At 51.1% G+C, this 55,948-nt stretch carries 66 protein-coding genes (1 of these 66 cut by a window edge); 17 read left to right on the top strand and 49 right to left on the bottom strand.

What is annotated here, in order from left to right:
• The 6 genes from pilV to murJ all read right to left on the bottom strand — a co-directional run.
• A protein-coding gene (gene pilV, locus JW499_RS15350; RefSeq protein WP_205211406.1) for a type IV pilus modification protein PilV crosses the window boundary here: on the bottom strand, window positions 1-6 show its 5' end (the start). It extends 504 nt beyond the left edge of the window; 6 of the gene's 510 nt are visible here — the first part of the coding sequence; it begins with the start codon at window positions 4-6; its stop codon lies beyond the left edge, outside the window.
• Window positions 7-104: 98 nt separating this feature from the next.
• Window positions 105-560 carry an FKBP-type peptidyl-prolyl cis-trans isomerase gene (locus JW499_RS15345; protein ID WP_205211405.1) on the bottom strand — a complete coding sequence of 152 codons (456 nt, stop codon included), beginning with the start codon at window positions 558-560 and terminating at the stop codon, window positions 105-107.
• 12 nt (window positions 561-572) lie between these two features.
• Window positions 573-1,067, bottom strand: coding sequence for a signal peptidase II (lspA, locus tag JW499_RS15340; protein WP_205211404.1), 495 nt, complete (start codon window positions 1,065-1,067; stop codon window positions 573-575).
• A gap of 10 nt (window positions 1,068-1,077) precedes the next feature.
• Window positions 1,078-3,882: an isoleucine--tRNA ligase gene (gene ileS, locus JW499_RS15335; protein WP_205211403.1), complete on the bottom strand. Its 2,805-nt coding sequence runs from the start codon at window positions 3,880-3,882 to the stop codon at window positions 1,078-1,080.
• A 38-nt stretch (window positions 3,883-3,920) separates the two neighbouring features.
• Complete coding sequence (gene ribF / locus JW499_RS15330; protein WP_205211402.1) at window positions 3,921-4,853, bottom strand: bifunctional riboflavin kinase/FAD synthetase; 933 nt, start codon at window positions 4,851-4,853, stop codon at window positions 3,921-3,923.
• 93 nt (window positions 4,854-4,946) lie between these two features.
• The gene (gene murJ, locus JW499_RS15325; RefSeq protein ID WP_232846452.1) at window positions 4,947-6,440 is read right to left on the bottom strand and encodes a murein biosynthesis integral membrane protein MurJ; all 1,494 of its coding nucleotides are present in this window, start codon (window positions 6,438-6,440) and stop codon (window positions 4,947-4,949) included.
• 414 nt (window positions 6,441-6,854) lie between these two features.
• Between murJ and rpsT the strand changes: the two genes are divergently transcribed.
• Window positions 6,855-7,121, top strand: a complete 267-nt coding sequence (gene rpsT / locus JW499_RS15320) for a 30S ribosomal protein S20 (RefSeq protein ID WP_091361774.1) — start codon at window positions 6,855-6,857, stop codon at window positions 7,119-7,121.
• A gap of 121 nt (window positions 7,122-7,242) precedes the next feature.
• Here the strand turns inward: rpsT and proB are convergent, their stop codons facing one another.
• The 4 genes from proB to rplU form a co-directional block, all read right to left on the bottom strand.
• Window positions 7,243-8,367: a glutamate 5-kinase gene (gene proB / locus JW499_RS15315; protein ID WP_205211401.1), complete on the bottom strand. Its 1,125-nt coding sequence runs from the start codon at window positions 8,365-8,367 to the stop codon at window positions 7,243-7,245.
• Window positions 8,368-8,437: 70 nt separating this feature from the next.
• Window positions 8,438-9,634 (bottom strand): Obg family GTPase CgtA, encoded by a 1,197-nt coding sequence (gene cgtA / locus JW499_RS15310; RefSeq protein ID WP_205211400.1) that lies wholly within the window; start codon window positions 9,632-9,634, stop codon window positions 8,438-8,440.
• Window positions 9,635-9,796: 162 nt separating this feature from the next.
• Complete coding sequence (gene rpmA, locus JW499_RS15305; protein WP_091361779.1) at window positions 9,797-10,054, bottom strand: 50S ribosomal protein L27; 258 nt, start codon at window positions 10,052-10,054, stop codon at window positions 9,797-9,799.
• 24 nt (window positions 10,055-10,078) lie between these two features.
• The gene (gene rplU / locus JW499_RS15300; RefSeq protein ID WP_091361781.1) at window positions 10,079-10,390 is read right to left on the bottom strand and encodes a 50S ribosomal protein L21; all 312 of its coding nucleotides are present in this window, start codon (window positions 10,388-10,390) and stop codon (window positions 10,079-10,081) included.
• Between the two features lie 232 nt (window positions 10,391-10,622).
• Between rplU and ispB the strand changes: the two genes are divergently transcribed.
• The 5 genes from ispB to JW499_RS15275 all read left to right on the top strand — a co-directional run bounded on the left by ispB (window position 10,623) and on the right by JW499_RS15275 (window position 18,341).
• Window positions 10,623-11,591 (top strand): octaprenyl diphosphate synthase, encoded by a 969-nt coding sequence (gene ispB / locus JW499_RS15295; RefSeq protein WP_205211399.1) that lies wholly within the window; start codon window positions 10,623-10,625, stop codon window positions 11,589-11,591.
• Between the two features lie 121 nt (window positions 11,592-11,712).
• Window positions 11,713-12,873: a radical SAM protein gene (locus JW499_RS15290; RefSeq protein ID WP_205211398.1), complete on the top strand. Its 1,161-nt coding sequence runs from the start codon at window positions 11,713-11,715 to the stop codon at window positions 12,871-12,873.
• Window positions 12,866-14,155 (top strand): cytochrome P450, encoded by a 1,290-nt coding sequence (locus tag JW499_RS15285; RefSeq protein WP_205211397.1) that lies wholly within the window; start codon window positions 12,866-12,868, stop codon window positions 14,153-14,155. The genes JW499_RS15290 and JW499_RS15285 overlap by 8 nt, the downstream gene beginning before the upstream one ends.
• 9 nt (window positions 14,156-14,164) lie before the next feature.
• Window positions 14,165-16,120, top strand: a complete 1,956-nt coding sequence (locus tag JW499_RS15280) for a carbamoyltransferase C-terminal domain-containing protein (RefSeq protein ID WP_205211396.1) — start codon at window positions 14,165-14,167, stop codon at window positions 16,118-16,120.
• Complete coding sequence (locus JW499_RS15275) at window positions 16,113-18,341, top strand: tetratricopeptide repeat protein (protein ID WP_205211395.1); 2,229 nt, start codon at window positions 16,113-16,115, stop codon at window positions 18,339-18,341. The genes JW499_RS15280 and JW499_RS15275 overlap by 8 nt, the downstream gene beginning before the upstream one ends.
• A 90-nt stretch (window positions 18,342-18,431) precedes the next feature.
• Here JW499_RS15275 and JW499_RS15270 read toward each other — a convergent pair whose 3' ends face one another.
• Complete coding sequence (locus JW499_RS15270; RefSeq protein WP_205211394.1) at window positions 18,432-19,070, bottom strand: thiopurine S-methyltransferase; 639 nt, start codon at window positions 19,068-19,070, stop codon at window positions 18,432-18,434.
• A 136-nt stretch (window positions 19,071-19,206) separates the two neighbouring features.
• Here JW499_RS15270 and fabA point away from each other — a divergent pair, with 136 nt between their 5' ends.
• On the top strand, window positions 19,207-19,722 hold the full coding sequence (gene fabA, locus JW499_RS15265; protein WP_091361787.1) for a bifunctional 3-hydroxydecanoyl-ACP dehydratase/trans-2-decenoyl-ACP isomerase: 516 nt from the start codon (window positions 19,207-19,209) through the stop codon (window positions 19,720-19,722).
• Between the two features lie 80 nt (window positions 19,723-19,802).
• Window positions 19,803-21,020 (top strand): beta-ketoacyl-ACP synthase I, encoded by a 1,218-nt coding sequence (fabB, locus tag JW499_RS15260; protein ID WP_205211393.1) that lies wholly within the window; start codon window positions 19,803-19,805, stop codon window positions 21,018-21,020.
• Window positions 21,021-21,078: 58 nt separating this feature from the next.
• On the opposite strand, the gene JW499_RS15255 is transcribed toward fabB, so the two are convergent.
• The 4 genes from JW499_RS15255 to moaA all read right to left on the bottom strand — a co-directional run bounded on the left by JW499_RS15255 (window position 21,079) and on the right by moaA (window position 24,597).
• Entirely contained in the window at window positions 21,079-21,837 is a 759-nt protein-coding gene (locus JW499_RS15255) for a lysophospholipid acyltransferase family protein (protein ID WP_205211426.1), read from the bottom strand.
• A gap of 47 nt (window positions 21,838-21,884) precedes the next feature.
• Entirely contained in the window at window positions 21,885-22,364 is a 480-nt protein-coding gene (moaC, locus tag JW499_RS15250; protein ID WP_205211392.1) for a cyclic pyranopterin monophosphate synthase MoaC, read from the bottom strand.
• Complete coding sequence (locus JW499_RS15245; RefSeq protein ID WP_205211391.1) at window positions 22,361-23,485, bottom strand: 1-acyl-sn-glycerol-3-phosphate acyltransferase; 1,125 nt, start codon at window positions 23,483-23,485, stop codon at window positions 22,361-22,363. Before JW499_RS15245 ends, moaC begins: the two co-directional genes overlap by 4 nt.
• A 101-nt stretch (window positions 23,486-23,586) precedes the next feature.
• On the bottom strand, window positions 23,587-24,597 hold the full coding sequence (gene moaA / locus JW499_RS15240) for a GTP 3',8-cyclase MoaA (protein ID WP_205211390.1): 1,011 nt from the start codon (window positions 24,595-24,597) through the stop codon (window positions 23,587-23,589).
• Window positions 24,598-24,694: 97 nt separating this feature from the next.
• Here moaA and JW499_RS15235 point away from each other — a divergent pair, with 97 nt between their 5' ends.
• Entirely contained in the window at window positions 24,695-25,060 is a 366-nt protein-coding gene (locus tag JW499_RS15235) for a SirB2 family protein (protein WP_232846446.1), read from the top strand.
• Between the two features lie 6 nt (window positions 25,061-25,066).
• Here JW499_RS15235 and rfbD read toward each other — a convergent pair whose 3' ends face one another.
• On the bottom strand, window positions 25,067-25,999 hold the full coding sequence (gene rfbD, locus JW499_RS15230) for a dTDP-4-dehydrorhamnose reductase (protein WP_205211388.1): 933 nt from the start codon (window positions 25,997-25,999) through the stop codon (window positions 25,067-25,069).
• A 219-nt stretch (window positions 26,000-26,218) separates the two neighbouring features.
• On the opposite strand from rfbD, the gene JW499_RS15225 reads away from it, so the two are divergent.
• The 6 genes from JW499_RS15225 (at window position 26,219) to JW499_RS15200 (ending at window position 33,131) form a co-directional block, all read left to right on the top strand.
• A complete protein-coding gene (locus JW499_RS15225) occupies window positions 26,219-26,875 on the top strand; it encodes a TetR/AcrR family transcriptional regulator (RefSeq protein ID WP_205211387.1) in 657 nt (218 codons plus the stop codon).
• Window positions 26,876-27,149: 274 nt separating this feature from the next.
• Window positions 27,150-28,697 carry an ABC transporter ATP-binding protein gene (locus JW499_RS15220; RefSeq protein ID WP_205211386.1) on the top strand — a complete coding sequence of 516 codons (1,548 nt, stop codon included), beginning with the start codon at window positions 27,150-27,152 and terminating at the stop codon, window positions 28,695-28,697.
• Window positions 28,694-29,803: an ABC transporter permease gene (locus JW499_RS15215; protein WP_205211385.1), complete on the top strand. Its 1,110-nt coding sequence runs from the start codon at window positions 28,694-28,696 to the stop codon at window positions 29,801-29,803. Before JW499_RS15220 ends, JW499_RS15215 begins: the two co-directional genes overlap by 4 nt.
• Before the next feature lie 4 nt (window positions 29,804-29,807).
• Window positions 29,808-30,734, top strand: coding sequence for an ABC transporter permease (locus tag JW499_RS15210; RefSeq protein ID WP_205211384.1), 927 nt, complete (start codon window positions 29,808-29,810; stop codon window positions 30,732-30,734).
• A 247-nt stretch (window positions 30,735-30,981) separates the two neighbouring features.
• Window positions 30,982-32,073 (top strand): BMP family ABC transporter substrate-binding protein, encoded by a 1,092-nt coding sequence (locus JW499_RS15205; RefSeq protein WP_205211383.1) that lies wholly within the window; start codon window positions 30,982-30,984, stop codon window positions 32,071-32,073.
• A gap of 95 nt (window positions 32,074-32,168) precedes the next feature.
• Window positions 32,169-33,131: an isopenicillin N synthase family dioxygenase gene (locus tag JW499_RS15200; RefSeq protein ID WP_205211382.1), complete on the top strand. Its 963-nt coding sequence runs from the start codon at window positions 32,169-32,171 to the stop codon at window positions 33,129-33,131.
• Between the two features lie 36 nt (window positions 33,132-33,167).
• Here JW499_RS15200 and JW499_RS15195 read toward each other — a convergent pair whose 3' ends face one another.
• From JW499_RS15195 to JW499_RS15185, 3 genes are read right to left on the bottom strand one after another with little or no spacing between them, the layout of a single operon-like run.
• Window positions 33,168-34,679 carry a DHA2 family efflux MFS transporter permease subunit gene (locus tag JW499_RS15195; protein WP_205211381.1) on the bottom strand — a complete coding sequence of 504 codons (1,512 nt, stop codon included), beginning with the start codon at window positions 34,677-34,679 and terminating at the stop codon, window positions 33,168-33,170.
• Entirely contained in the window at window positions 34,676-35,881 is a 1,206-nt protein-coding gene (locus tag JW499_RS15190) for an efflux RND transporter periplasmic adaptor subunit (protein ID WP_205211380.1), read from the bottom strand. The genes JW499_RS15195 and JW499_RS15190 overlap by 4 nt, the downstream gene beginning before the upstream one ends.
• A gap of 51 nt (window positions 35,882-35,932) precedes the next feature.
• Window positions 35,933-36,412: a MarR family transcriptional regulator gene (locus tag JW499_RS15185; protein WP_205211379.1), complete on the bottom strand. Its 480-nt coding sequence runs from the start codon at window positions 36,410-36,412 to the stop codon at window positions 35,933-35,935.
• Window positions 36,413-36,583: 171 nt separating this feature from the next.
• Between JW499_RS15185 and JW499_RS15180 the strand changes: the two genes are divergently transcribed.
• Window positions 36,584-37,042, top strand: coding sequence for a tellurite resistance TerB family protein (locus JW499_RS15180; protein WP_205211378.1), 459 nt, complete (start codon window positions 36,584-36,586; stop codon window positions 37,040-37,042).
• A 473-nt stretch (window positions 37,043-37,515) separates the two neighbouring features.
• Here the strand turns inward: JW499_RS15180 and ssb are convergent, their stop codons facing one another.
• Entirely contained in the window at window positions 37,516-38,061 is a 546-nt protein-coding gene (gene ssb, locus JW499_RS15175) for a single-stranded DNA-binding protein (protein ID WP_205211377.1), read from the bottom strand.
• A 172-nt stretch (window positions 38,062-38,233) separates the two neighbouring features.
• Here ssb and uvrA point away from each other — a divergent pair, with 172 nt between their 5' ends.
• Window positions 38,234-41,068, top strand: a complete 2,835-nt coding sequence (gene uvrA, locus JW499_RS15170) for an excinuclease ABC subunit UvrA (RefSeq protein ID WP_205211376.1) — start codon at window positions 38,234-38,236, stop codon at window positions 41,066-41,068.
• Window positions 41,069-41,430: 362 nt separating this feature from the next.
• On the opposite strand, the gene rplQ is transcribed toward uvrA, so the two are convergent.
• The 29 genes from rplQ to JW499_RS15025 all read right to left on the bottom strand — a co-directional run.
• The gene (gene rplQ / locus JW499_RS15165; RefSeq protein WP_091361824.1) at window positions 41,431-41,823 is read right to left on the bottom strand and encodes a 50S ribosomal protein L17; all 393 of its coding nucleotides are present in this window, start codon (window positions 41,821-41,823) and stop codon (window positions 41,431-41,433) included.
• A 40-nt stretch (window positions 41,824-41,863) separates the two neighbouring features.
• Complete coding sequence (locus JW499_RS15160) at window positions 41,864-42,868, bottom strand: DNA-directed RNA polymerase subunit alpha (protein ID WP_091361826.1); 1,005 nt, start codon at window positions 42,866-42,868, stop codon at window positions 41,864-41,866.
• A 26-nt stretch (window positions 42,869-42,894) separates the two neighbouring features.
• On the bottom strand, window positions 42,895-43,515 hold the full coding sequence (gene rpsD / locus JW499_RS15155; RefSeq protein ID WP_091361827.1) for a 30S ribosomal protein S4: 621 nt from the start codon (window positions 43,513-43,515) through the stop codon (window positions 42,895-42,897).
• Window positions 43,516-43,533: 18 nt separating this feature from the next.
• A complete protein-coding gene (gene rpsK / locus JW499_RS15150) occupies window positions 43,534-43,923 on the bottom strand; it encodes a 30S ribosomal protein S11 (RefSeq protein ID WP_019622838.1) in 390 nt (129 codons plus the stop codon).
• Between the two features lie 24 nt (window positions 43,924-43,947).
• On the bottom strand, window positions 43,948-44,304 hold the full coding sequence (gene rpsM, locus JW499_RS15145) for a 30S ribosomal protein S13 (protein ID WP_091361828.1): 357 nt from the start codon (window positions 44,302-44,304) through the stop codon (window positions 43,948-43,950).
• Window positions 44,305-44,447: 143 nt separating this feature from the next.
• Window positions 44,448-44,564: a 50S ribosomal protein L36 gene (gene rpmJ, locus JW499_RS15140; RefSeq protein ID WP_083935407.1), complete on the bottom strand. Its 117-nt coding sequence runs from the start codon at window positions 44,562-44,564 to the stop codon at window positions 44,448-44,450.
• Between the two features lie 24 nt (window positions 44,565-44,588).
• Window positions 44,589-45,917: a preprotein translocase subunit SecY gene (gene secY / locus JW499_RS15135; RefSeq protein WP_091361830.1), complete on the bottom strand. Its 1,329-nt coding sequence runs from the start codon at window positions 45,915-45,917 to the stop codon at window positions 44,589-44,591.
• Entirely contained in the window at window positions 45,918-46,352 is a 435-nt protein-coding gene (rplO, locus tag JW499_RS15130) for a 50S ribosomal protein L15 (RefSeq protein WP_091361831.1), read from the bottom strand.
• 10 nt (window positions 46,353-46,362) lie between these two features.
• A complete protein-coding gene (rpmD, locus tag JW499_RS15125) occupies window positions 46,363-46,545 on the bottom strand; it encodes a 50S ribosomal protein L30 (protein ID WP_091361832.1) in 183 nt (60 codons plus the stop codon).
• 6 nt (window positions 46,546-46,551) lie between these two features.
• A complete protein-coding gene (gene rpsE / locus JW499_RS15120) occupies window positions 46,552-47,052 on the bottom strand; it encodes a 30S ribosomal protein S5 (protein WP_091361834.1) in 501 nt (166 codons plus the stop codon).
• A gap of 11 nt (window positions 47,053-47,063) precedes the next feature.
• Window positions 47,064-47,414, bottom strand: coding sequence for a 50S ribosomal protein L18 (rplR, locus tag JW499_RS15115; protein WP_091361835.1), 351 nt, complete (start codon window positions 47,412-47,414; stop codon window positions 47,064-47,066).
• A 9-nt stretch (window positions 47,415-47,423) separates the two neighbouring features.
• Window positions 47,424-47,957 carry a 50S ribosomal protein L6 gene (gene rplF, locus JW499_RS15110; protein WP_091361837.1) on the bottom strand — a complete coding sequence of 178 codons (534 nt, stop codon included), beginning with the start codon at window positions 47,955-47,957 and terminating at the stop codon, window positions 47,424-47,426.
• A gap of 11 nt (window positions 47,958-47,968) precedes the next feature.
• The gene (gene rpsH / locus JW499_RS15105) at window positions 47,969-48,361 is read right to left on the bottom strand and encodes a 30S ribosomal protein S8 (RefSeq protein ID WP_091361838.1); all 393 of its coding nucleotides are present in this window, start codon (window positions 48,359-48,361) and stop codon (window positions 47,969-47,971) included.
• 68 nt (window positions 48,362-48,429) lie between these two features.
• Window positions 48,430-48,735, bottom strand: coding sequence for a 30S ribosomal protein S14 (rpsN, locus tag JW499_RS15100; RefSeq protein WP_091361840.1), 306 nt, complete (start codon window positions 48,733-48,735; stop codon window positions 48,430-48,432).
• Window positions 48,736-48,745: 10 nt separating this feature from the next.
• The gene (gene rplE, locus JW499_RS15095; protein ID WP_091361841.1) at window positions 48,746-49,285 is read right to left on the bottom strand and encodes a 50S ribosomal protein L5; all 540 of its coding nucleotides are present in this window, start codon (window positions 49,283-49,285) and stop codon (window positions 48,746-48,748) included.
• 14 nt (window positions 49,286-49,299) lie between these two features.
• Window positions 49,300-49,617: a 50S ribosomal protein L24 gene (gene rplX / locus JW499_RS15090; RefSeq protein ID WP_091361843.1), complete on the bottom strand. Its 318-nt coding sequence runs from the start codon at window positions 49,615-49,617 to the stop codon at window positions 49,300-49,302.
• 102 nt (window positions 49,618-49,719) lie between these two features.
• Complete coding sequence (gene rplN / locus JW499_RS15085) at window positions 49,720-50,088, bottom strand: 50S ribosomal protein L14 (RefSeq protein ID WP_091361845.1); 369 nt, start codon at window positions 50,086-50,088, stop codon at window positions 49,720-49,722.
• 82 nt (window positions 50,089-50,170) lie between these two features.
• Window positions 50,171-50,434, bottom strand: a complete 264-nt coding sequence (rpsQ, locus tag JW499_RS15080; RefSeq protein ID WP_091361846.1) for a 30S ribosomal protein S17 — start codon at window positions 50,432-50,434, stop codon at window positions 50,171-50,173.
• 2 nt (window positions 50,435-50,436) lie between these two features.
• Window positions 50,437-50,628 carry a 50S ribosomal protein L29 gene (rpmC, locus tag JW499_RS15075; protein ID WP_091361848.1) on the bottom strand — a complete coding sequence of 64 codons (192 nt, stop codon included), beginning with the start codon at window positions 50,626-50,628 and terminating at the stop codon, window positions 50,437-50,439.
• On the bottom strand, window positions 50,628-51,041 hold the full coding sequence (gene rplP / locus JW499_RS15070) for a 50S ribosomal protein L16 (protein WP_091361850.1): 414 nt from the start codon (window positions 51,039-51,041) through the stop codon (window positions 50,628-50,630). Before rplP ends, rpmC begins: the two co-directional genes overlap by 1 nt.
• Before the next feature lie 12 nt (window positions 51,042-51,053).
• On the bottom strand, window positions 51,054-51,740 hold the full coding sequence (gene rpsC / locus JW499_RS15065) for a 30S ribosomal protein S3 (RefSeq protein WP_091361852.1): 687 nt from the start codon (window positions 51,738-51,740) through the stop codon (window positions 51,054-51,056).
• 10 nt (window positions 51,741-51,750) lie between these two features.
• Window positions 51,751-52,083, bottom strand: coding sequence for a 50S ribosomal protein L22 (rplV, locus tag JW499_RS15060; protein ID WP_091361855.1), 333 nt, complete (start codon window positions 52,081-52,083; stop codon window positions 51,751-51,753).
• 15 nt (window positions 52,084-52,098) lie between these two features.
• A complete protein-coding gene (gene rpsS / locus JW499_RS15055; RefSeq protein WP_091361858.1) occupies window positions 52,099-52,374 on the bottom strand; it encodes a 30S ribosomal protein S19 in 276 nt (91 codons plus the stop codon).
• A 15-nt stretch (window positions 52,375-52,389) separates the two neighbouring features.
• The gene (gene rplB / locus JW499_RS15050) at window positions 52,390-53,217 is read right to left on the bottom strand and encodes a 50S ribosomal protein L2 (protein WP_091361860.1); all 828 of its coding nucleotides are present in this window, start codon (window positions 53,215-53,217) and stop codon (window positions 52,390-52,392) included.
• 14 nt (window positions 53,218-53,231) lie between these two features.
• Window positions 53,232-53,528 (bottom strand): 50S ribosomal protein L23, encoded by a 297-nt coding sequence (gene rplW / locus JW499_RS15045; protein WP_091361862.1) that lies wholly within the window; start codon window positions 53,526-53,528, stop codon window positions 53,232-53,234.
• Complete coding sequence (gene rplD / locus JW499_RS15040) at window positions 53,525-54,130, bottom strand: 50S ribosomal protein L4 (protein WP_091361864.1); 606 nt, start codon at window positions 54,128-54,130, stop codon at window positions 53,525-53,527. The genes rplW and rplD overlap by 4 nt, the downstream gene beginning before the upstream one ends.
• 11 nt (window positions 54,131-54,141) lie before the next feature.
• Window positions 54,142-54,780, bottom strand: a complete 639-nt coding sequence (gene rplC / locus JW499_RS15035; RefSeq protein ID WP_091361866.1) for a 50S ribosomal protein L3 — start codon at window positions 54,778-54,780, stop codon at window positions 54,142-54,144.
• Between the two features lie 102 nt (window positions 54,781-54,882).
• The gene (rpsJ, locus tag JW499_RS15030; protein WP_036511965.1) at window positions 54,883-55,194 is read right to left on the bottom strand and encodes a 30S ribosomal protein S10; all 312 of its coding nucleotides are present in this window, start codon (window positions 55,192-55,194) and stop codon (window positions 54,883-54,885) included.
• 404 nt (window positions 55,195-55,598) lie between these two features.
• Window positions 55,599-55,948 (bottom strand): EF-Tu C-terminal domain-related protein (locus JW499_RS15025; protein ID WP_463427521.1); only part of this gene is annotated, 350 nt, incomplete at its 5' end.

Here is a 55,948-nt window from a genome sequence, read left to right as displayed (position 1 = left end):
GCTCATGACAACATCCATGTTGTATCAAAGGTGTAACAGACTACAAAATGAAAAAGTAATTTACCAGCAGATCATCCGTTTTACTGATCCAGAGCAAATTCACTCTATTCGACAGCGATTATTTTTACTTCAAACTTCAGCTTCTTGCCCGCCAGTGGGTGGTTAAAATCCACGGTCACCTTATTTTCATCAAACTCGGCAATAACACCGGGCAACTCGCCGTTTGCTGCATCAGCGAAGGAGACCACCAGACCGGGTTCCAGCGCCATATCGCCGAACTGACTGCGTGGCAAGCGCTGCATATTGTTCGGATTCGCCATACCAAACCCCTGTTCAGGCAGGATATCGATCACCGCCTCATCACCGGCCTGCATCCCTAGCAGAGAGTTCTCAAAACCGTCCAGCAACTGACCATCCCCAACAATAAACGTTGCCGGATTGCCCTCAAAGTTGGAATCGACTACCTGGCCATCTTCCAGTTTAATCGCAAAATGAAGGGTTACCTTAGCATCGGGCGCTATGGCCTGTTGTGGCGTCTCTTGAGAAGTAAATTCTGACATAAATGCAGACCTTTATTTGGATTTATGACGGCTATCACTGAACCATAGCATATCAATAATCAGCATGCCTGCCCCGATGGTAATAGCACTATCGGCCAGATTGAATGCTGGAAAATAATAGCCGTTATAATGCAACGAAATAAAATCGATTACATATCCCTGTACGACCCGGTCATATAAATTTCCCAGCGCCCCCCCCAGCACCAGCGCCAGACCAGCCCCCAGCCAGTACTTATCGCGTGGGGTACTGGCCATCCAGAGCAGCAGTACAGTGCTGACAACTACAGCGATCAGAGCAAAAAACCAGCGCTGCCAGCCCCCGGCCTGAGCCAGAAAGCTGAATGCAGCACCGGTATTGTGCAGTAACGTCAGATCGAACACCGGCAGCAGAGGATGAGGCACGCCATAAGACAGCAGCGTGCTGGCCTGATGCTTAGTAAACAGATCCAGCGCGACGACTAAAACCACCAACCAGAGCCAGGTGAGAGCAGTACCAGCCTTGCCCATAAAGATAACCTTATGCAAAGTTGCGCTGTTCACCGGCACCGGCAACATTTTCAACACAGCGATCACACAGTTCTTCATGCTCAGGCGTGTTACCCACATCTTCACGGTGGTGCCAGCAACGACCACATTTGGCCTGCTCACTCTTAATCACCGCAATACTCAGCCCTTCCAGCTCCGTAGCAACCGCATCTGCAGTTTCATCAGCGGAACGCACAGCCGCCTTAGAGGTGATCAGTACAAAGCGCAGCTCATCCGCCAGTTTTTCCAGCTGAACCTTGAGCTCTGGTGCGCAGTAAAGCGTCACCTCGGCTTCAAGACTGCCACCGATATGACCGGCATTACGCTGATTCTCAAGCTCCTTATTAACGGCGGTCTTCACCGCAAGAACCTGCTGCCAGTAGTGACGCCCCAGCTCAGCAGACTCATCCAGCTTCGCCAGTTCGGTATACCAGGTCACCAGCTGTACTGATTCAGCGCGCTCACCCGGTAACTCATTCCAGATCTCATCGGCTGTAAAGCTGAGAATCGGCGCAATCCAGCGCACCATCGCCTCGGCAATATGATACAACGCTGTCTGGCAGGAGCGGCGGGCGACCGAGTCAGCCTTAGCGGTATACTGGCGGTCTTTGATAATATCCAGATAGAAACCACCCAGATCCAGTGAGCAGAAGTGGGACACCTTCTGATACACCTGAAGCATCTGGTACTGATCATAGTGTCCCACCAGCTCGTCCTGCAGACGCGCAGCGCGATCAACCGCCCAACGATCCAGCGCTACCATATCAGCCGGTGCCACCATATCGGTTTGCGGATTAAACCCCTCCAGGTTGGCTAACAGGAAGCGGGCCGTATTGCGGATCCGACGATACGCATCTGCTGTCCGTTTGAGAATCTCATCAGACACTGTCATCTCTGAGCTGAAATCGGTGGAAGCAACCCACAGACGCAGAATATCAGCGCCGTACTTGTTCATCACATCCTGGGGCGCAACCACATTGCCCACCGATTTAGACATCTTGCGACCATCACCATCCACCGTAAAGCCATGGGTCAGCACCTGCTTATAGGGTGCACAGCCTTTAATGGCGATACTGGTTTTCAGGGAGGACTGGAACCAGCCACGATGCTGATCCGAGCCTTCCAGATACATATCCGCCGGGAACTGCAGACCTGCGGTGCGGTCCAGCACCGAGTAGTGGGTCACACCGGAATCAAACCACACATCCAGAGTATCCAGTACTTTCTCATACTGATCCGCCTCATCACCCAGCAGCTCGGTTGCATCCAGATCAAACCAGGCATCTATGCCGGCTTTTTCTACTCTCAGCGCCACCTCTTCGATCAGGCGAGGGGTTTCAGGGTGCAGTTCTGAAGTGGTTTTATTCACAAACAGCGCGATTGGCACACCCCAGGTACGCTGACGGGATACACACCAGTCAGGACTCTGTTCAACCATCGACTCGATGCGGTTCTGACCCCAGCCGGGGAACCATTCAACCTCTTTGATCGCAGCCAGAGCATCTTTTTTCAGCCCTTTCTCTTCCATGCTGATAAACCACTGCGGCGTAGCACGGTAGATCAATGGCGTTTTGGTACGCCAGCAGTGAGGATAACTATGACTGAACTGTTTCTTCAGAATCAGACGATCGTTTGCTTCCAGTGCCGCAACGATCGCACCCTCTACTTTGTAGACATGCTGTCCGGCAAACTCACCGGCCTTTTCTGTGTAGACACCATCAGGCCCTACCAGATTCAGGGTACCGATTCCGTAAGCGCGGCCCACACTGAAGTCTTCCACGCCATGATCCGGAGCCGTATGCACCGCACCGGTACCCGCCTCAACGGTTACGTGATCGCCGAGAATAACCGGTACCTGCTTATCATAAAACGGATGATGCAGTTGCTGATGCTCCAGCGCTTCGCCCTTACAGTGACCAACAATCTTGTACTCTTCAACACCGTAACGCTGCAACGCATCTTCAACCAGCGCCTCGACAATCAACAGTCGTTCACCACCCACCTGCACCAGCACATAATCGAGCTCAGCATTCAGTGATACCGCCTGGTTAGCAGGCAGTGTCCAGGGAGTCGTGGTCCAGATAACAACCGACGCTTCACCCTCACCGGAAAGATCGTCAAAACAGCTCAGAAACGCCTCCTGATCAACCGGCGCAAAACGCACATCGATCGCCAGAGAGGTCTTATCCTGATACTCAACTTCCGCTTCCGCCAGGGCAGAACTACCTACCACGCTCCAGTAAACCGGCTTATAGCCTTTCACCAGGTGACCGTTTTCTGCGATCTTACCCAGCGCACGGATAATGTTGGCTTCGGTTTCGAAGTTCATGGTCAGGTAGGGGTTATCCCAGTCACCCAACACCCCTAGACGGATAAAGTCTTTCTTCTGACCCTCCACCTGACGGGCCGCATACTCACGACATTTTTTACGAAAATCGCCGTAAGATACTTTAACACCTGCTTTACCGATCTTTTTCTCAACATTGTGCTCAATCGGCAGACCATGGCAGTCCCAGCCCGGTACATAGGGGGCATCGAAGCCAGCCAGTGTGCGGGATTTAACAATGATATCCTTGAGAATCTTATTCACTGCATGACCGATATGGATATCACCGTTGGCATAGGGAGGACCATCATGCAGAATAAACTTTTCACGACCTGCGCTGACTTCACGAATCTTCTGATACAGATCCATCTTCTGCCACTGTTTCAGCATCTGAGGCTCTTTCTGAGCCAGATTGCCGCGCATCGGGAACTTAGTATTCGGTAAGTTCAGGGTCGGTTTATAATCGGTCATTGTCGTATCGCTTCTGGATCGTCTAATTTTGGCCCTGCTTACAAGGCACCTGTCAGAAAATAGTTTCTGACCTGTTTAATATCGTTATCTATCTGTTGCTTCAGTTTTTCCAGCCCTTCAAACTTCTTTTCAGGACGGATAAAGGCTTTAAATTCGACACTCAGCAGCTGACCATAAAGATCGCTGTCCAGATCGAACAGATGCGTTTCCAGCACCGGCTGTTTGCCATTGACGGTGGGGCGCATTCCAACATTGGCAACCCCTTCTGCGGCCAGGTTTTTACCCGTCACTGTCACGGCATAGACGCCGTTTAGCGGGCAGTGAAACCGGTGCATCCGCACATTTGCCGTGGGAACACCGATGGTGCGCCCAAGCTTCTGACCATGCATCACCCGCCCGGTCACCCGGTAGGGGCGGCCCAGCAGTCGCTGCGCCAGCACCAGATCATTATTCTGCAGCGCAGTCCTGATCCGGGTACTGCTGACCCGTTCACCATCCACATCAAAGGTTTCAGTATTCACCACACTGAAACCATAGCGCTCGCCGCTCTGACGAAGCATGTTGTAGTCACCACTGCGATCACAACCAAAACGGAAATCATCACCAACGACAAAATGCCTGACCGCCAGCCCCTTCAGCAACAGCTCATCGACAAACTGATCTGCACTCATGGTGCGCAGACGTTCGTTAAAGGTCAGACAGAGCACCCGGTCCACACCATTGTCTTTAAGCAATCGTACCTTTTCATCAAAACGGGTCAACCGGGGGGGCGCCTGACTACCGGAAAAGAACTCTCTTGGCTGAGGTTCAAAAATAATCACCACCGCCGGCAGCCCCAGTTCCCGCCCTTTGCGCAGCACCTGGGCTAACACCTGCTGATGCCCCAGATGCACACCATCAAAATTGCCGATCGTTGCAACACAACCTTTATGCTTGTCACGCAGATTATGCAGACCCCGAATCAGCTCCATATCACCTCAATCTCATCAGCAAATAAAAATAAGCGCGAAATTATACCTCAGTTAGAGCGATATCCGCCATCCGTCAGCATCAATACTGGCCGATTAATGGCGCAGATGCCGCAGTCGCATCCCTGTTATCAGCAGAACCAACAGATAAACCGTCGCACCACCACCCACCAATACCGCCATATGCGCGACCCGCTGCCACATATCAAACCGCAGCCATTGCTCAGGACTTCCTGCAAGCAGTAGCAGAATACCGATCATCGCCAGATTGGCCAGGCCAACCTGTGACAACCACTTTAGCCAGCCCGCCTGCCAGGTGAACACCCCCTCTTTCAGCAACCCCCGTAGCAGCAATCCGGCATTCAGAAATGCCGAAAGCGTAGTCGCCAGCGCCAGCCCGGCATGAGCCAGAGGCCAGATCAGTATCAGATTGAGCACCATATTCACCACCATAGCAACAATACCGATCTTTACCGGGGTTTTGGTATCCTGACGGGAGAAATAGCCGGGCGCCAGCACCTTGATTAACATAAACGCCAGCAGGCCACAGGCGTAGGCGCGCAGACTCATCGCGGCCATCATCACATCCCGGTCAGCCATCTCACCATAATGAAACAGGGTTGCAATCAATGGCTCAGCCAGCACCAGCAACGCCATCGCGGCGGGCAGCCCGATCAGCAGCACCATCCGCATCGCCCAATCCAGCGTGCGGGAAAAATGCTCCGTACTTTTCTCCGCATGCCTGCGTGACAGGCTGGGCAGAATAACGGTCGCAATGGCGATGCCAAACACCCCCAACGGCAGCTCCGCCAGACGATCAGAATAATACAGCCAGGAAACGCTGCCGGTCTGCAGAAAAGAAGCCAGCAACGTATCCAATAGCAGGTTGATCTGACTGACCGATACCCCAAACAGTGCCGGAATCATCAGTTTAAGAATCCGTCTTACCCCCTCATCCCTGAATCCCAGTGTTGGCGCAGGCAACAACTGAATCCGCCAGAGAAACGGCAGCTGAAACAATAACTGCGCAGAACCTGCAATCAGCACCCCGATCGCCAGCGCCATCACCGGCTGCTCAAACAGCGGCTGCATCCAGATGGCCGCTCCGATCAGTGAGAGATTCAACAGCACCGGAGTAAAAGCGGGTACAGCAAAACGCTCATAACTATTGAGAATACTGCCCGCCAGAGCGGTCAGGGATATCAGCAGCAGATACGGAAAGGTAAAACGCAGCATATCAACCGCCAGCCCGTAGCGTAGAGGATCGTTCAAATAGAAACCCGGAGCAAAGATCGCCGCCAATACCGGCGCGCCCAAAACCCCCAACAAAGTCACCACTATCAGCACCAGCCCCAGACTGCCTGCTACCCGGTCTACCAGATGTTTAACCGCAGCCAGATCCTTGAGACTACGATATTCCGACAATACCGGCACAAACGCCTGAGAAAACGCACCTTCAGCAAACAGACGGCGAAGAAAATTAGGAATTTTAAAGGCGACAAAAAAAGCATCAGCGCTACTGCCTGCACCAAAATAATTCGCCACCACGACATCCCGGATCAGTCCCATAACCCGTGAAAGCATGGTCATCAACCCGACCAGCGCACTGGAACGCAGCAAACCGCGGGCTTTGGGCTCAGCGTCTGGTGGCTCTGGGCTATGAGGGCCAGGGGTATCGGGTCGAGAGCCTTGCGGCGATGTTTCTGTATTGCTCAAGGGGTGCTTTCCTGCCAGCCAAGTCGATGGTGCAGATAATACCGATTAAGCGGACAAAATGCTTGCGTAAACCTTTCGTAAATATAGCCCCTCCCAGGATCATCCGTTACAACACCCGGACAATCGCCACTGATTTATTCACACTTAGCTATTGACACTTGCCGGGCAAACATGAATAATCTCGCGTCTTAATTTTCGATGCTCAGTAGTTATAAATGAACGCCGGGGCATCACAATATCGATTAACTTACATCGATTAACTTTTACCTAGTTTAGAGGAGTCGGATTGTGGCAAATTCCGCAGGATCCCGTAAACGCGCTCGCCAAGCCGAGAAGCGCCGTCAAAATAACGCGAGTCTGCGTTCCATGGTTCGCACTTACGTTAAAAAAGTAGTGGCAGCTATCGAATCTGGCGACCACGCAGCTGCATCTGCAGCATTCGTTACCGCTCAGCCATTAATGGACAGCGCTGTAACTAAAGGCATTTTCAACAAGAACCAGGTTGCCCGCAAGAAGAGCCGCCTGAATGCCTCTATCAAGAAACTGGCTGCCTAATCTCCCTGAGATTCGCTTTGAGGCGTAAGCCTTTAAGACGTAAGTAGCGATAAAAAAACCGGCCATGGCCGGTTTTTTTTGTGTTTCTTACTTTTTGCTTCTTACATCGATGAGACCAGACTCATGCGAGCACCAGATTATCCCGGTGCACCAACTCCTGCTCCCCGACAAAACCAAGCACCGTCTCAATATATGAGCTGGGGTGACCGATAATCTTCTGCGCATCCTCAACGCCATAATTCACCAAGCCCCGACCAATTACCCGACCATGCTCATCCGAGATCACCACCATCTCACCCCGAGAGAATGAACCGGTCACTGCACGCACTCCCGCCGGCAACAGACTCTTACCCCGATCAACCAGAGCGGTCACAGCACCCGCATCCAGAGTCAGCGTACCCCGCGCCTGCAAATGCCCTGCAATCCACTGCTTACGGGCGGCCATCGGCGATTGCTCAGGCACCAGCACCGTTCCCAGTTGATCCGCCCGCCGCAACTTCAGCAAAACATCATCCTCGCGACCACTGGCAATCACAGTGACAGCACCCGAACGCGCTGCCAGCCTGGCAGCACGCACTTTAGTCGCCATCCCCCCCTGTCCCAGCCGACCACCCGTACCAGCCATAGCGTCGAGCGCATTATCACTTGCCATCGCCTCAGAGATCAGCGTCGCGTCAGGATTTATCCGGGGATCTGCAGTATACAAACCGCGCTGATCGGTGAGCAAAATCAGCGCATCAGCCTCAACCAGGTTTGCCACCAAAGCGCCCAGCGTATCGTTATCACCGAAGCGAATCTCTTTAGTGACCACCGTATCGTTCTCATTCACCACCGGCACCACACCCACCGATAGCAACGTCTTCAAAGTCGCCTGAGCATTAAGATAACGCTTACGATTGGAATGATCTTCATGGGTGAGCAGAATCTGAGCCGTCAGAGTATTATGCCGCTTAAAATTGGCCTCATAGGCCTGCACCAGGCCCATCTGCCCCACCGCCGCTGCAGCCTGCAACTTGTAGACTTCATGAGGACGGCTTTTCCAGCCCAGACGAACAATACCCTCTGCAATAGAGCCGGAAGAGACCAGCACAATCTCCACTCCCTCGCGCCGCAACTGAGCCAACTGATCAACCCAGCGACCAATCGCCGCCAGATCAAGCCCCTCACCATCGTTTGTAAGTAACGCACTACCAATTTTCACCACCCATCGCCGGGAGGTTTTCAGCCTATTACGCGCTTGACTCACTGACTTCACTCTCTTGAAAGACCCGCCCCATCCTGGGTTCCAGCCTCAGCCAGGACAACCTGAGCAGGTATTAATTTTTCACATATTCGACTTCAACATCGTAATCATCATCGTCAAAGTCATCAAAATCATCTTCGCCACGACGCTTAGCACGGATCTCAGCACGCATCTGCTCGATCCGCTCACGACCTTCGCGGTCGATAGACCGGCGCACCTGAAGCTCAGCTTCAGCCAACTCTGGATCTTCCGCCAACTGCACCGCCAACTGATCAAGAAACACCTGGATATCCCGTACCAGTTCCTGAGTCCCCATCTTATTGATCGCCGATATACGATAGACAGGACCATCCCAGCTCAACGCATCAATCACCGCCTGACAGCGCTCTTCCTGCTCAGCTTCCGGCACCATATCCAGCTTATTCAGTACCAGCCAGCGAGGCTGCGCCGCCAGAGTCGGACTAAACTTCTCCAACTCTCTGACAATCACCTGAGCAGAATCAGCCGGCATCACACCATCCCAGGGCGCCATATCAACAAGATGCAGCAAAATACGGTTACGTGCCAGATGCTTCAGAAACTGAATCCCCAGTCCGGCCCCCTCTGCAGCCCCCTCGATAATGCCGGGAATATCAGCAATGACAAAGCTCTTATGCTTCTCAGTACTCACCACTCCCAGATTTGGCACCAGCGTTGTGAAGGGGTAGTCAGCAACCTTAGGGGTCGCCGCAGAGACCGAACGAATAAAGGTCGATTTACCAGCGTTCGGCAACCCCAGCAAACCAACATCCGCCAACACTTTCAGCTCCAGCTTGACGTTACGGGTCTCCCCCAGACTGCCGCTGGTCGTCTGACGCGGTGCCCGGTTGACACTACTCTTAAACCGGGTATTACCCAGGCCATGAAAACCACCCTGAGCAATCTTCTCAACCTGACCCACCTTAGTCAGATCTGCCAACACCTCATCGGTATCGATATCCACCACGGTGGTGCCTACCGGCACCTTCATAATCAGGTCGTCACCCTTGGCACCGGTACAGTTTCTACTCTGCCCGCCCTTACCATTCTGAGCGCTATAACGGGGCTGAAAGCGATAATCTATAAGTGTATTCAGCGACTCGTCCGCTTCCACAAAAACCGACCCGCCATCACCACCGTCACCCCCATCAGGGCCTCCTTTAGCGATAAACTTTTCCCGGCGAAAGCTCATGCAGCCGTTGCCGCCCTTACCCGCCTCTATTGTGACCGTCGCTTCATCTACAAACTTCATTCTACACCCCCAGCTATACTGGTAATCTGTGCACACCACCTGCCAACAAACTGGCTGTTGATAAGGCCCGTACCGCAGACCTTTTCAACAACTAGCTCAATCAGCCACTAAAAACAAAAAAAGCCCCGCAACCGCGGAGCTTTTTTTAGCATAAAAGCCTTATTAAGCGGTTTCTACAGTAATGTATTTACGCTTTTGCGGGCCTTTAACAACAAACTTAACAACGCCGTCCGCAGTTGCAAACAGAGTATGGTCTTTACCCATACCTACGTTTTCACCAGCGTGAAACTTAGTACCGCGCTGACGAATCAGAATGTTACCTGCTGTTACAACCTGACCACCGAAACGCTTAACACCTAAGCGTTTCGACTCGGAATCACGACCGTTACGGGTACTACCTGCCGCCTTCTTATGAGCCATTTGTCACTCTCCTCTCAAACAGTCTTAGGCATTAATGCCAGTGATTTTTACTTCGGTGAAGTGCTGACGGTGACCCATCTGCTTCATGTGGTGCTTACGACGCTTGAACTTCATGATATGAACTTTCTTAGCGCGACCGTGGCTAACAACCTCAGCTGTCACCTTAGCCCCTTCAACAACCGGCGCACCGATCTTTACATCATCACCATTAGCTACCAGCAAAACACGGTCAAATTCAACATTTGAACCAGCTTCTACAGCCAGCTTTTCCAGCTTCAGCGTGTGGCCTTCCTGAACTCGGTATTGCTTACCACCGCTCACAATTACTGCGTACATTTTAATCTCCAGTTTAAAACCCGCCCTGCTACTAAATAAGACGCCTACTTCTAATGGATATTCATAACCATATGGTAGGGAGCGAATTTGGATGGGTTAGGGCGCGAGATTATATAGAAACATAACAAACGACTCAAGTATAAATATAGATAATAACCTGACTTTCTTGACACCCGGATAAGCACCCCCTAGCATGCGCCCATACAAATTTCAGAGTCTAGTATCAGTCCCCATGCTGCCACATCAGTTAAATCCAGTTATTGAGCCGCAATTCGAAGCGGTAAACAATTATATTATCAACCACTTACACTCAGGTGTACCACTGGTTGAGAAGATCGGACATTACATTGTAGAGAGCGGCGGTAAACGGATCAGACCGCTACTGGTACTACTGGCAGCCAATGCGGCCGGCTATAAAGGCGAACATCATGTTCAACTAGCGGCGGTGATTGAGTTTATCCACACCGCCACCCTGTTACACGACGACGTCGTTGATAACTCAGAGCTGCGGCGTGGCAATGATACCGCCAATGCCAAGTGGGGCAACGCCCCCAGCGTTCTGGTGGGTGACTTCCTCTACTCCCGTGCTTTTCAGATCATGGTTGAGATCAACAAGATGGAGATCATGAAAGTGATCTCCAACGCCACCACGATTATCGCCGAAGGCGAAGTGATGCAACTGCTGAACGCCCGCAACCCAGACACCACAGAAGCCTCATACATGCAGGTTATTCTGGGAAAAACCGCAATGCTGTTTGAAGCAGCTACCGAGACCGGTGCAATTCTGGCGGACGCCGAACAAGAGCAACAGGAGGCACTGCGCCTCTATGGCCGCCATATCGGTATCGCCTTTCAGATTATTGATGATGTGATGGACTATCTCAGCAGCGCTGAAGAGATGGGCAAAAATGTCGGTGACGATCTGGCCGAGGGCAAAGCAACCCTGCCACTGATCCACGCCATGCGTGAAGGCAGCGACGAGCAGCGCACACTGATCCGCCAGGCGATCCGCAAAGGCGGACTCGACGACCTGCAACCGATCATGGAGATCGTCCATGCTACCGGCTCAATTGATTACGCTCGCGACATCGCTTACGGCGAGGCGGATAAAGCGATTAAAGCACTGGATGCCTTGCCGGACAGCTCATTCAAACAGACCATGATTCAACTGGCGGATCTCGCGGTTAAGCGTAATAGTTAAACGATCAAGTCTGTTATAGAAGAATATAACCAGCGCATGCTAGCATAGTTGTAACAACAATTTTTCAACTCACTCAAGCAAAGGGATGTGCTTTGCTTTTTTGCTTGCAGAGGGAGATCAGATGACCTGCTGCGCAACCGAACTCACTCGACGAGAACAAGCCCGTATAGTAGCACGCTCGATACGGTCCCTTATCAAAGAAACACCAGCCCTTCTTCATCGCTACAATCGCGCCAAAGAAACAATCCGCGCTTTCAGACGTCCTGCTTTTTATGAGATTGAAACCCGCTGCAACCTGAAATGTGAGGGCTGTTACTACTTTGAAGGCGGAGATACCTGGCAAATAAATGGAAACAAGCCGATTAATGAGTGGCAGAATTTTTTTCACTTAGAAGCGGAACGAGGGGTATCCATGGCTTACTTCGTTGGCGCTGAGCCTGCCTTAGCCCAGGATCGGCTCTTAGCCGCTGCACAGCATTTCCCATGGGGTAATATCGGTACGAATGGCACGATAGCGCTGAATAAAGACATCCCTTACCGTATTGGGGTTTCAGTTTGGGCCAGCGATGATAAAACAGACATCCAACTGCGCGGAGCGAGCGTTTTCCGTAAAGCACTCAAGAATTATGAAGGAGACCAGCGGGCCATTATGCTTCTGACGGTCTCGAAGGATACCATTGGACAGGTACCAGAAGTCGCACGAATGTGTAGTGATCACGGGGTAGAACTAACTTACAACCTGTACTCTCCGACCCATTCATTTCTTAAAAAGTTAGCAATTGGTCAGCAACATGATGATCGTTTTTTCCGATTCAGTGATCAAAATCACTCTCCCATCTTCACCGATTATGATTTAGCCAAAACACGGGAAACATTAGCCGCTACTATTGAGGATTACCCCGACACCGTAGTTTACTGCCATGAATATAATGATTATATGTGCCAGCCCGGCAGCCGCTATACGCTGGACGAAAACGGCATCGCACTGGATTGCCAGTCACGAATCGTTAACCCTATGCGTTACTACACCACTGATCTAACATCCCGGTCAGTAAAATGCTGCACTCCTGATATTGACTGTAGTCAGTGTCGTATGTACTCGGGAGGATGGTCATCGCGATTTATCCCTACCCCCCAAGACGTCACTAACCGTGAAGCCTTTATAGCCTGGATTAATATAATCGACACCCTCGGACGAATTTTTTTGTATCCGCGGCCCTTTTGGCTGTCGCCTGACAGCTCTCAGAATAGTCAGACAAAGAGAGAACAAGTCAGTGCTTAAATATCCGATTCCCGCGCTTCATTTTGCCCCCTCCATGGACATAGATTGGTCATCCCCCCCTTCAGATCTTATCCGTTTTCGAGAGAACTCCCGACCGGCGGAACTGCTTGAGCAACCATATTTTATCGCTCAAACGGGTAAGAAAACTCTCGCTTTTATCGCTGACCCAGTTGCTGCATATGAAATATTAGTTACCCGAACCAATGCCTTCCCAAAATCGATCGTTCAGCAAAGGCTGGGCAACCAAGCTTTTGGCCCCGGACTGAGCGGCACACTAGGTCAACAAAACGAGCGACAAAGAGATGCCTTTAAAACGCTTGTTTCTGCCAGGCAGGCTCAGTTGGTTAAAGAGGTGTCGATTGATGCAACCGCCGATGCCATCTCTCGTTGGCTTGAACAGGGATCGATCGATCTGTATCGGGAAATGAGCGAACTAGCCTTACAAATCACCTGGGCAACACTCTTTGGCAACAATCATTACGAAGGGCGCGACATGGCCGTAAAGGAAACGATCGACGCCTTACATAAAGTAGACAAATCTGATTTTGTCGCCTCAGCCAAAGTCGTTGCAAGACTTACACAGCACTTTATGGAAAGTGGTCGCTGGCAACGTCTGACTGATGACAATCCTCTGCGGGCCATTGCCAATGAGGCTGGCTGGGCACCCTCTCCTGGTCTCAGTCAACAAGAGGTCAAAGCAAACGCTTTGGTATTCGCTGCTTCAGGACATACCACCACCGGAATAACCATGGCCTGGAGCGCCTGGCTACTGGGTTTACATCCGGAGTTACAACAACAGTTAGCAACAGGTATACGCTTGCGACCTGATGGCGAGTACGAGCGACGGACAGTACGCAACCTGATCAACGAGTCATTGAGACTATTCCCTCCGGGCCCCGAAGTCATGCGCGACGCAAAGGAACCCATAACCATAAGGGGCACTGAAATTCCCGCTGGCAGCATGCTTATGGTGTCCATCTATTTTCTTCACCGCCACAAAACACTTTGGGAAAACCCAGATCTGTTTGACCCGGAACGTTTTTCGCCAGACAGGGCTCAGGCAATAACCAAAGGCTCATTCCTGCCATTTTCAGGAGGCGATTATGGATGCTCAGGAATGTCAATTGCTTTTGCTGAAATGACGTCTGTACTCTCCCAGTTACTCTCAAAAGTACAACTTGATGTTGATCCTGCTGATGCTCAGAAACTGATGCTTGAAACGGGTATATGCCTTTATCCAAAATCGGAATTACGCTGCAAGATAAGCTTAAGAGGCGAGTAATTTAAAGCGATGAACAATGGATTCTATCTATCTATTTACAGCCATATCGATCTACTTGCGGCACAAACTAATGTAGGTGTTCGCCATGATCAGAACATGGCTCTTTGGAAACTAAAGGACAGCAAACTCGAGTTAATACGTTTTTGGGAGTTTGAACGACTCACGGGAATGAAACATCATTCCATGTCCTTTCCATCGGTAGAACACGCAATTGACTTTATAAATGAGCAACTCTCAGAGCTAAACCTAAATAGCTCAGATCTTCAGGCAATTATTGGAACACCAGGTTTAGGGGAAACTCCAAACACCCAACAACCTGACCCAGAGCTTGCATATCATAATATATGCCACCTTTATTCCGGGGCATTACTAAATTCTAAGCTATTTAACAATGGATCAATTCTAGCACTAGCGCTTGATGGAGGACCGGACACTGTCCTGGATAGCGAATGTCGAGCCAAGCAGTACTACACTGGCGCCTGGATTAGTGAAGGCAAAATGGACACCTTTACAGTTCCCTCTCCTGCGGTACTTTGGGCTTTTATGCGACAGCATCTTTCCATGGCTGAAGGCAGCCTGATGGCGTTAGGCTCTGCAGCTACGACCAAATACCAGGGACCTGTTCCACCCTCTCCCAAACTCAAAACCGTTTCAGACGTACCGCAAGTATCAATGTGGTTTGGCGATCTAGTAGAAGAAATATGGGCATTGGATCTAAGCAAAGACAATTCACACATCAAATATTTAGACTCGCGTTTCAGCGACGAGGAAAATCGAATCAGCATGCTAGCTAAAGTGATTCAGCAAGAGTCGATCACCATCGTTGCAGAAACCATTCAAGAAATCATCCGGCAGTTCAATATTCAACCTGAACAAACCTGGTTATCAATTACGGGGGGTTACGCCTTAAACTGCCCAAGCAATAGCGCCTTAATGAAAAAATTCGGCTTTTGCGGATTTATTGCCCCTCCATGTGTAAACGACTCGGGAATGTCGTTAGGCATAGGCCTTCATTACTTTCGACACCAGTTAGGGCCGTTTCATTTTCGCTTAGCGGGTAGTGCACTAGGCCCAGAAGACACTCATTTTCAAGCAACCATGGAAAGCGAAGAATTTTCTCTGCATATCAAAAACGTGTCATTAGCTTCTCCGGCAATACTTACTAACGATCTGATTCAAGGCCCCATCGCCTGGTTTGAAGGTGGCAGCGAGATTGGCCCAAGAGCCTTAGGGCAGCGTAGCCTGCTCTCAGACCCCCGCACAATCGATTCTCGTAACACACTCAATCAGATCAAAAAACGAGAGTGGTGGCGACCTGTTGCTCCGATTATCCTGGCGGAGCAATCTCGCGAATGGTTTGATCTGGACTACCCATCTCCTTACATGCTTCATACTTTTAATGTAAAGAAGGAAAAGCGGCCGTACGTCCCAGGTATATGCCATCTCGACGCCTCCGCCCGAGTTCAGACCTTAGAAAAACAGGATAATCCTCGGCTGTATGAATTAATCACCGAGTTTGCTCAGCAGACAGGCGTGCCTATAATTTGTAACACCTCTCTCAATGACAAAGGTGAGCCTGTTGTACAGACGGCAGCAGAGGCGCTGAATTTTGCACTCAGAAAAAACATTAGGGTCATCTGTATAAACGGCCTACGGGTTGAGTTAACACGTCATTCAGAGTATCAACATAGAGAACCCATGCCCAGACCAGCTTATAAGTGGTTTGTTCCTCCTGCCAACGCAGAAGCACCTGCTTTATCCAGGCGCGAATCAATGGTCTACTTTCACAACCCACGATTGCATCGATTTAACCGGAATTCGCCAGAATCACTGGCTAAATTAAAACAGCTGATAGCGCGTATTGACCAGCGCTTTGGTGAACGAGCAGATTTTCGCTTTATTGATATCTGGCATGTACAAGAGCACGCGCAAATAGGTATAAGCAGAGAAATAACTGATGTCTGAGCAATCACAAACGACTGTCGATAATGTAGCGGCACTACTTACAACGATTGATAAGCAGAGAGCGGATGGACAATTTAGCGAAGCCAAAGCCACCCTGGAGCATGCCCTAATCATTAACCCTAAACATACAGGCCTGCGATATAGAGACGCACTTCTAAATCAGCAATCAGGGGATCTCCAACTAGCAGAATTCAAGCTCCGCCAATTAATCATCGACCAGCCTGAGTTTTTTTGGGCAAAAGTCCAGTTACTAAACATCCTGATGCAGGCGGATAAACTGGAAAGCAACGATGAAAACCACCACTTAGCACAAGCAGTATTAACGAAAGATCCCCTCAATCAGTCGGCATTAAAAGCAACTCTGACACTGGCAATATTGAATCGCAATGCCCTTGAAATTCAAACAACTCTTCAAATAGCACTAACACACCACCAAGGCTATCCCTTTGTTAATATATGCACGAAATATCTATCCAAAGCTGAAGCGATTACTGTTTTTAAAAACTGTGAGAATACAGATAATCCCGCTTTATGGCATCGACTGGCAGAACTTTATATACAATCAGAGAGCAGAGATGAAGCCCTCCCTTTGCTACAGCGCATACTCGAAATTGAGCCAACGCACGAACCGGCTCACCGAATGCTGCTATCATCACTACTCTTTTTAAAACGCTATACTGAATTGGATGAACACATTGCCAAGGCGGAACTTCTGATATCAGAAAGTGAGTTTGTGGCACGAATCAAAGCTTCCTCTTTACATAAGCAGGGACGCTTTATAGAAGCACTGGGTATTACAAGAAAACTCATTGAAACCCCTAAACCATCAGAAGCGTCAAAAAACTTACATGGATGGTTATTACTATCGATTGACAAAGCTAATGAATATCAGCCGTTTCTTAAAAAGTTAAATAATAATGAAAACAATATCATTAAATCCCACTTGCAGTATCGGCTTGGTTTTTTTTCAGAATCCCTACAGTCAGCGGAATTAGCGTATCAACAAGACCCGAGAACGCTTGATATTTATATCCAACGCCTAAAGCTTTTGGGACAAACAGAAAAAATTACTGAGATACTCAAACAATCAATTTCCGAGAAAGATTGTCAGCTTTTTCATGAACTTCTGATTCTTAATTATGCCCAATCCGGCCAGTTAGATAACTGCATAAAGGCCATCGAAGATTTTGAAAGCATGTTTGAGTACGACCAATCCGCACTCAACATCCTATTTTCAGCTTGCATAACTCTGAGGTCAGACCTTGGCAAGCTGGAAATATTCCGCCAACAGTATGAGAAGCAGCCAGAAAATTCACAAGCGTTCATACGCTATTTAGATATTCTTCGAATTATGGGACGACACAAAGAGGCCAATCAGCATGATCGGCTGGTTGCTCAGAATCACGTGCCCGATCAATTGCCGAGTGCTAATATTCAAGAGAACATCGACAATATTGAAGCGCCTTCCCAACCAGTACCTATTAATAATGCCTGGTTTGCCTGGTTATTGGCTAACCAATCAACTGAATCATTCGATGCATGGTATAAGCGTGCTCACTGGGGGGTACAAGCAAACACTCTAATACAAGGTACATTTATCCAAGACTGCCAATCCTATACACCTAAGTGGTGTAATTACCCTATTGATCCTATTAATTTAAATCTTATAGACCGACTTTTAACAAAAGGCCGAGGACTCATTGCAGTTTCTAGTCACCACGGCCCATCAGTATGCAGCATAATCCAGCTTCACCGAAATAACTATCCATTATCCGTTGTGGCCTCCACAGGCAGAGAGCTTAAGCCTCAACTTGAAACCATCTTTTTAACGGCCAATCCGACGAGCGAACTACGCCAACTGTCGAAACGCCTAAACCATAATGAAATATTAGTTACCGCCCCTGACATGTCTCGCGGAAAAGAAGGCATAAGCTTTAATTTCCTTCGAGGGACATTAACGCTTTCAACATTGCTGCCAAGACTGGCCTATCGCCGAGGAACACCGTTGGTTTGGATGCAAGCACGCTGGACACAAAACAATCGCATTCATATTGATTTACAAGAATTGCCAAGCCCGAAACAAAATCAATCTGAAGATGACTTCATTCAGTGCTGGGCTACAGCATATTTATCACTGCTTGAAGAACACTTGTGCGGCGACCCTGCCAACCTTTCCTTCATGGATGAATGGAAGCAATGGGTCTGGAAGCCCAAGTCATAATAGAGCAATCACTGCTTAAATTATTATTGATGCAAAGCAGTAACATCAACATGCTATCCCGCATTGCATTAATATATTCAGAGTGCATATTCAGTCGTCTCCCTTATCCCTCAGGATATAAGCCGACTCCACTTCTGCACGCCCTCCCCGACCAACACCCCTCTGTGCCGTAAGCTTTTCAATGCTAAAGCGATCGCCATAAAGTGCCTGAACCTCGTCCCCGGTTACGGAAAAGGGCGGGCCTTCTGCATCATTGAACTCAAGGGTTATCAACAACATGCCAACGCCGGGAGGCAGCCTTTCTAATAACATCCGGGCATAGCGTTGACGCATCGGTTCAGGAAATGCGATCAGTGCGGCACGATCATAGACCCAGGCGATCTGTTCAAACTCTTCAGCTGGTAGCGCAAAGAAATCCCCACAGAGCAGTCGAAGTCCGTCCTTATGACGCACGATAAACTCACCCACCTGCTGCGCGTCAACCGCTACCGACTGTTCAGACCAGAATGCTTCGCATGCCAGCAGGTTCAATTCAACGCCGGTGACTTCATGCCCCTGCTCCCGCAACCAGAGCATATCCAGGCTTTTGCCACACAACGGCACCAGCACCCGCCCCTCACCAGAGTCTTGCAAATAAGGCCAGTGACGCTGCAGTAAAGGGTTAACCTGCTGCTGATGAAAACCGATGCGGCCGCTACGCCAACGTTCGTGCCAAAATTCGCTGTGCATTTTCTCTGAAGCCCTCAAAAACGACCTAATCTGGCCGAATTTTCCGTTTTTGGTGATACAGGTCGTGATCCCAGACCACTAACCCGGTATAATCCCCCGATATTTTGGCTTAAAAAAAAGTGGATATACAGCTCAGATGACAAAACCTTCCTCATTCAATCGAGAAGAACTTCTTCAGTGCGGTCATGGTGAAATGTTCGGCGAGGGCAATGCACGACTGCCCGTCGGCAACATGTTAATGATGGACCGCGTCACTATGATCACCGGCGAAGGTGGAAAATATGGCAAAGGCTATATCGAAGCGGAGCTGGATATCCATCCTGACCTGTGGTTCTTCGACTGTCACTTTCCAACTGATCCGGTAATGCCTGGTTGCTTAGGCCTGGACGCTATGTGGCAGATCGTTGGCTTCTTCCTGGGCTGGCGTGGCAATAAAGGTCGCGGTCGTGCACTGGGTTGTGGTGAAGTGAAGTTCACAGGCCAGATTCTGCCAACAGCAAAAAAAGTGACCTACCGTATCGATCTGTCACGGGTTATTGAACGTAAACTGGTGATGGGTATCGCTGATGGCTCCGTTTCAGTCGATGGCCGCGAGATATACACTGCGAAAGATCTGCGTGTAGGCCTGTTCGTATCTACCGATAGCTTCTAATCTTATAAGCCTGAATGCAGGCTTTAGCTCTGCTGTAGATCTATACTTACAATGTTTTTACTGAATAAAAGAGGCATCCTATGAGACGTGTCGTTGTTACCGGAATGGGTATCGTATCTTGCCTGGGTACTGATAAAGAAGCCGTCCTGGACTCACTGAAAGAGGGCCGTTCCGGCATCAAATTTCAGGAAGAGTATAAAGAGATGGGGTTTCGCAGCCAGGTAGCTGGCAGTATTGATCTGGATTACACAGACCTGATAGACCGCAAACTGGTGCGTTTCATGGGTGATGCTGCAGCTTATGCGTATCTGTCTATGGAGCAGGCGATCAAAGACGCCAACCTGAGCGAAGATATGGTATCTAACGTGCGCACCGGCCTGGTGGCAGGTTCCGGCGGCGCATCCTCTGCTGATATCGTTGAAACGGCGGATATTCTGCGTACTAAGGGCGTTCGCCGCGTTGGACCTTACCGGGTAACCCGCACCATGGGATCTACCGTTTCGGCCTGTCTGGCAACCCCTTTCAAGATTAAGGGTGTTAACTACTCCATTACGTCTGCCTGTGCTACCAGCGCCCACTGTATCGGTAATGCGATGGAACAGATCCAGCTGAACAAGCAGGATATTGTTTTCGCGGGCGGCGGTGAAGAGCTGCACTGGTCCCTGAGTGTGATGTTTGATGCCATGGGCGCTTTGTCCAGCAAATATAACGACACTCCGGAGAAAGCGTCCCGTGCCTATGATGCCAACCGTGATGGTTTTGTTATCGCAGGTGGTGGCGGCATGCTGGTTCTGGAAGAGCTGGAACACGCCAAAGCCCGTGGCGCCAAGATCTATGGCGAACTGGTCGGTTATGGTGCCACTTCCGATGGCTATGACATGGTTGCCCCGTCCGGTGAAGGCGCTGTGCGCTGTATGCAGCAAGCGATGAGCACCGTTAATGGCAGTATCGATTACATCAACTCCCACGGCACCTCTACACCCGCGGGTGATATTCAGGAGCTGAAGGCGATGAAAGAGACCTTCGGTGATCAGATGCCACCTGTCAGCTCTACCAAGTCACTGACCGGTCATTCTCTGGGCGCTACCGGTGTTCAGGAAGCGATCTACAGCCTGCTGATGATGGAAAACAACTTTATCTGTGCATCAGCGAATATTGAGGAGCTGGATCCTGCGGCGGAAGGCCTGCCGGTTGTCACCGAACGTCGTGACAATGTTGATCTGCAACGGGTGATGTCTAACAGCTTCGGTTTCGGCGGCACTAACTCTACACTGGTGTTCCAGAAATACACCGACTGAGCATTTTAGCCGATAAAAAAAACCGCCTTCCGGCGGTTTTTTTTATTATTCCTGTCTGTTACACAGCATCATCATCGACCACCTTCAGGTCACGCATCTGCGCTTCCAGCCAGCCGATTGAGTCAGTGTGGATCTCATCAACGGAACGATCAGCCACCGGCACAGGAATCCCGACCCGCACCGTAATTGTCCCCGGATATTTGACATAACTTTTGCCCGGCCAGAAGAGCCCGGCATTATGCGCTAACGGCACAACAGGCACCTGAGCACTGGCCGCCAGCATCGCACCGCCTTTATTGAACTTACCCAGTTTGCCGGTTTCGACCCGGGTCCCCTGAGGAAAGATAACGACGTTAATCCCCTCTTCGAGACGCTCTTTACCCTGAGTCAGCAACTGCTTTAAAGCCCCCCGCCGCTTACTGCGATCCAGCGCAATCGGCTTTAACATCCCCAGAGCCCAGCCAAAAAAAGGAATTTTTAACAGCTCCTGCTTCAACACCGCACTCTGCGGACGAATCAGGGTCTGCAAAAAAAATGTCTCCCATTCACTGGAGTGGTTAGCAACCACCACATAGGCCCCTTCACTCCCTGAAGGCAGGTTTTCCCGCCCCTCAACCCGGTATCTGACTCCACAGGTGAGATAGAGCCATAACATGGTGAAGTAGTTCATCAGCGTGAAGAGCTTAAAACGGGGACGAAAGGGCAACGCCCAGCCCACCAGCAGACAGAACGCAGCAAACACCAGGGTGACCGGATAAAAAACAATATAAAAGAGCGTCGCCCGCAGGTATAAAAACAGTGAGGGTTTTCGCATCATCGCCTGATCTTCCTTTTGGGCACTTTCATCAATGTTTACAACAGGTTTCAAGGACTCACCTGCCAGTGGCCACTTTTCCCGCCACGCTTCTCTAACAGTTTAACCTCAGAGATAACCATCCCTTTATCCACCGCTTTGCACATATCATAGATCGTCAGGGCGGCAACCGATGCAGCGGTCAGCGCTTCCATCTCAACCCCGGTCTGGCCTGCCAGTTTACAGGTCGCCAGAATCAACACCGCATCTGACTCCGGCTTAGGCGTCAGTTCAACAGAGACCTTACTCAGCATCAGCGGATGACATAGAGGGATCAGATCAGAACAGCGTTTGGCCGCCTGAATACCGGCGATTCTGGCCACTGCCAGCACATCACCTTTTTTATGTTCTCCCGCCGAAATCATATGCAGCGTTTCGGGCAGCATCTTAACCACAGCCTGAGCTGTCGCCTCGCGGGTGGTGACGGCCTTGCCAGAAACATCCACCATATTCGCATGCCCTTTCTCATCCAGGTGCGTCAAACGGCTCATGCAACCTCCTGAGGTTTCTGTTTATTCAATACCGGATTGGCATACATCTGTCGCAAAATTTTTGCCGCAGACTCGGATAGTCCCTCGGTACGGGCTGCGAACAGCGTTTTCTGCTCATCGCTGATGCTGTCCTGATCAACTCCAGCCGCCAATAAGTTGGAGGGATGCAGATAATAGTTGTCTATAATCTGCCGGTCGATCTCAGTCGCCAGCTCTTCCGGAGTATTCTTATCGGTAATCACGTCGCCAAACGCAACATGCACATGGCCCTTATTGCCGGTAATCCCGGTAACAATACTGTCGATATCTTCAAACTGAGCTTTCTGGTATTCCCCCCCCTGAGACTTGCAATCCAGCTCCTGAGCTTTGGCCCGGTCACAGGGGTCATACTCATAGGAGATTGAAACAGGCACGATTTTTACCCGCTCAAGAAACTCTGCAAAGCTGCGCTGTTTGCGGTGCGCCATATAGAACATTTTCAGAATAGCGGGATCGGTAAAATCATTACCATCCTTAGCCCGCCCTTCCCGCTGCGCAATCCAGACACTCGCCTCATCCTGCACTAACGAGTGGTCAATATAAGCGGACAATTGACCTAAAGCGGTGAGCACCTCCCGCCCTTTCGCCGAACGGTTGACAATAAAACTCTTATTAAGCCGCATCAGATCAGACACATAGGGCTTGCGCAGCAGGTTATCACCAATGGCGATACGCAGGGTATCAAAACCGTTCTGATACAACGCCCAGTTAACAAATGCCGGGTCCATCGCTATATCCCGGTGGTTTGACACAAACAGGTATGCCTCATCCTGTTCAAGATTTTCAATACCGCTGCAGGAAAGACGGCTAGTGGTACGCCCAATCATCTTGGTCATATAGCCGGCAATCAGTAACTGAAAGTCCTGAATACTTTCAATCTCTCCGGTTTTCTGCGCCAGATATATGCGTACTGCGGGTTTCAGCAACCAGCCAAACAGAGATGCCATCTGGGGAAACTGATATCGGGTCAATACTGAGATAAGTTCATCGTCATGGATCAGCCGGTTCAGAACATCACTTACCTCACTATCATGGTAGGGGCGGATATTCTGAAATGGATCATTGATAGAGCTGGCTGCCATTCTGCCTCCTGAGGCACTGCGAATATTAAGGCGGGTATTTTACAGGGAGATAGGAATAATTTCAGCGCACTTTACCAATTCTTTAAATTAATCCATTCAGCTCAGCCTCCGGTCATATTCATAAACCTGACAATCTGTGGTGTTTCATCAGCCAGATCAAAATGATGCTGCTCGGGTTTCAGCTCCATTGCCTGGATCAGATGCTGTTTCAGCACCTCAATATCGCTGGGGTGTTCCCGGATCACCCGGCGCAGATCCATAGAGTGTTCATTGCCCAGACAGAGCAGCAGACGTCCCTCCACGGTCATCCGCACCCGGTTACACTCACTACAGAAATTATGGCTGTGAGGGGAGATAAAACCTATCCGGCTGTCGCTATCGGCCATACGGTAATAGCGGGAAGGCCCGCCGGTTTTCTCATCACTGTCGATCAGTGCATACTCAGCGGAGATCATCTCCAGCAGCTCATCACTGGAGCAATACACCTCGGCACGATCATGTTCGGTGATCGCACCCAGCGGCATCTCTTCGATAAAGGTGATATCCACACCTTTGTGACGGGCAAACGCGATAAGATCCAGTACCTCATCATCATTACGCCCTTTCAACACCACCGCATTGAGTTTAATCCGCTTAAACCCTGCGGCTATCGCCGCATCAATCCCCGCTAATACCTGTTCAAGTCGCCCGGTGCGGGTTAAGCGTTTAAATTTATCCGGCTGCAGACTATCCAGACTAATGTTCAGTCGATCCACTCCCAGCCGTTTGAGATCAGCAGCCATACCGGATAACTGTGAACCATTCGTAGTGATCAGCAGCTCAGCCGGTAGCTGACCCAACTGCTCCACCAGCGTCAGGATCCCCCGCCGTACCAGCGGCTCACCACCGGTAAGACGGATCTTATTCACCCCCAGCTCGACAAAAGCCCGGGCCACCAGATACAGTTCTTCCAGCGATAACACTTCACTGCGGGGCAGGAACTGCATCTCCTCAGCCATGCAGTAGACACAGCGGAAATCACACCGGTCGGTGACCGACAGACGGATATATTCAACTTTCCGGCCAAACCGATCAACCAGTTGAGTGGCACTGTTGTTCTGATTTATCTGCATACCTGGGTAGTATCTCTTGCGTATTTAGGTAAGAATATACCTGATTATTTTAGTCAGTTATTCAATCAATTGTTAGGCGAGTTTTCAAGCAATGTACATGGCACTTAAGCACACCCACATCACCTTTGCCGCTCTGAGCATACTTTTTTTCACCCTGCGCGGGTACTGGATGCTTTCAACACCGGAAAAGTTGCAACAACGCTGGGTCAGAATTGCACCACATATTATCGACACCCTGTTGCTGGTTAGCGCCATCGTCCTCACCATTACCATCAGCCAGTATCCATTTACCCATAACTGGCTGACAGCAAAGCTGATCGCACTGATCGCTTATATAGTGCTGGGCACAATCGCCCTGAAACGGGGGAAAACGAAAGGAATCCGCACACTGGCATTTGTTCTGGCGCTGATCTGCGCAGCCTATATCGTCTGGGTAGCACTGCACCACACTGCGTTTCCCTGAGATCGGCTATGCGGTGATATCGTTAATCTCTTCATTCTGGTACTGCTCCCGAATCATCGCCACCAGTTGACTGCGCCAGGGCAACTGGCGGATACCAAAGTGATTCAGCAGCTTGGTACAGACCAGTACAGAGGAAGCCGGACGTTCAGCATCACTGCCCAGCTCGGCAGAACTGATAGGAATCAGCTTCTCCACTTTCAGTTTTTCATACTGACCAGCCGCGGCCAGCACCGCTTCCGTGAAGCCGTATCGGGTGGTGATCTCTGCACAGCAGTAGTGGTAAGTACCCCAGTTTTCGGCACCATTATGCAACTGCTTCAGTATCGCAACGATCACCCGGGCAATATCACTGGCGGAAGTCGGGCAACCGCGGCGGTCATCCGCGGCAACGATCTCCTCTTCCTGGCGCGCCTGAAGCAGTGCCCGGCGCATAAAGTTATCGCCAATCGTACTGAATACCCAACTGACCCGGAGAATCAGATGACGCGGCAACGCGGCACGCAACACCTCTTCCCCTTGCCACTTACTGTCACCATAAAGCCCCAGGGGGCGTGCCTGGTCATCCTCTTTATAACCACTCTCGTAGTGCCCATCAAAGACATAGTCTGACGAAAGATGGATCAGTGGAATAGATAACTCGCCACAGGCCATCGCCAGATTTTCTACTGCATCCCGGTTCAGTGCATAGCAACGCTCAGACTGAGCTTCAGCCTGGTCAACCGCATTAAACCCGGCGGTATTGATCACATAGTCCGGCAGATGCTCATCCAGCCGTTGCTGCACCTGTTGACGGTTGCTGATGTCCAGTTTCGCATCGGTGAAGGCCACCACAGAAAAGAACGGATCATTCCGGGTTGCCTGATTTAAAAAATAACCAATCTGTCCATCCGCTCCGGTAATTAAAATTTTCGCCGGCGTGGTCAGAAAATCCTGTGTCATTAAGTTACAACTCCAGCAGTTTTGCTTTCAAATCAACGATACCATATCAAAACCATAGCGAAACCAAAAAAGCGACCGGGATGGTAAAGTTTTCTCAAAAAGATCAGCCGCCAGGGCTCCGTTTCCGCTTGGGTTACAAAGAGTCAGAATATATCACCGAACGACGGATTCTTTTACGTTATAATTCTGACGCAACGTTTGGTAATACGAGACCGATTCATGTTGTTAGAGATCAGCTCACATAAGAGCGAAAAACCTGCAGGGCGGATTCGCCAGCGCAATGAACAACGGATTCTGGCAGCAGCCGAGCAGGAGTTTGCCGCCTGCGGCTTCAAAGGGGCCAGTATGCGGGAGATCGCCGCCCGTGCGGAGCTGCCAAAAGCGAATATCCATTACTACTTTAAAAATAAGCTGGGACTCTATTTCGCCGTGCTCAGCGATATTATCGATCTGTGGGATAGCACCTTAAGCAATCTCAAAGCGGAGGATGACGCAGCTCAGAGCCTGACGCAGTATATCCGCAAAAAAATCGAGTTCTCCCGCGACCATCCTCTGGCCTCACGAATTTTCGCCAGCGAGATTATCAGTGGCGGTCCGAATTTAAAGGCTTACTTCTGTGAAGGCTATGAGGAGTGGTTCCGCTCCCGCACCGCGGTGTTCGAGCAGTGGCAACAACAGGGTAAACTGGATGCCAGCATCACCCCAAGCCATCTCATTTTCCTGCTGTGGTCCAGCACTCAGCACTACGCTGATTTTGCCCTGCAGGTTTCGTCGGCACTGGGCAAAAAAAGCCTGGATGACCAGGACTACGAACAAGCGATTAACACCCTCTGCCACATTATTCTCAAAGGCAGTGGCATCACCGGGGATCTGTGAGTCTGCCCCGCCTGCGCCACGCCTCTGCTTGTATGCCTTGCAAAAGTGCAGCGTTATGACACTGGTGAACCGGTCTGGTGCATTGCGACAGGAGATGTTGTCACTCTTCCACACACTACTCCCAGTTGGGTTGTTCAGCGCGAATATTAATCGGCCAGAGAAACAAAAACTGACCATCTGGCCAGTTTTTTGCTTAACTGTAAGATAAACAAGACTCAATCGGCTTGTTTGAGTATAGTTTTCCTTTTCTTCTATCATCGGCGAGGTAGCCCACGTGAAGCAGCATTCACCGCCCCCACGACTCTCCCTGCGCGGCATTACCAAACAATACCCCGGCTGTCTGGCTAACGATGATGTCCACCTGGACATCGCACCCGCAGAGATTCACGCCCTGCTGGGTGAGAATGGCGCAGGGAAAAGCACGCTGATGAAAGTGATCTACGGGCTGGTCAAACCGGACCGTGGCGAGGTGCTCTGGGATGGTTTACCCATCGAGGTAAAGGACCCGGCTCAGGCCCGCAAGATGGGTATCGGCATGGTATTTCAGCACTTTTCACTGTTTGAAACCCTGACCGTGACTGAAAATATCGCCCTGGCACTGGGTGATGATGCCGGCGCACTGGATCAACTGGCAGAAAAAATTCGCACGGTGTCCGAAAAATACGGTATGACGATCAATCCAGAACGGGAGATACATACCCTGTCCGTCGGTGAGCGGCAACGGGTAGAGATCGTCCGCTGCCTGGTTCAGAACATCAAACTGCTGATTCTGGATGAACCCACCTCCGTATTAACCCCTCAGGAGGTGGATAGCCTGTTTATTACGTTGCGACAACTGGCCAGTGAAGGCTGCTCAATCCTGTTCATCAGCCATAAACTGAACGAAGTCAAAGCACTGTGTCATAACGCCACCGTACTGCGGGCGGGCCGCGTTTCCGGCGAGTGCGTTCCCGCAGAAGAAGATACCACCAGCATGGCTAAGCTGATGGTTGGCGATGATACACCGGTCAGCACCACCTACCCAAAAAAACTGAGGAGTACACCGCTGCTCTGTATCTCTGACCTGAATCTGCACAGCGATGATCCGTTCGGGGTGCATCTGAAACATATCAACCTGACAGTGAATGCCGGTGAGATAGTGGGCATCGCAGGGGTCGCCGGTAACGGCCAGGAGGAACTGCTGGCAAGCCTGAGTGGCGAACACCTCTGCCCGGATGGTAAAACCATCACCTTTGCAGGAGATGCTGTGGCTGACCTTCCGCCGGATCAACGACGCCGGTGGGGACTGGGGTTTGTCCCCGAAGAGCGCCTTGGCCGTGGCGCTGTACCGGAGATGAGCCTGACCGAGAATGCCTTACTCACAGGGTTTCTCTCCGGACTGCTCAGCAAAGGGATGGTGGCCTGGAAAAAAGCCGAAACATTTGCCGACCAGATTATCGATCAATACCGAGTCAAAGCCGCCGGCCGCCATGCTCAGGCTGATAGCCTGTCTGGCGGTAATCTGCAAAAATTTATTATCGGCCGGGAGATCATGCAGAACCCCAAAATTCTGATCGCGGCCCACCCCACCTGGGGGGTCGACATCGGTGCAGCAACCGCCATACACAAAGCTCTGATTAGCCTGCGTGATAAGGGAACGGCCATTCTGGTGATATCGGAAGATATCGACGAACTGTTCCTGATATCAGACCGCATCGGTGCAATCTGCAATGGCGCCCTGTCCCCGGTTAAGCCCACACCCGAATCATCAATACAGGAGCTGGGACGGATGATGGCCGGTGATTTTAGCCAGTCCGCCCATGAGGGGAGCGCTACCCTATGATTAAACTCGAACCCCGCGGCGAACGCTCTGCCACCATGGCCTATCTTTCACCGGTATTGGCGGCGTTACTGACGATGCTGACCGGTTTACTATTGTTCACCCTGCTGAACGTTGATCCTGTGGAAGCGCTGATCACAATTCTCTACGTTCCGATCTCTGATACCCACGGGATTGCCGAGCTCTGCGTTAAAACCGCGCCGATACTGCTCTGTGCCATCGGCCTGTCGGTGGTTTTCAAGGCAAAAATCTGGAATATCGGCGCCGAAGGGCAGCTGTTGATGGGCGGCCTGTTCGGCAGTTATATCGCCCTGCAGCTGATTGAAGCAGAGGGCTTCTGGGTTCTCCCCATCGTCCTGATCGCCGGGATCCTGGGCGGTATGTTCTGGGCGGGTATCGCGGCAATCCTCAAAGTGCGCTTCCATACCAATGAGATCCTGACCACCATTATGATGAACTATATCGCCCTCAACATTCTGCTCTGGGCGGTTCATGGGCCACTGAAAGACCCGGAAGGATTCAACTTTCCCGAATCAGCTCTGTTTGGTGATTCTGCCCTGTTACCGGTTTTAATTGAGGGCACCCGGGTACATTTTGGGATGGCGCTGGCACTGTTGGCAGTGGTTGCCGTCTGGGTTCTGATGAGCCGCAGTTTCTACGGCTTTCAGATCAAAGTGATGGGGATGGATGCCGGAGCCGCACGACTGTCAGGCTTTAAAGAGAAACGACTGACCTACTTTGCGCTATTGCTGAGCGGTGGACTAGCAGGCCTGGCGGGCGTCGGCGAAGTGACCGGCCCCATTGGCCAACTGATCCCGCAGATCTCGCCCGGATACGGTTATGCCGCCATTATCGTGGCGTTTCTGGGCCGCCTGCACCCGCTGGGGATATTGCTGGCCAGTCTGCTGATGGCTCTGCTGTATATGGGGGGCGAGATGGCGCAGATCAGCCTTGGATTACCGCTGGCACTCACCGGGCTGTTTCAGGGTATGCTGCTGTTTTATCTGCTGGCCTGCGATGTGCTGATCTCATTCCGGATACGCCTCAACCCCAGAAAAGTAAAAACCAGTGCGCCCTTAACACCTTTAGCGTCTGAGACCCGAGGATAACCCCATGGATATAGATCTGATTACCAATATACTCTACGCCATGATCCGTACGGGAACACCGTTGCTAATCGTGGCGCTGGGAGAGCTGGTGTGTGAAAAAAGTGGCGTGCTGAATCTTGGCCAGGAGGGCATGATGCTGATGGGGGCCGTGGTCGGCTTTATCGTCACTCTGCTGTCTGGCAGCCTGCTACTTGGATTTATTCTGGCGATGGTGGCAGGCGTGCTGATGTCACTTATTTTCGGTCTGATCACCATGGAACTCAGCGCTAATCAGGTTGCTACCGGACTGGCGCTGACCATCTTTGGAACCGGTTTGTCAGCATTTATCGGCAGTGAATTTGTTGGCAAACCCATTGAGGGTCTGGACCCTGTCTTTATCCCGGTACTGACCGACCTGCCCATCATTGGCCGGATGCTGTTTGGCCAGGACCTGATCGTCTATCTCTCCTTTATTCTGTTCGGCGCCGTTTACTGGTTTATCAACCACTCCCGCCCGGGGCTGGTCCTCAAAGCGGTGGGGGAGAACCCTCACGCAGCCAATGCTATTGGTCTCCCGGTCTTCAAAACCCGCTATCTGGCGATCATCTTTGGTGGAGCGATGGCGGGGCTGGCGGGAGGCTATCTGTCGCTGGCGTATACCCCGCTGTGGGCAGAAAATATGTCCGCCGGACGCGGCTGGATCGCCCTGGCACTGGTCGTGTTTGCCAGTTGGAAAGCAGAACGCGTACTCTTAGGCGCTTGGCTATTTGGCCTGGCCAGCATCCTACACCTGGTATTTCAGGGACTGGGCTTTGCGGTTTCGCCCAACCTGCTGGCGATACTCCCCTATTTAGCTACAGTGGTAGTACTGGTGATTCTGTCCAGTAATCAGACCCGCAGTCGGCTGGTGGCACCGATGTCGCTGGGGAATCCGTTTCATGCCAGAGGCTAACACCTGAATTTAGGGATGCTCGGTTTTTGTGATCTGAATTAAAGCAATCACAGAACCCATGCACCAGAATAAGGCAACCTTACCCATTCGATGCCCCCTGGGCAAGCCCTGTTCAGCGGGTTGAGTGGATAACAACGGGACAACCAAAATATGACTAATTGGTCAGATTTTTGCTTAAACAATAACAGCTGACCAACAGGTCAACTTTTTGCCAGTCAAACCAAATGACTCAACAGGAGATGGACGCATGAAACGTCGTCAATTTAACAAACTGGTTACCGGTCTTGCTGCCGGTGTGTGCTTGTCAGCACTCTCGACCCTTTCAGCTCAGGCCGCCGATCCGCTCAAAGTTGGCTTTGTTTATGTCGGCCCGATTGGTGACCACGGCTGGTCATACCAGCATGATCAGGGACGCAAATCCGTTGAAGCGGAGTTTGGAGATAAAGTTCAGACCACCTACGTCGAAAACGTTGCCGAGGGGGCTGATGCCCAGCGGGTGATCTATAACCTGGCGAAAACAGGCCACAACCTGATCTTCACCACCTCGTTCGGCTTTATGAACCCAACGCTGAAAGTCGCTAAGCAGTTCCCCAATGTTGTCTTTGAACATGCCACCGGCTACAAGATGGCGAAGAACCTGGGCACCTATATCTCCAAAACTTTCGAAGGACGTTATGTTGCCGGTTACGTCGCCTCTCAGGTGACCAGGAGCAATAAGATCGGCTATATTGCCTCCTTCCCTATTCCAGAGGTTATTCGCGATATCAATGCGGTACAGCTGGCACTGAACAAATACAACCCCGCAGCGGAACTCAAAGTCATCTGGGTAAACAGCTGGTTTGATCCGGGTAAAGAGGCTGACGCGGCCAACGCCATGATGGATCAGGGAGTTGACGTTATTCTGCAGCATACGGACAGCCCGGCAGCGATGCAGGCAGCAGAACGCCGTGGTATCTACGCGGTAGGCCAGGCCTCTGATATGTCCTCCTTCGGCCCCAACGCCCACCTGCTGTCGGTTGTTGATGAGTGGGGCCCCCACTACATCAGAACCGTTAAAGCGGTTATGGATGGCACCTGGGAAGCGAAAGCCAATGTCGAAGGGATGAAAGAGGGATCGATTGTGATCCCAGGGTTTAATGAAAGCATCCCCGCAGATGTTGTTGCCCATGCAAAAGAGCTGATTGCGGGCATTAAAGATGGCAGCGTTTATCCGTTTGCCGGACCGATCAAAAATCAGGCGGGCGAGCTGGTTGTTGCTGAGGGCGAGCGCCTGAACTATGAAGATCTGGAAAAAATGAACTGGTACGTTGAGGGCATCACGTCTGAGATCCCTAAGTAAGACTCACCTGATTATTAAATAGCGACACCTACAACACCTCCCGCTATCGCCGATAGCGGGAGGCTGGATTCACCAACTGTTGTTTACAAACCCTTATGAATATTCCTCTGATCAATATCGCCAGTTTATATTCCGATGATGAAGCGGCGAAACTGCAAATCGCCCGAGCGATTGATAGCGCCTGCCGGGAAAGTGGTTTTTTCTATATTCAGGGTCACCCTATCAGTAAAGCCCGCATAAACGAGATGCGTGAGCTGTCGAAAGCCTTTTTCGCCCTCCCGGAAGCCGAGAAGGTAAAGATCGATATTACCCGGTCTGCCAACCATCGGGGCTATGGCAGGATGAAAGCGGAGCAGCTGGATCCTGAGCGCCCCGGGGATATCAAAGAGACCTTTGATATGGGACTGAATCTGGCACCAGATCATCCGCTGATCGGACCGGACCGGCCACTCTACGGACCCAATCAGTATCCTCAGTTGCCTGCCTGTTTCCAGCAAAAAATGGAGCGCCACTATTGGGATATGCTGGAGCTGGGTAAAACGATTCTCAGCGCACTGGCAATGGCCTTAGGTATCGACAGGGCTTTTTTTTCCGACAAGTTTGAGCATCCATTGAGTGTACTGCGTTTTATCCACTATCCCGAAGTGCCTCTGGATAATGGCGAGAGACATATCGGTGCGGGTGCCCATACCGATTATGGCTGCATCACCATCCTCTGGCAGGATGAAACGGGTGGTTTGCAGGTACAGGACACAACGGGGGAATGGATCGACGCGCCACCGGTCGAAGATGCCTTTGTTATCAACATCGGCAATATGATGGCGCGCTGGAGTAACGACCGTTACAAGTCGACACCTCATCGGGTTTTCAGCCCCAGCGGACGGGAACGATACTCGATGCCGTTCTTTGTCGAGCCAGACTTTGATACCGATGTCAGCTGTCTGGAAAACTGCTGCGCCCCGGGTGAAACGCCGAAATATCAACCCATCTCTGCAGGCGAGTGGATGATCTACTGCTTCAACAACACCTACGCCTACCGGGCTGAAGAGACCACCTGAAGTGGCCTTCGGTGTGATCCTTCGGCAGCCGCAAGATTAACGGCCCCGGGCAGAACTGAACGGCGGTTTGGCAAACCAGACCGCCGCCATCAGTGCCAGAAAGATCCACCCCAGCAGAGCAAAATAATCCACGGTCGAGATCATATACGCCTGCCCCTCAATCAGATGTTCGATACGGGCATAATTTTGTAGCGAGGGTCCGCCGAGCAGCTCCAGATAGTGCTGGGTTTGCGGACTATAAGCGGTGATATGCTCTGTCAGCAACGCATGTTCAACCGCCGCCTGACGGTGCCACCACCAGGTGGTCAGCGATGATGCAAAACTCCCGCCCAGTACCCGTAAAAAGGTCGCCAGACCTGAGCCATCAGCGATCTCCTCATGTGACAGACTGGAGAGCAGAATCGTTGTCGCTGGCATAAAGAACAGCGCCACCCCCAAGCCCATTCCCAGCTGTACCATAGCGATATGGTAGTAATCAATATCGATGGAAAACGCCGCCCGGGCAAAACTCGACAGTGACATCGCCAGAAACGCCAGGCTGGTGAGCAACCGCATATCCACCCGGTGACCAAACCGGCCCACCACCGGCGACAGAATGACCGGCACAATCCCGATCGGGGCCGCGGCCAGCCCGGCCCACACAGCGGTATAACCCAGCTGCGTCTGCAACCAGACCGGCAACAACAGATTAAGACCAAAAAATGTGGAATAGCCAAGCACCAGAGCAATTGTGCCAAAAGTAAAATTACGGTGACGGAATAAGCGCAAATTGATCACCGGATGCTTTTCGGTCAGCTCCCAGATCACCATAGCGATCAGTGACACCACGGCGACCGCCGCCCCATAGAGCACAAAGTCTGACTCAAACCAGTCCAGGTCATTACCTTTATCCAGCACCACCTGCAGCATCCCGACTCCCAGCACTAACAGCGCCAGTCCAACATAGTCAATCGGCACCTTTTTGGTCTCATCCTGACGTTTGCCCAGCTGCGACCAGACAACCAGCATGGCAAACAGGCCGATGGGCAGATTGATAAAGAAGATCCACGGCCAGGAGTAGTTATCGGTTAGCCAGCCCCCCGAAATAGGCCCCAGAATCGGTGCCACCACAGCCACCATCGCCAGCAATGCCAGCGCCATGCCCCGCCGGGCGGGTGGATAGATCGATATCAGCAGCGTCTGGGCGATGGGATAGAGGGGACCGGCAACAAACCCCTGCAATGCGCGGAAAAATACCAGTTCAGGCAGCGATGTTGCGATGCCGCACAGAAAGGAGGTAAAGATAAACAGACATACCGAGCCAATAAACAGCCGGACCTCACCAATACGCCGCGCCATCCACCCGGTTAGCGGCAGTGCGATCGCATTACACACGGCAAATGAGGTGATCACCCAGGTGCCCTGCTCACTGCTGGCACCCAGATTCCCGGTAATCGATGTCAGGGCAACGTTGGCGATGGTAGTGTCCAGCACCTGCATAAAGGTCGCCAGCGCCAGTCCGATGGTGCAGAGCACCCGGTTTGACGGCATGAATCCGGCGTTACTCATCGGGTCAGTGTCACCTCAGCAGCGGGGTGCTGGTCGGCACTATTATCCCGGATCAGCTGGGCAGCCAGCAGATCCGCTTCCTGAAACCGATGTTCATAGACATCGGTGGTATAACGGGCTTGCCGATGGGGCCTTGTTGCCAACACCTCACCATCCTGCCGGCGCAGATCGACCTGCACCTGAGTCGACATCCCGATACGCAGCGGATGCTGTTGCAGCTCATCACTTTTCAAACCGATTCTCACCGGCACCCGCTGAACAATCTTGATCCAGTTGCCACTGGCGTTCTGCGCCGGCAACAGAGAGAACGCGCCGCCGGTCCCCACCCCCAGGCTCTCGATCCGTCCCTGATAGTGAACCTCATCGCCATACAGATCGGCAACCACATCAACAGGCTGACCTATCTGCATCTTGCGCATCTGAGTCTCTTTGAAATTAGCGCTGATCCATAACTGATCCAGAGGAACCACCGCCATCAGCGGCTGGCCCGGTTCTACCCGGGAACCCGGCTGGACACTGCGCATCGCCACATAACCGCTCACCGGTGCCACCAGATGAGTGCGGGCATAGTTGATATACGCCTGATGCAGCGCGGCTGCCGCTGTCTGGACCGAGGGGTGCGTTGCGATGGTCGTATCCTCGACCAGCGCCAGGGTACTGTTTAACTGCTGCTGAGCACTGGTCAGGGCGTTCTCCGCCTCACCAAGGGCATCACGGGAGTGCGACATCGCCTCCTCTGACAGAGCACCCGCCGAACCCAGTTTGCGCCGGCGATTAAAATCACTCCGTGCCTGTTGTAACTGAAGCTTGCGGGTCTCCACCTGGGCGCGATAATTATCGACGCTGGCAAACAGACCGCGCACCTGACGCACCGCGGTTGCCAGATCGGCTTTCGCCTGCTCCAGAGCGATCGTCGTATCACTGGGGTCCAGCTCAACCAACACCTGCCCCTGCTCCACATAGTCGCCATCATCAACATTAATACGCACCACCGTACCACTTATCTGCGAACCGATCTGTACCCGGTCCCCATCAACATAGGCGTCTTCTGTATCCTCATAAAAACGGCCATAGAGATACTCATAACCAAACACAGCCCCCCCGGTGACCAGCACCACTAAAAACAGGCTGCTTAATAATACCCGGCGGCTCTTTTTTACAGGCTCAGGTTGCTTTTCCGCCTGCTCTATCGCTTCACTCATCGCATCTGTTCCACTTAATTCTTAACTCTGACGCTAGCGCTGCGGACAGCGTCACTCTGGCTCCACCTGTTTATTCCACTCATCCATCAACCCGGTAGGCGCCAGAATTTTTCGGATGATGCGGTACAGTTCACTCAGCTCATCACTGCTCAGCTCACCGGTCAGCTCATTCAGCAGATCCGCGGCCAGCCCATGAACTTCCTGACTCAGCTCTATCCCCTCTTGCGTCGGTTTAAGACGTACCTGTCGCCGGTCATTGGGACAGCGCTCTCTGACCAGTAAATTACGCTGCTCAAGCCGGTCAAGCATGCGGGTCATGGCTCCACTATCGATTGAAAGCAAACGGGTCAACTCTGAAGGGGTATCCACCTGTTCCACCAAAATCAGCCGCATCACCCGAAACTGAGCGCCAGTGATATTGAAAGGCTTGAGGTATTTCTCCAGCAACCGGTCCTTATGCTGGTTCAGCAAAAAGATCAGATGGGCAATACTCAGGCGGGTGGGCACGCTGTCTTCGGTGTAGTGGATCATCGTTTACTCTCTCAAAAAAACCGATATACCTGCCTAGGCAGACATTGTAATGACAAATACTGCCATGGCAGCTAATATTTGTCAAAATAAGCAGCCACGAAACCGTTCCGAACGACACAATGAACTAAGTAGGAGGTTCACTTGTCTACCCGATGTAATGGAGAATGTACGATGATGACAAAGTTCATGTCTTTTCTGGAAACCTTCCTGCCGCCAGAGAGCGACGCTCCCAGCGATCCACAGGCGATTATCTCCCTGGCATCGGCCGCACTGATGGTTGAAGTGCTGCTGTCAGATTATGAGCGTAAACCTGAAGAGCAAAAAACATTGCTGGAGGTCTTGAAAACAAGTTTTTCCCTGGATCAGATCACTGCAGACGAGCTATTGAAACAGGCAGAAAAAGCACAGCGGGACGCCACCGATTACTTCCGCTTTACCTCACAGATTAACGAGATATGTAGCCCTGAGGAGAAGATTTCACTGATTGAAAATCTCTGGCGGGTAGCCTATGCTGATGGCGAGCTGCACCATTATGAAGAGCATGTGATCCGGCGCATCGCCGACCTGATCTACGTCTCACACACTGATTTTATAACTGCGAAACTAAGGGTTATTGAGTCTGTAGGATAAGGCCCTAGGCCCTCTTCTGCAAAGAAGCATCCCTGTCGATTATTTCCACGCAGAGTCACATGCTGAGGCATTCCGGGCAGCCCGCCCTGGGTAATCGGGCCATCCCTGACCTCAAGAAACTAATAGTCGGGGTATATCAGCCTGGTACAGAAAGTGCCGGACGAAAATCAACCAGATTTATAGGTCACTCTTTTATTGATAATCAGGCCAGTGTCGAATGGCGCTGGCCTTTTTCTTTGTGCCGTTCCGCCAGCAGGCCGTGCAGTTGGCTTCAGCCCGAGTGATCCGTTCCTGCCAACGGGCGCGCTGATGGGGCCAATGCACGCAGCAAAGATTTTTTCCTCGGCTCTATCTCTTCCTCGGTGCTCTCTGTGTTCTCTGTGGTAGAGCCTCTTTTCACACCCGTATTCTCCACCGAGATCACCGAGAAAAAAACCCGCAAATGCGGGTTTTCTGTTATAGCCGTGCCGACGTCAGAACGGGATGTCATCATCAAAATCATCCAGCCCCGGAGCAGGCTGCGGTGCAGGATTCTGCCGTGGTTGTTGTGGCGGCTGCTGCGGTTGCTGATAATTTTGTTGCGGCGCCTGCTGTGGCTGATAGTTCTGCTGTGGCGCCTGTTGCGGCGCTTGCTGATAGCCTCCCGCCTGAGGCTGTTGATAACCACCGCTGCCACCATCAGAACGGCCATCCAGCATCTGCATCTCACTGGCAACAATCTCAGTCGTGTAACGATCCTGGCCCTGCTGGTCCTGCCATTTACGGGTGCGCAGTGAACCTTCCAGATACACCTTAGACCCTTTATGCAGGTATTCCCCGGCGATCTCCGCCAGACGGTTAAAAAATACCACCCGGTGCCATTCGGTCCGTTCCTGCTGCTGACCGGTCTGCTTATCTTTCCATGACTCAGAGGTCGCCACCGTGATATTGGTCACCGCATTGCCACTGGGCATATATTTTGTTTCAGGCTCATTGCCCAGGTTACCAATCAGGATGACTTTATTAACACCGCGTGCCATTGATTTCTCCAATTTTCTTTAACTTTTCGCAACGGTTGCTGCACATTTTTTACAGCCAATGCATTGGGGTAAAGCATATCATAAATAACCACGGAAAATATCTTCAGATCAGGTGTTGGCGGCCGGCATAACTCTTTATACTTGTGCTTTTGCATTGGACACGGAAACAACGATGGACAAGATAGTGGTTCGCGGCGCGAGAACACACAACCTGAAAAATATCGACCTTGAGATCCCCCGGGATAAGCTGGTTGTTATTACCGGGCTGTCCGGCTCGGGTAAATCGTCACTGGCATTCGATACGCTCTACGCTGAAGGCCAGCGCCGTTATGTTGAATCGCTCTCGACCTATGCCCGTCAGTTCCTGTCAATGATGGAAAAACCCGATGTCGATCATATTGAGGGGCTCTCACCCGCCATCTCAATCGAACAGAAATCCACCTCCCACAACCCCCGCTCCACCGTGGGCACCATTACCGAGATCTACGATTACCTGCGTCTGCTGTTTGCCCGAGCCGGTGAGCCCCGCTGCCCGGATCACGATCTGCCATTAGCAGCACAAACTGTCAGTCAGATGGTCGACCAGGTTCTTGCGCTACCGGAAGGCACCAAACTAATGCTGCTGGCTCCGGTGATTCAGGGGCGCAAAGGTGAGCACTTACACACTATCAGTGAACTGCGAGCTCAGGGTTTTGTCCGCGTCCGTGTCAACGGCATCGTCTGTGATATCGATAGCATCCCGGAACTGGATAAGAATAAAAAACACCATATTGAAGCGGTGGTTGACCGCTTTAAGGTGCGCGATGATCTGCAGATCCGCCTGGCGGAATCGTTTGAAACCGCCCTGGCGATGACCGACGGCATCGCCACCATCAGCTATATGGATGGCGATGGAGAAGAACTGGTATTCTCTGCCCGCTTTGCCTGCCCCAAGTGTGGCCACAGTATTCAGGAACTGGAACCCCGGATGTTCTCGTTCAACAACCCTCACGGTGCCTGTTCATCCTGTGACGGTTTAGGCGTGAAGCAATTTTTTGACCCCAGGAAAGTCGTTTCCGATGACTCTCTGACACTGTCCGAAGGGGCTATCAGAGGCTGGGATCGCCGGGCACTCTATTATTTTCAGCAACTCAAAGCGGTGGCCGAGCATTATGGCTTTAATATGGACACACCGTTCCGGGAGCTGACGGCCAAACAGCAAAAGATGATTCTGGAAGGCAGCGGAAAGGATAATATCGCCTTCCGTTACCTCAATGACCGTGGCGATGTGATCAGCAAATCTCACCCCTTTGAAGGAGTACTGAACAACCTCTCACGCCGCTATCGCGAGACAGAATCCGATATGGTGCGTGAAGATCTGGCCAAATATATCAATATGCAGGAGTGCCCCGCCTGTGATGGTAGCCGACTGAGACGCGATGCACGCCATGTGTATATTGATGAGAAAACCCTGCCGGAACTGGTACGTCTTTCCATTGGTGATAGCTGTGATTACTTCGATAACCTCCATCTGACCGGCAAGCAGGGAGAGATCGCTGAGAAAATTCTCAAAGAGATCCGTTTGCGACTGGAGTTTCTCGTCAATGTGGGTCTTGATTACCTGTCGCTGGAACGCAGTGCCGAAACCCTGTCGGGTGGTGAGGCCCAGCGTATCAGACTGGCCAGTCAGATCGGTGCCGGCCTTGTGGGCGTCATGTATATTCTCGATGAGCCCTCAATCGGCCTGCATCAGCGGGACAATGACCGGCTTTTGAAAACACTGATCCACCTGCGGGATCTGGGTAATACCGTCATCGTGGTGGAGCATGATGAGGATGCCATCCGTCTGGCGGACTACGTTATCGATATCGGCCCCGGTGCAGGTGTGCATGGTGGCGAGATTATCGCCCAGGGCACACCGGCGGAGCTGATGCAGTGCAGCGAATCGATGACCGCCGACTATCTGTCGGGTCGACGCCGGATTGAAGTGCCGGTTGAGCGCCATCAACCGGATGGTCGCTGGTTACAGCTGCATGGTGCCACTGGCAACAACCTTAACAGCGTCAATCTGGATATCCCGCTGGGACTGTTAACCTGTGTCACCGGTGTTTCTGGCTCAGGTAAATCCACCCTGATCAACGGCACCCTCTATCCGATTGCAGCCACCGAGCTGAATGGCGCCACGACTCTGGATGCCGCCCCTTATAAAGAACTGAAAGGGATGGAGTTACTGGACAAGGTGATCGATATCGATCAGAGCCCGATAGGCCGGACACCCCGGTCAAACCCGGCCACCTACACCGGTATCTTTACCCCAATCCGTGAACTGTTTGCCGGCACTCAGGAAGCCCGTTCCCGCGGTTATAAACCGGGACGCTTCAGCTTTAACGTTAAAGGCGGCCGCTGTGAGGCCTGTCAGGGCGACGGAGTGATCAAGGTGGAGATGCATTTCCTGCCGGACATCTATGTCCCCTGTGACGTCTGCAAGGGCAAGCGTTACAACCGGGAAACCCTGGAAGTTAAATACAAAGGCAAAAGTATCCATGAGGTACTGGAGATGACCGTTGAAGATGGTCGTGAGTTTTTCGACGCCATCCCTGCCCTCGCCCGCCGCCTGCAAACCCTGATTGATGTAGGTCTCTCCTATATCCGTCTGGGACAAGCGGCCACCACCCTATCTGGCGGTGAAGCACAGCGGGTGAAACTGGCCAAAGAACTGAGCAAACGGGACACCGGTAAAACCCTCTATATCCTCGACGAACCGACCACCGGCCTGCACTTCTACGATATCCAGCAACTGTTGAATGTCCTCTATCGTCTACGGGATCACGGTAATACAATCGTGGTTATCGAACACAACCTGGATGTGATTAAAACCGCCGACTGGATCGTCGACCTTGGTCCGGAAGGCGGCACCCGCGGCGGACAGATCATCGCCACCGGTACGCCGGAAGCGGTTGCAGATATTGCAGGATCGTATACCGGGCAGTTTCTTAAGCCGTTGCTTGAAAAACAAAGAAGTTGCTAGAACGTCGCTGCGCGGGATAAAAGCAGAGAAGTTGCTAGAACGTCGCTTCGCGACTCGCTAGACGCGGCTGCGCCGCTTGCTAGTGGCTCGAAAAAACGTGAAGAGCAGAAAGGCTGATGTTTTGTGCATCGGCCTTTTTTAGTAATAATCGAGACAAAGTATTACGGATTTCCCAGCAAGTCCCGAAGGGACGTCTAACCACTAGCAGGAAGCGTAGCTTCCGTTCTTGCCAGCACCGCAGGTGCGTTCTGCTTTTATCCGTTCTAGCGAGCGCCGCAGGCGCGGTCTGCGGGTGTTTTTGAGCCCGTTTTCCAGGCAAAAAAAACCCGGCCAAAGCCGGGTTTTTGTGAGAGTCGAAGAGATTAATCTTCTGAATCTTCTACCGCTACAGCATCAGCTGGACGGTCAACCAGTTCAACGTAAGCCATCGGCGCGTTGTCACCTGCACGGAAGCCACATTTCAGAATGCGAACATAACCGCCCGGACGACCTTCGTAGCGAGGACCCAGTTCGTTAAACAGTTTTCCGACAGCTTCTTTGCTGCGGGTACGGGCAAAGGCCAGACGACGGTTTGCAACCGAGTCTACTTTTGCCAGTGTGATCAGAGGCTCAGCAACACGACGCAGCTCTTTAGCTTTAGGCAGCGTGGTCTTGATGAGCTCATGTTCGAACAGGCTGACAGCCATGTTCTTGAACATTGCTTTACGGTGCGCACTTGTACGATTAAAGTGGCGACCTGATTTACGATGACGCATCTTTTTATCCTTGCCAAACTGTTAGGTTTAAAACCGCAGATCAGGAAGCGACTTTATCGTCGTTTCTGATGCTCGCCGGTGGCCAATTTTCCAGGCGCATACCAAGCGACAGACCTTTAGACGCCAAAACGTCCTTGATCTCGGTCAGCGATTTCTTACCCAGGTTCGGAGTCTTAAGCAGTTCTACTTCGGTACGCTGAATCAGATCACCGATATAGTAGATCTGCTCTGCCTTCAGACAGTTGGCGGAACGTACAGTCAGCTCCAGATCATCAACCGGACGCAGCAGGATCGGATCGATCTCTGGTTCTTCCGGTTCATCGTTAACCTGATCCTTACCACCTTCCAGATCTACGAATACAGCCAGTTGCTGCTGCAGAATTGTTGCAGCACGACGGATGCACTCTTCCGGATCGATAGTACCATTGGATTCAATGTCAATAACCAACTTATCTAAGTCAGTACGCTGTTCAACACGTGCGCTTTCAACCACATACGAAACCAGGCGAACCGGGCTGTAGGTAGCATCGAGTTGCAGGCGACCGATGGTCCGTGACTCGTCTTCATCAGATACACGCGCATCAGCTGGCACATAGCCACGACCACGCACGATCTTCAGTTGCATGTTAAGGCTTGCACCTTCGCTCAGGTGAGCGATGACATGCTCTGGATTCGCGATTTCAACGTCCTGATTCAGCTGAATATCAGCTGCTGTAACAGGACCCGCTTCGCTCTTAGACAGAGTCAGGGTTGCTTCGTCACCATTGTGCAGCGCGACTGCAACACCTTTCAGGTTGAGCAGGATTTCAATAACGTCCTCCTGCACACCCTCGATGGTGCTGTACTCATGCAATACACCCTCGATCTCTACTTCAGTGATGGCACAGCCAGGCATAGAAGAGAGAAGGATACGGCGTAGCGCATTACCCAGCGTATGGCCAAAACCGCGCTCCAGTGGTTCCAAAGTAACTTTTGCACGAGTTGCACTAATTTCCTGAACGTCGATGTGACGGGGACTTAGAAACTCGTTTACTGAACGCTGCATAGTTCCACCAATTAAGAAGTCAATATTTACTTAGAGTACAGTTCGACAATCAGCTGCTCGTTGATATCAGCAGACAGATCGCTACGCTCTGGCAGGGACTTGAAAGTACCTTCCATCTTAGCAGCATCAACTTCTACCCATTCAACAGAGGTGCGCTGAGAAGCCAGCTCAAGTGCGTGTTTGATGCGCAGCTGAGTCTTAGACTTTTCACGAACGGCAACCACATCACCAGCTTGCACCTGGTAAGAGGGAACGTTCACGGACTGACCGTTAACTGTAATCTGGCGATGAGAAACTACCTGACGTGCTTCAGCACGGGTAGATCCAAATCCCATACGATAGACAACATTGTCTAGACGCCCTTCCAGCAACTGAAGCAGGTTAGTACCAGTCGCTCCAGAGCGACGGGCAGCTTCCTTGTAGTAGCTGCGGAATTGCTTTTCAAGCACGCCGTAGGTACGACGAACTTTCTGTTTTTCACGAAGCTGTAAACCGTAATCAGACAAACGACCACGACGAGCGCCATGTACACCTGGAACATTTTCAGCTTTACACTTACTGTCCAGAGCACGAACACCGCTCTTCAGGAAAAGGTCGGTACCTTCACGGCGAGACAGCTTACATGTTGGTCCTAAATAACGAGCCATATTATTACTGTCTCCGGATTAAACGCGACGTTTCTTCGGTGGACGACAACCGTTGTGAGGAATCGGTGTTACGTCCGTGATGTTGTTAACCTTGTATCCACATGCATTCAATGCACGTACAGCGGATTCACGGCCTGGGCCTGGGCCCTTAACAAAAACGTCTAAATTCTTTAGACCATACTCTTGAGCAGCTACACCTGCACGTTCCGCTGCAACCTGTGCCGCGAAGGGTGTACTCTTACGAGAACCACGGAAGCCGGAGCCGCCTGCGGTTGCCCAACTCAGGGTATTGCCCTGACGATCAGTAATAGTAATGATCGTGTTGTTAAATGAAGCGTGGATGTGAGCGAATCCGTCAACAACCTGCTTTTTAACCTTTTTACGTGTGCGATTACCTGGCTTAGCCATACTGGAAATTCCTATCGCTTACCATTACTTACGGATTGGCTTACGTGGGCCCTTACGGGTACGCGCATTAGTCTTAGTGCGCTGACCACGAAGAGGCAGACTACGGCGATGCCGCAGACCACGATAACAGCCCAGATCCATCAAGCGCTTGATGTTCATGGATACTTCACGGCGAAGATCGCCTTCAACTGTCATCTTGGCAACTTCGCCACGGACGATGTCCAGTTGTTCTTCTGACAAATCTGCAATCTTAGTGGATTCTGCAATCCCACAAGTAGCGCAGAGGTCCTTCGCTGTAGTGCGGCCAATTCCGAAGATGTAAGTCAATGAAATTACCGCATGCTTATTGTCAGGAATATTGACGCCAGCTATACGGGCCATTCAATTTACTCCAACTCATTAGCATGCACCTGTGCTTTTCACAGGTACTGCAAATTCTTCTATTAATGGAAGGCGCGAGATTCTACACTTTGATCAAAAATAAATCAAGGCTTCGCGCCAACCACTCCCAGACCAGGCGTTAATTAACCCTGGCGCTGCTTGTGTCGTGGTTCAACTTTGCAGATAACCCGCAGAGTACCGTTACGACGTACGATCTTGCAGTTACGGCAGATTTTCTTAACAGATGCACGTACTTTCATGATCAACTCCAAATAGCAGGAGTGCTAGCGCAGCAGGCCAGCACCGCCTCCTTTAAGATTCGACTTCTTCATCAGGGATTCATACTGATGGGACATCAGGTGCGACTGTACTTGTGCCATGAAATCCATCACAACAACAACCACGATCAGCAGTGACGTACCACCGAAGTAGAAAGGTACATTCCAGGCCACAACCAGGAACTGGGGCATCAGAGATACCGCAGTGATATACAGAGCGCCAAACAGTGTCAGGCGGCCCAGTACGTTATCGATGTACTTAGCAGATTGCTCCCCTGGGCGGATACCCGGGATGAATGCACCAGACTTCTTCAGGTTATCAGCTACATCTTTAGGATTGAAAACAATCGCAGTGTAGAAGTAACAGAAGAAGATGATACATACCGAAAACAGCAGGATGTACAGCGGCTGACCCGGGCCCAGCGCAAGTGCGACATCCTGTAGCAGCTCCATGCCATCAGTCTGGCCAAACCACTGACCAAGTGAAGCAGGGAACAGCAAAATGCTTGAAGCGAAGATCGGCGGAATAACACCAGCCATGTTGACCTTTAACGGCAGATGACTGGTCTGTGCAGCGTACATACGACGCCCCTGCTGACGTTTCGCATAGTTAATGGTGATACGGCGCTGGCCGCGTTCCATAAACACTACAAAACCAACAGTGGCAACCGCCAGCACAGCGATGGCCAGCAACGCCAGGATATTCAGGTCACCCTGACGTGCTGATTCAAAGGACTGACCGATAGCGCGAGGCAAACCGGCCACAATACCAGAGAAGATCAGTATCGAAATACCGTTACCGATACCCCGCTCAGTTACCTGCTCACCCAGCCACATCAGGAATACGGCACCGGACACCAGAGTGACAACCGCTACGAAGTAGAAATTGACATCTGCAGTGAACGCTACACCCTGATTCGCCAGGCCAACCGCCATACCGAACGACTGAACAGTCGCCAGAATTACGGTGCCGTAACGAGTATACTGATTGATCTTCCGACGACCAGCCTCACCCTCTTTTTTGAGTTGCTCAAGTGATGGGCTCACCACCGTCATCAGCTGCATAATAATCGATGCAGAGATGTACGGCATGATACCCAGCGCAAGAATACTCATCCGCTCCAGAGCACCACCGGAGAACATGTTAAACATGCTCAGGATGGTACCCTGGTTCTGGTCAAAAAGTGCTGCCAGACGATCAGGATTGATACCAGGTACCGGAATATGTGCACCGATACGGTATACAACGATCGCAATCAGAACAAACAGCAGACGGGATTTAAGCTCGCCTAAGCCGTTCTGATTTCCTGCTGGTACTGGTCCTTTCTTAGCCATTTATTCCTCGACTTTTCCGCCTGCAGCTTCAATTGCAGCCAGAGCGCCTTTGGTCACTTTAAGACCTTTAACGGTAACTGCCTTGGTGATTTCACCGGACAGTATCACGCGCGCACGCTTGATGCTGTCTTTGATGATATCCGCTTTTTTCAGTGCATCCAGGTCGATCACTTCAGCATCGATCTTAGCCAGCTCGTTGAGGCGAATTTCTGCAACGAAAGCAGCCTGACGAGAGGTAAAACCGAACTTAGGCAGACGACGCTGCAGTGGCATTTGACCACCTTCGAAACCTGGTTTCACAGAACCGCCGGAGCGGGATTTCTGACCCTTATGGCCACGACCACCGGTTTTACCCAGGCCGGAACCAATACCGCGGCCTACACGCTTAGGAGCGTGCTTAGAACCTTCGGCAGGACTCAGTGTATTAAGACGCATAACGGACTCCTTATTCGCCTTCTACACGAACCATGTAGTTAACTTTGTTGATCATACCGCGTACGGAAGGAGTGTCTTCCACAACAACGGAGTGACCGATACGGCGCAGACCCAGACCCTGGACGCACAATTTGTGCTTAGGCAGGATACCGATGGTGCTGCGTACAAGTGTTACCTTGAGAGTAGATGCCATCGTTGATTACCCCAGAATGTCTTCTACGGACTTACCACGCTTAGCAGCAACATCTTCAGGAGACGTCATGCTAGCAAGACCGTTGATAGTTGCGCGAACAACGTTGACTGGGTTGGTAGAGCCGTAGCACTTAGCCAGTACGTTGTGAACACCAGCGATTTCCAGTACGGCACGCATTGCACCACCGGCGATTACACCGGTACCTTCAGAAGCTGGCTGCATGTACACTTTAGAAGCACCGTGACGGGCTTTAATAGGGTACTGCAGAGTTGTGCCGTTCAGCTCAACTGTGATCATATTGCGACGCGCTTGCTCCATCGCTTTTTGAATCGCCGCAGGCACTTCACGCGCCTTACCGCGACCGAAGCCTACGCGGCCATTACCGTCGCCAACAACAGTCAAAGCGGTGAAACCGAAGATACGACCACCCTTAACTACTTTGGCAACACGGTTTACCTGTACAAGTTTCTCTTGCAGGTCACCGTCTTTCTGTTCGTGATTTGCCATTGTCAAACCCCTTAGAATTCCAGGCCGCCTTCACGGGCTGCATCTGCCAACGCTTTAACACGTCCATGGTATTTAAAACCAGAACGGTCGAAAGCAACCTTAGTCACGCCAGCGTCTTTTGCGCGCTGAGCGATCAGTGTGCCTACTTTAGTAGCGGCATCAGTGTTCCCGGTAGTTTCACTACGCAGGTCTTTCTCTACAGTCGAAGCTGCAGCCAGAACCTGACCACCATCAGCGGAGATAACCTGCGCATAGATGTGACGTGGTGTACGGGTTACACACAGACGTACTGCGCCCAGTTCACGCATTTTGTAACGGGCACGGCGGGCACGGCGAATACGAGATGTTTTCTTTTCGTTCATGACCCTACCTTACTTCTTCTTAGCTTCTTTACGGCGAACAAATTCGTCAGCGTAACGGACACCCTTGCCTTTGTAAGGCTCTGGTGGACGGAAAGCACGAACTTCTGCAGCAGCCTGGCCCAGAGCTTGTTTATCGGCTGCATTGAGCACGATAGTAGTCTGGCCTTCCATTGCTGCGGTAACGCCTTCAGGCAGTTGGTAATCGATTGGGTGTGAGAAACCCAGAGTCAGGCTCAGTGTCTTGCCGTTAACAGCAGCACGATAACCAACACCCTGAAGCAGCAGTTTCTTAGTGAAACCGGTGCTTACACCAACAACCATGTTATTAACCAGAGAACGGGTAGTACCAGCCAGCGCATTAGCAGACTTGCTGCCATCACGTGCTGCGAACTTCAGTGTGTTCTCTTCAGTGGTTACTTCTACAGACGGGTGAACAGTCAGACCCAGGGCACCGTTACCGCCCTTTACATTGATCTGCTGACCATCAACCTTAGCTTCAACACCTGCCGGTAGGACAACGGGACTTTTAGCAACTCGAGACATATTTCCAGCTCCTAGAATACCGTGCAGATGACTTCGCCGCCGATACCGGCAGCACGTGCAGCACGGTCAGTCATCACACCTTTAGAGGTGGAAACGATAGCTACGCCCAGACCGCCAGCAACTTTAGGCAGATCAGACGCGCCTTTATATACTCGCAAACTTGGACGGCTAACTCGCTGGATTGACTCAATAACCGGCTTGCCTTCAAAGTATTTCAGTTCAACAGTCATCACTGGCTTGCCTTCGCCTTCAACAGCGAAGTCAGCAATGTAACCTTCCTCTTTCAGAACTGCAGCAACAGATGCTTTCAGTTTAGAAGCAGGCATAGTTACAGCTGATTTCTCAGCCATATGACCATTACGGATACGGGTTAGCATATCCGCAAGAGTGTCTTGCATACTCATGGTTTATTTTCCTATGTGCAGCGCAATGCGGTAGCAGGATGGGAATCACCCTGCCCAGACCACTGTGCTTACCAACTTGCTTTTTTCAGGCCCGGTACATCGCCACGCATTGCAGCTTCACGCAGCTTAATTCGGCTCAGACCGAACTTGCGGTAAACGGCGTGTGGACGACCAGTAACCTGACAACGACGCACCTGGCGAACCGGGTTAGCGTCACGCGGCAGCTTCTGAAGCGCTACCTGAGCTTCCCAAACTTCATCTTCAGAAGAAGCAGGGTTCTTAACGATTGCCTTAAGAGCAGCACGCTTTTCAGCATACTTAGCAACCATTTTTGCGCGTTTAGCTTCGCGCGCTTTCATACATACCTTAGCCATTACTCTACCCTTACTTTTTGAATGGGAAGTTGAGGGCTGCCAGCAGGGCACGACCTTCGTCGTTAGTGCGAGCAGTGGTGGTGATGGTAATATCCATACCACGCAGCTTATCTACCTTATCGTATTCGATTTCAGGGAAGATGATCTGCTCTTTCACACCCATGCTGTAGTTACCACGACCATCAAAAGATTTCGGGTTCAGGCCACGGAAGTCACGAATACGGGGGATCGAGATATCAACCAGACGGTCCAGGAATTCCCACATACGCTCACCGCGCAGGGTTACCTTACAACCAATTGGCCAACCTTCACGAACCTTAAAGCCAGCAATAGACTTGCGGGCCAGGGTTACAACAGGCTTTTGACCTGCAATTGCCTGCATCTCTGCGACGGCATTATCCAGCTGCTTTTTATCACCCAGCGCTTCACCAACACCCATATTCAGGGTGATTTTGGTCAGGCGTGGAACAGCCATCACGTTAGGGCAGCTCAGATCGTCTTTCAACTGCTGCTTAACGGACTCGTTATAGAGTGCTTTTAATCTAGACATGGCATCAACTCCTATTACTTAGCGATAAGTTCGCCGTTGGATTTGAAGATCCGGACTTTGTTGCCATCTTCCAGAACTTTGAAACCAACACGGTCACCTTTACCGGTAGCAGAGTTGAAGATAGCGATGTTAGATACTGCAATCGCTGCTTCCTTCTCTACGATACCGCCAGCTTTACCCAGCATTGGGTTAGGCTTGGTGTGTTTCTTAACCATGTTGATGCCAGACACGATCAGGCGATCATTAGCAAGAACACGCAACACTTTGCCGCGCTTGCCTTTGTCTCTGCCTGCAATAACGATTACTTCGTCGTTACGAATGATTTTACGCATTAATTTCCATCCTTTCCTACTACCCTCTCATGCTTAAAAACGCCAAGCCCTTTCGAGCTTAGCGTTTTTGCATAAATCCTGACTTGCGACGGTCGGGATTTTTTATAGCACTTCAGGCGCCAGGGAAATGATTTTCATAAACTTCTCAGTACGAAGTTCACGAGTTACTGGGCCAAAGATACGAGTACCGATCGGGGCGGAGTTGGCGTTCAATAGAACCGCTGAGTTTGTATCAAAGCGGATAATTGAACCGTCCGGGCGCCGAACACCTTTACGGGTACGTACCACAACAGCATTAAGGACCTGACCTTTTTTCACCTTACCGCGTGGAATTGCTTCCTTAACGGTAACTTTGATGATGTCACCTACACCGGCATAACGACGGTGTGAGCCACCCAGGACCTTGATACACTGTACTCGCTTGGCGCCACTGTTATCAGCAACATCAAGCATAGATTCTGTTTGAATCATGGGTCTCTACTCCAAAATTCAGACTATTTTCTTTGCTCTTTCGGGCTTAAAAATAGCCTGCCAGAAGCAAAGGTGCGTTATATTACACCTTTACTGCCTGTTCTTCAATCTTAACTAGCGTCCAAGACTTACTTTTTGAAAGCGGACGGGATTCAGCAACAGTCACTGTATCTCCCATCTGACATTCATTCTGTTCGTCATGCGCATGCAGCTTAGTGGAGCGAGTTACGAATTTCCCATAAATCGGGTGCTTCTCTTTACGCTCAACCAGAACGGTAATAGTTTTGTCAGCTTTATTGCTGATAACTTTACCGGTCACAGTACGTGTACGTTTTTCTGCAGCCATTATTAGTTACCTGCTTTCTGATTCAGTACGGTCTTAACGCGCGCGATATCGCGACGCACCTGACCCAGCATATGATTCTGAGCCAGCTGACCAGTTGCCTTCTGCATACGCAGATTGAACTGATCCTTCAAAAGACCCAGCAGAGTCTGCTGGAGTTCTTCGGCGGATTGTTCACGCAGTTCAGTTGCTTTCATCACATCACCGTCCGTTTAACAATGGTGGTAGCCAGCGGCAGTTTCGCCGCAGCCAGATTGAATGCCTCAGTTGCCAGCTCATCAGGCACACCGCTCATTTCGAACAGTACTTTACCTGGTTTGATCTGGCATACCCAGTATTCAACACTACCCTTACCTTTACCCATCCGCACTTCGAGTGGCTTACCTGTGATCGGCTTGTCCGGGAACACGCGAATCCAGATTTTACCACCACGTTTTACGTGACGAGTCATAGTACGACGAGCAGCCTCGATCTGACGAGCGGTGATACGACCACGCTCTGTCGCTTTAAGTGCAATCTCACCGAAGCTGACTGCACTACCGCGCTCTGACAGACCGCGGTTGCGGCCTTTCATAACCTTGCGGAATTTAAGTCTCTTAGGTTGCAGCATTGATAATTACCCCTACTTTGAACCTTTCTTCTTAGGCTGAGCATTTTTCTGAGCGCGCACTTCTTCAATGCCACCCAGAATCTCACCTTTGAAGATCCAGACTTTAATACCAAGCACACCGTAAGTAGTGTGCGCCTCATAAGTACCGTAATCGATATCAGCACGCAGGGTGTGCAATGGCACACGACCTTCGCGGTACCATTCGGAACGCGCAATCTCTGCACCGCCCAAACGACCACCGACCTGAATCTTGATACCCTCAGCACCCTGGCGCATGGCGTTCTGTACAGAACGCTTCATAGCACGGCGGAACATAACACGACGTTCCAGCTGGCTCGCTACGCTTTGTGCAACCAGTTTGGCATCCAGATCTGGTTTACGGATCTCTTCGATGTTGATGTGAACCGGAACGCCCATCATTTTGGAGCAAGCGTTACGCAGCTTTTCTACATCTTCACCTTTTTTACCAATTACAATGCCTGGACGGGCAGTGAAAATGGTGATTTTAGCATTCTGTGCAGGACGCTCGATTTCGATGCGGCTTACAGATGCTGCTTTTAATTCGCCTTCCAGATACTCACGTACCTGAAGGTCGTTCAACAGCTTATTAGCGTATTCATTCTTGTCTGCGTACCACACAGAGGTGTGATCTTTAACAATCCCAAGACGAATACCTGTTGGATGTACCTTCTGACCCATGTGGTATCTCCTAGCAGTCAGCTACCTTGACGGTGATGTGGGAGGTGCGCTTCAAAATACGATCAGCGCGACCCTTCGCACGCGGTCTAATGCGTTTCATAGTCATACCTTCGTCAACGAAGATTTGTGAAACACGCAGCTCATCAATATCAGCACCTTCGTTATGCTCAGCGTTAGCAATAGCAGACTCAAGTACCTTCTTAACAAGCACCGCACCTTTTTGCGGGCTGAAAGCCAGAATATTCAGGGCTTCACCCACCGCCTTTCCGCGGATTTGATCGGCAACCAAACGCGCTTTCTGAGCGGAGATATGGGCGCCTTTATGCTTAGCGGCTACTTCCATTTTCTTAACTCCCGATTAGCGTTTAGCTTTCTTGTCTGCAGCATGACCCTTATACGTACGGGTAGCAGCAAACTCGCCTAATTTATGACCAACCATATCCTCGGTGACAAACACCGGTACGTGCTGACGGCCATTATGAACTGCAATCGTCAGTCCTACGAAGTTTGGAAAAACTGTAGAACGGCGAGACCAGGTTTTGATCGGACGACGATCATTGGCCTCAATTGCAGCTTCTACCTTTTTCAACAGGTGAAGGTCGATAAAAGGACCTTTCTTCAGTGAACGTGGCACAGCTGTATCCTCTGATTATTTCGCTTGACGACGGCGTACGATCATCTTATCGGTACGCTTGTTCGAACGAGTTTTCTTACCTTTAGTCGGAACACCCCATGGTGTCACAGGATGACGACCACCAGATGTACGACCTTCACCACCACCATGCGGGTGATCTACCGGGTTCATCGCCACACCACGAACGGTAGGACGAACACCACGCCAGCGCGTTGCACCAGCTTTACCCAGACGACGCAGAGAGTGCTCGGAGTTACCGACCTCACCCAGTGTCGCACAGCAGTCAACCAGCACTTTACGCATCTCACCTGAACGCAGACGCAGAGTCGCGTGAGCGCCTTCACGAGCAATCAGCTGTGCAGATGTACCAGCAGAACGTGCAATCTGTGCACCTTTACCTGGCTTCATCTCGATACAGTGAATCACGCTACCAACCGGGATGTTACGCAGTGGCAGGCAGTTACCTGGTTTAATATCAGCATTCTGACCAGATATCAGAGAATCACCAGCTTTCACGCCTTTAGGGGCGATGATGTAGCGACGCTCACCGTCTGCATATTTCAGCAGAGCGATATGCGCAGAGCGGTTTGGATCATATTCCAGACGCTCTACAACAGCAGGGATATCCAGCTTGTTGCGACGGAAATCGATAACACGGTAATGTTGCTTATGACCGCCACCGATGTGACGAGTCGTAATGCGACCGTAGGTGTTACGACCACCGGTTTTACTTTTCTTCTCGACCAGAGCAGCATGTGGCTTGCCCTTGTGCAGATCCGGAGTAGTAACCCGGACTACGTGACGGCGTCCAGCGGAGGTCGGTTTAGATTTAACAATAGCCATTCTTGTAACCCCTCTTATTCGCCATCGATGAAGTCGATGTCGTGACCATCAGCCAGGCATACATATGCCTTGCGAACGTCAGAGCGCTTACCCATACCGCGCTGTGTGCGCTTGGTTTTGCCCTTAACGTTAACGATGTTCACGCCAGTTACTTTTACGTCGAACAACTGTTCAACAGCCTTTTTGATTTCAGGCTTGGTTGCATCAGTTGCTACACGGAATACAACCTGCTGAGAACCTTCAGCAACAATTGTTGCTTTCTCAGAGATATGCGGCCCTAGCAGTACTTGATAGATGCGTCCTGGATTCATGCTAACGCCTCCTCAATTTTCTTGAGAGCAGCAACAGTCACAACAACCTTCTCAAAACCAACCAGGCTGACAGGATCGATGCCAGCTGCATCGCGAACGTCAACGTGTGGTACGTTGCGTGCGGCCAGATACAGATTCTGCTCTACGTCTTCTGTGATCAGCAGTGCATTAGTCAGCTCAAGCTCGTTCAGCTTGGCAACAAACTGCTTGGTCTTAGGTGCGTCAACCTGGAAGTTTTCAACAACAACCAGACGCTCCTGACGAACCAGCTCAGACAAGATGCAACGCATCGCAGCGCGATACATTTTCTTGTTAACTTTTTGAGCGTGGTCACGCGGCTGAGCAGCGAATGTTACGCCACCAGTACGCCACAGAGGACTACGAATAGTACCGGCACGTGCACGGCCAGTACCTTTTTGACGCCATGGCTTAGCACCACCACCGCTAACAGCGGCGCGGTTTTTCTGAGCCTTGGTGCCTTGACGACCACCGGCCAGGTATGCCGTAACAACCTGATGAACCAGTGATTCATTGAATTCTTTACCAAACGCCAGATCGGAAACTTCTACGCTTCCTCCAGCTCCTGCAAGATTCAGATTCATTTCAAACCCCCTCAGGCACCAGCTTTAACAGCTGATTTAACGATTACGTCGCCGCCGGTAGCACCAGGTACAGCACCTTTTACTAACAGCAGATTGCGCTCGGCATCGATGCGAACAATTTCCAGGGATTGAACGGTTACACGTTCAGCACCCATGTGTCCGGCCATCTTCTTGCCTTTCCACACGCGACCAGGAGTTTGACACTGACCAATAGAACCAGGAGCACGATGAGAAAGAGAGTTACCGTGCGTCGCATCCTGCATGGAGAAGTTCCAGCGCTTAATACCGCCCTGAAAACCTTTACCTTTGGATTGACCGGTTACATCAATTTTCTGACCCGCTTCAAAGCGTTCAACAGTCAGTTGATCACCAACATTTACTTCTTCGTCACCTGACAGACGGAACTCCCACAAACCACGTCCTGCTTCGGTCTCTGCTTTCGCAAAGTGACCAGCAGCAGCTTTTGTAACGCGGCTAGCACGACGAGTACCTACAGTTACCTGCACAGCAGAATAACCATCAGTCTCTTCGGTCTTAACCTGTGTTACGCGGTTCGGTTCCACCTCGATGACAGTGACTGGCACTGACACGCCGTCTTCTGTGAAGACACGAGTCATACCTGCTTTACGTCCGATTAAAGATACAGACATCTTATAAACCTCACATTGCCAGTTGTGTACGGGGCTAAAACCCGCTATGGCTGCCTAAAAGGCATTCCACACGCAGACTTACTCATCTGCGCAATCGTCTAATTAGCCGAGGCTAATTTGCACTTCAACACCCGCAGCAAGATCCAGCTTCATCAGAGCATCAACAGTTTTTTCTGTTGGTTCAACGATGTCCAGAACGCGTTTGTGAGTACGGATCTCATATTGATCACGTGCATCTTTGTTCACGTGTGGTGAGATCAGAACGGTAAAACGCTCTTTGCGAGTAGGAAGCGGGATCGGACCATGCACCTGAGCACCTGTCCGCTTAGCAGTCTCAACGATCTCCTGAGCGGAAGAGTCAATCAGGCGATGATCAAAAGCCTTCAGACGGATTCTGATTTTCTGGTTTTGCATTTGACCACAATTCCTAGAATTAAAAAAAGGCTTTCGCCACCTAACCCCATTTAACGGGGTAGCGCATTCTACTTACCTCACCCCCCCAAGTCAAGCGTGTATCGGTTACGAATTATACAGCCCGGTTTTTGAGCAATTACCAACGAAGAACGTCTGATAAAGAAAATGAAAACTGAAAAGCCAGCATTCAAGAAAAAGAGAGGCATGAAGCTTTAATTTCCGGATCATTTGCGAACTCAAATGCGAGCAAGTAAATCCAAGCAATGTTTCATTGCGCCAGGATTTACGATGCGACTTTTGATATGGCCGCACACAGACTTGAAATACACTTAACTCCAGCCATATCAAAAAAAAGCAAAAACAAAAAAGGCTCCCGAGGGAGCCTTTTTTCAAATCAGCGAAAATTACTCGATGATTTTAGATACAACGCCTGCACCGACAGTACGACCGCCTTCACGGATCGCAAAACGCAGACCTTCTTCCATCGCGATTGGGTTGATCAGGGTAACGTCCATTTTAACGTTATCGCCTGGCATAACCATTTCTACGCCTTCCGGAAGCTCACAAGCACCGGTGATGTCAGTTGTACGGAAGTAGAACTGCGGACGGTAGCCTTTGAAGAATGGCGTGTGACGACCACCTTCATCTTTAGACAGTACGTATACTTCACCTTCGAAACGAGTGTGAGGAGTAATAGTACCTGGCTTAGCCAGTACCTGACCACGCTCAACGTCGTCACGCTTAGTACCACGCA

This window comes from Amphritea pacifica (assembly GCF_016924145.1).
In the GTDB taxonomy this organism is placed as follows: domain Bacteria; phylum Pseudomonadota; class Gammaproteobacteria; order Pseudomonadales; family Balneatricaceae; genus Amphritea; species Amphritea pacifica.
Note: the sequence above shows the minus strand (reverse complement) of the source record. Positions and strands in the feature narration are given on the sequence as shown.

Bases quoted from the DNA above. Each gene is read 5' to 3' on its own strand.
- JW499_RS15345 (WP_205211405.1), bottom strand. From the start codon at position 560: ATGTCAGAATTTACTTCTCAAGAGACGCCACAACAGGCCATAGCGCCC.
- lspA (WP_205211404.1), bottom strand. From the start codon at position 1,067: ATGGGCAAGGCTGGTACTGCTCTCACCTGGCTCTGGTTGGTGGTTTTA.
- ileS (WP_205211403.1), bottom strand. From the start codon at position 3,882: ATGACCGATTATAAACCGACCCTGAACTTACCGAATACTAAGTTCCCG.
- ribF (WP_205211402.1), bottom strand. From the start codon at position 4,853: ATGGAGCTGATTCGGGGTCTGCATAATCTGCGTGACAAGCATAAAGGT.
- murJ (WP_232846452.1), bottom strand. From the start codon at position 6,440: ATGACCATGCTTTCACGGGTTATGGGACTGATCCGGGATGTCGTGGTG.
- cgtA (WP_205211400.1), bottom strand. From the start codon at position 9,634: ATGAAGTTTGTAGATGAAGCGACGGTCACAATAGAGGCGGGTAAGGGC.
- rpmA (WP_091361779.1), bottom strand. From the start codon at position 10,054: ATGGCTCATAAGAAGGCGGCAGGTAGTACCCGTAACGGTCGTGATTCC.
- rplU (WP_091361781.1), bottom strand. From the start codon at position 10,390: ATGTACGCAGTAATTGTGAGCGGTGGTAAGCAATACCGAGTTCAGGAA.
- ispB (WP_205211399.1), top strand. From the start codon at position 10,623: ATGCTGCCACATCAGTTAAATCCAGTTATTGAGCCGCAATTCGAAGCG.
- JW499_RS15290 (WP_205211398.1), top strand. From the start codon at position 11,713: ATGACCTGCTGCGCAACCGAACTCACTCGACGAGAACAAGCCCGTATA.
- JW499_RS15280 (WP_205211396.1), top strand. From the start codon at position 14,165: ATGAACAATGGATTCTATCTATCTATTTACAGCCATATCGATCTACTT.
- JW499_RS15275 (WP_205211395.1), top strand. From the start codon at position 16,113: ATGTCTGAGCAATCACAAACGACTGTCGATAATGTAGCGGCACTACTT.
- JW499_RS15270 (WP_205211394.1), bottom strand. From the start codon at position 19,070: ATGCACAGCGAATTTTGGCACGAACGTTGGCGTAGCGGCCGCATCGGT.
- fabA (WP_091361787.1), top strand. From the start codon at position 19,207: ATGACAAAACCTTCCTCATTCAATCGAGAAGAACTTCTTCAGTGCGGT.
- fabB (WP_205211393.1), top strand. From the start codon at position 19,803: ATGAGACGTGTCGTTGTTACCGGAATGGGTATCGTATCTTGCCTGGGT.
- JW499_RS15255 (WP_205211426.1), bottom strand. From the start codon at position 21,837: ATGATGCGAAAACCCTCACTGTTTTTATACCTGCGGGCGACGCTCTTT.
- moaC (WP_205211392.1), bottom strand. From the start codon at position 22,364: ATGAGCCGTTTGACGCACCTGGATGAGAAAGGGCATGCGAATATGGTG.
- JW499_RS15245 (WP_205211391.1), bottom strand. From the start codon at position 23,485: ATGGCAGCCAGCTCTATCAATGATCCATTTCAGAATATCCGCCCCTAC.
- moaA (WP_205211390.1), bottom strand. From the start codon at position 24,597: ATGCAGATAAATCAGAACAACAGTGCCACTCAACTGGTTGATCGGTTT.
- JW499_RS15235 (WP_232846446.1), top strand. From the start codon at position 24,695: ATGGCACTTAAGCACACCCACATCACCTTTGCCGCTCTGAGCATACTT.
- rfbD (WP_205211388.1), bottom strand. From the start codon at position 25,999: ATGACACAGGATTTTCTGACCACGCCGGCGAAAATTTTAATTACCGGA.
- JW499_RS15225 (WP_205211387.1), top strand. From the start codon at position 26,219: ATGTTGTTAGAGATCAGCTCACATAAGAGCGAAAAACCTGCAGGGCGG.
- JW499_RS15215 (WP_205211385.1), top strand. From the start codon at position 28,694: ATGATTAAACTCGAACCCCGCGGCGAACGCTCTGCCACCATGGCCTAT.
- JW499_RS15210 (WP_205211384.1), top strand. From the start codon at position 29,808: ATGGATATAGATCTGATTACCAATATACTCTACGCCATGATCCGTACG.
- JW499_RS15205 (WP_205211383.1), top strand. From the start codon at position 30,982: ATGAAACGTCGTCAATTTAACAAACTGGTTACCGGTCTTGCTGCCGGT.
- JW499_RS15200 (WP_205211382.1), top strand. From the start codon at position 32,169: ATGAATATTCCTCTGATCAATATCGCCAGTTTATATTCCGATGATGAA.
- JW499_RS15195 (WP_205211381.1), bottom strand. From the start codon at position 34,679: ATGAGTAACGCCGGATTCATGCCGTCAAACCGGGTGCTCTGCACCATC.
- JW499_RS15190 (WP_205211380.1), bottom strand. From the start codon at position 35,881: ATGAGTGAAGCGATAGAGCAGGCGGAAAAGCAACCTGAGCCTGTAAAA.
- JW499_RS15185 (WP_205211379.1), bottom strand. From the start codon at position 36,412: ATGATCCACTACACCGAAGACAGCGTGCCCACCCGCCTGAGTATTGCC.
- JW499_RS15180 (WP_205211378.1), top strand. From the start codon at position 36,584: ATGATGACAAAGTTCATGTCTTTTCTGGAAACCTTCCTGCCGCCAGAG.
- ssb (WP_205211377.1), bottom strand. From the start codon at position 38,061: ATGGCACGCGGTGTTAATAAAGTCATCCTGATTGGTAACCTGGGCAAT.
- uvrA (WP_205211376.1), top strand. From the start codon at position 38,234: ATGGACAAGATAGTGGTTCGCGGCGCGAGAACACACAACCTGAAAAAT.
- rplQ (WP_091361824.1), bottom strand. From the start codon at position 41,823: ATGCGTCATCGTAAATCAGGTCGCCACTTTAATCGTACAAGTGCGCAC.
- JW499_RS15160 (WP_091361826.1), bottom strand. From the start codon at position 42,868: ATGCAGCGTTCAGTAAACGAGTTTCTAAGTCCCCGTCACATCGACGTT.
- rpsD (WP_091361827.1), bottom strand. From the start codon at position 43,515: ATGGCTCGTTATTTAGGACCAACATGTAAGCTGTCTCGCCGTGAAGGT.
- rpsK (WP_019622838.1), bottom strand. From the start codon at position 43,923: ATGGCTAAGCCAGGTAATCGCACACGTAAAAAGGTTAAAAAGCAGGTT.
- rpsM (WP_091361828.1), bottom strand. From the start codon at position 44,304: ATGGCCCGTATAGCTGGCGTCAATATTCCTGACAATAAGCATGCGGTA.
- rpmJ (WP_083935407.1), bottom strand. From the start codon at position 44,564: ATGAAAGTACGTGCATCTGTTAAGAAAATCTGCCGTAACTGCAAGATC.
- secY (WP_091361830.1), bottom strand. From the start codon at position 45,917: ATGGCTAAGAAAGGACCAGTACCAGCAGGAAATCAGAACGGCTTAGGC.
- rplO (WP_091361831.1), bottom strand. From the start codon at position 46,352: ATGCGTCTTAATACACTGAGTCCTGCCGAAGGTTCTAAGCACGCTCCT.
- rpmD (WP_091361832.1), bottom strand. From the start codon at position 46,545: ATGGCATCTACTCTCAAGGTAACACTTGTACGCAGCACCATCGGTATC.
- rpsE (WP_091361834.1), bottom strand. From the start codon at position 47,052: ATGGCAAATCACGAACAGAAAGACGGTGACCTGCAAGAGAAACTTGTA.
- rplR (WP_091361835.1), bottom strand. From the start codon at position 47,414: ATGAACGAAAAGAAAACATCTCGTATTCGCCGTGCCCGCCGTGCCCGT.
- rplF (WP_091361837.1), bottom strand. From the start codon at position 47,957: ATGTCTCGAGTTGCTAAAAGTCCCGTTGTCCTACCGGCAGGTGTTGAA.
- rpsH (WP_091361838.1), bottom strand. From the start codon at position 48,361: ATGAGTATGCAAGACACTCTTGCGGATATGCTAACCCGTATCCGTAAT.
- rpsN (WP_091361840.1), bottom strand. From the start codon at position 48,735: ATGGCTAAGGTATGTATGAAAGCGCGCGAAGCTAAACGCGCAAAAATG.
- rplE (WP_091361841.1), bottom strand. From the start codon at position 49,285: ATGTCTAGATTAAAAGCACTCTATAACGAGTCCGTTAAGCAGCAGTTG.
- rplX (WP_091361843.1), bottom strand. From the start codon at position 49,617: ATGCGTAAAATCATTCGTAACGACGAAGTAATCGTTATTGCAGGCAGA.
- rplN (WP_091361845.1), bottom strand. From the start codon at position 50,088: ATGATTCAAACAGAATCTATGCTTGATGTTGCTGATAACAGTGGCGCC.
- rpsQ (WP_091361846.1), bottom strand. From the start codon at position 50,434: ATGGCTGCAGAAAAACGTACACGTACTGTGACCGGTAAAGTTATCAGC.
- rpmC (WP_091361848.1), bottom strand. From the start codon at position 50,628: ATGAAAGCAACTGAACTGCGTGAACAATCCGCCGAAGAACTCCAGCAG.
- rplP (WP_091361850.1), bottom strand. From the start codon at position 51,041: ATGCTGCAACCTAAGAGACTTAAATTCCGCAAGGTTATGAAAGGCCGC.
- rpsC (WP_091361852.1), bottom strand. From the start codon at position 51,740: ATGGGTCAGAAGGTACATCCAACAGGTATTCGTCTTGGGATTGTTAAA.
- rplV (WP_091361855.1), bottom strand. From the start codon at position 52,083: ATGGAAGTAGCCGCTAAGCATAAAGGCGCCCATATCTCCGCTCAGAAA.
- rplB (WP_091361860.1), bottom strand. From the start codon at position 53,217: ATGGCTATTGTTAAATCTAAACCGACCTCCGCTGGACGCCGTCACGTA.
- rplW (WP_091361862.1), bottom strand. From the start codon at position 53,528: ATGAATCCAGGACGCATCTATCAAGTACTGCTAGGGCCGCATATCTCT.
- rplD (WP_091361864.1), bottom strand. From the start codon at position 54,130: ATGAATCTGAATCTTGCAGGAGCTGGAGGAAGCGTAGAAGTTTCCGAT.
- rplC (WP_091361866.1), bottom strand. From the start codon at position 54,780: ATGTCTGTATCTTTAATCGGACGTAAAGCAGGTATGACTCGTGTCTTC.
- rpsJ (WP_036511965.1), bottom strand. From the start codon at position 55,194: ATGCAAAACCAGAAAATCAGAATCCGTCTGAAGGCTTTTGATCATCGC.